Genomic DNA, 57,671 nt, shown 5'->3' on the forward strand with positions numbered 1-57,671 from the left:
GGTTGTCTCTGCTGATTGCATCGTCATCATGCAGGCCGCCAATACGGGTTTGACCGAAGGGTCGACACCTAAAGGCCACTATGACCGCGACGTTGTGATCATTTCGACGCTGCGCCTCGACAAATTGCATATTCTTCAAAATGGGCAACAGATCATCAGTCATCCGGGCGGGACCCTGTTCAATCTTGAGAAACAGCTCAAGCCTTATGGCCGGCAACCGCATTCCGTGATTGGGTCTTCCTGTATCGGTGCGTCGATTATCGGCGGTGTCTGTAACAATTCCGGCGGTGCTCTGGTCCGCCGTGGTCCGGTTTACACCGAACTGTCACTTTTCGCGCAGATCAGCGATACAGGGGAATTGCAGCTCGTCAATCACCTGGGCATCGATCTGGGGCGAACACCAGAGGAAATCCTTGGCCGCCTCGACGCGGGCGAGATTGACCCAGCTTGTGTGCACGCGGACGCCGGGCGTGCCTCCGACGAAAGTTATGGAAGCCGTGTCCGTGATGTGGATGCGGCAACACCGGCACGGTACAACGCCGACCCGTCAGGCCTCTACGAAGCGTCAGGTTCTGCGGGCAAAGTGGCGGTGTTCGCCGTACGTCTGGACACATTTCCCATCGAAACAGGCGAAAAGGTCTTTTACATCGGCACAAACGAGACTGCGGAACTCTCCGAGCTGAGACGCCGATTGCTGACCGAATTGCCAGAACTGCCTGTCAGTGGTGAGTATCTTCACCGGGAGTGCTTTGATGTCGCGCACCGCTACGGCAAAGATACGGTGTTGATGATCCACTGGCTTGGAACCGACAGGTTGCCTTTCTTCTTCGCTCTCAAGGGGGCAATGGATGCCCGGTTGAACAAGTTTCCCTTTTTGCCAAAAAACCTGACAGACAGAATGATGCAGCTGTTTTCACGCCTGGCGCCGGAAGCATTGCCCAAAAGAATGCTGCAGTACCGTGATCGGTTTGAACACCATCTGATCCTGAAAGTGTCAGGTGAAACCGCGGCTCTGACTGAAGCAATTCTAAATGAGACCGTCGGCTTGCATGGCTGGTTCCTGTGCGACGGCAAGGAGGCCGGCAAGGCGATGTTGCACCGGTTCGCGGCAGCAGGTGCAGCCGTTCGCTACGGTGCGGTGCATCCGAAAGACTGCGAAGACATTCTGGCGCTTGATATTGCCCTTCGGCGGAATGATCCGGACTGGTACGAGACCTTGCCTGCGGAGATTGAGGACCAATTGGAAGCCAAACTCTACTACGGCCACTTCCTCTGTCATGTTCTTCATCAGGACTATGTGGTCAAAAAGGGGTGCGACCCATCTGCGTTGAAGAAACGCATGCTTGAACTTCTCGACAAACGTGGTGCGGAGTATCCGGCCGAGCACAATGTCGGCCATCTGTACGAAGCCAAGCCTGCTTTGGCCTCGCACTATCAGACACTTGATCCGACAAACAGTTTCAATCCCGGGATCGGGAAAACGTCTCGTGAAAAGCACTATGGCTCCAGCGGATGTTCCTGCTGTGGAGCCGCTGCGGAATAGGTCATCACATAAAGAAGTGGAGGGTGGCTGCGGGCGAATTTCTTCTTAGAACGTCAGCATTGCCTCAAAAACCTTTCGATAGGTTGAGGTCGCCGCTTCTGCCTCCACTTGGCCCTGCCGATGGAGATTGCTGAGACCAGGTGCTGCGTTGATCTCGAGAACAACGGCAGCTTTATCACCGCTGTGTTCGTCCGGAACGATCAAATCGATGCCGGCATAGCGCAGGTGGAGAGCTTCTGCGGCCCGCAAGGCAGTTGAAACAAGTTCAGGTGTCAGGCTGTTGGTGATCAGATGTGCTGTCCCACCGGATGACAGATTGCAAACCGGCAGAAGGCTGGCAGTTTGCCCTATTTCCGGAACCGTATCCAATGTCAAACCTTGCTGTGCCAATTCGACCGGGATGCGCGGGTCGGACTTGTCGAGCTTCGTTTGATCGTTGATCAGGTCCGCCACGCTCCTGCTGCCGTCTCCGGTCACGGCCGGTTTGAAACGCTCAAACGCAAGCAGGATCTCGCCGTCAAGAACAAGAACCCGCAAGTCTGTTCCCGGCACAGCTTCTTGCACGAGCAAAGCCGGGTGCCGTGTCGAGAGTTCTTGAAGGGCGGTCAACAGTTCACCGCTCGTAGCTGCCTTTACAACGTCGCGGCCTTCCTGACCCTCGTTCGGTTTAACGAACACCGGATAGCCGGTCGCGTCTGCGAACCGATGGACATCCACTGACAACTCAGCGCCAGCGCCAAAACTTTCGGCGGGAACAAAGAGACTTGCCGGGGTGGCCAGTCCCGCCCGCTCCAAGAATCGGCAGGCATAGGCCTTGTCTTTTGCAATTTCGGCTGCGCCATAACTGTTAATGTCGAAGCGGCAACCTTTGAAAAAGCGTTTTTCTCCCGAGGGCCCTTCGATCAATCCTGCATGTCCATAAGGATCACCGGCTGTCAGTCGCAGTCCTTTTTCAGCGCAATAGGTTTCAAGTAACTGAAAGACGATTGCCTGATCTGAGGAGCCGGCGGATTTTGCCAATTTTTCGTCCAAGGCATCTTCCGCCGTTGCGGTCAGTTTTTGTTCTGACGGGCGTTGGCCAGATAGTCGATCTTGAAGAGGTCAGGGTTAGTCGGTCCGTTGGAAACAACATTATAGACCGCGACAGACGTGTCGTAGCCCTGCTGGTCGGTGACCGTCCACTGCTTCAGCGCAAAGTCCTCCGCGTCGAAAATCAGCGTCAATGTGCCGGAGTTGAACTTGGTCTTGTCGAAGATTGTTACGGTGACGAGGTCTTCTTCCACCAAAACATTGGTAACATTTGTGTCCCGTTGCAGGTCGATGCTGTCTGACAAGAGGAACCGTAGTGGGGTCTGGCCAAGTGGCCAGATGTCCTGGGTGTTCAGTTTGCGGTCACGAACAGAGACCGATTTGCCGTCTGCAACGATGTCCAGAACGGACGGCTTGTTGTAGTAAAACCGTACCTTGCCGGGTCGCGCCATATAGAACTTGCCGTCGGACTGGCTGCCATCGGGACCGAACTGGATAAAGTCTCCATGCATCGTCTTCACGGCATTGAAGTAGGTGTTCAGTTCCTCAAGGGTTGTCTTTTCTTTCTCGCTCAAGGCTTGAGCGGGCAAAAGGGCCGTCACCGTGAGAGCGCCTGCCAGGGCCACGCGGACCAGTGGTTTGACAAAGCGATGGGCGAAACGGTTCAGCATGGTTTTCAATCCTAATCGTTTGTGCCGTGACACTCGGACCAGTAGCTAGGGTCAGTGTGTGGCAAAGCTTTGGCGTTTGGCAATCAAAACTCGTCTTCCACGCCGTTTTGTACCAGAATTTCGCGTTTTCCGGCATGATTGGCCGCGCTAATCACGCCTTCTTGTTCCATGCGTTCAATCAAAGATGCCGCCCGATTGTAACCGATTGAAAGACGTCTCTGGACATAGGACGTTGAGGCTTTCTTATCCCGCAGCACAATGGCAACAGCCTTGTCATAGAGCTCGTTGCCTTCGCCGCCGCCTGCAAGGCCGCCGCCACCATCATAAGAACCGTCGCTCGCATCTTCCTCTTCGGTAACAGCCTCCAGGTATTGTGGCGTGCCCTGAACTTTCAGATGTTTCACAATATCTTCAACTTCACCATCGGAAACAAACGGGCCATGGACACGCTGAATGCGGCCGCCGCCAGCCATGAACAGCATATCGCCCATGCCAAGCAGCTGTTCTGCACCCATTTCACCCAGGATCGTACGGCTGTCGATCTTGGATGTTACCTGGAAGGAAATCCGGGTCGGGAAGTTGGCCTTGATCGTCCCGGTAATGACGTCGACAGACGGTCGCTGAGTCGCCATGATCAGATGGATTCCGGCGGCGCGGGCCATCTGGGCAAGGCGTTGGATCGCGCCTTCGATATCTTTGCCCGCGACCATCATGAGGTCGGCCATCTCGTCTACGACGACGACGATATAAGGCATGGCCTCAAGCGGAAGTTCCTCTTCCTCGTAGATCGGCTGCCCGGTTTCACGGTCAAAACCGGTTTGAACCGTTCGCGTGAAGCTTTCGCCCTTTTCCAGTGCCTGCTTGATGCGGGTATTATAGCCGTCGATGTTCCGGACGCCCATCTTGGACATCTTCTTGTAGCGGTCCTCCATTTCCCGGACGGTCCACTTCAGAGCAACAACGGCTTTGTTCGGATCGGTGACAACCGGCGTCAACAAATGCGGGATGCCGTCATAGATGGACAGCTCCAGCATCTTTGGATCGATCATGATCATTTTGCACTGGTCCGGCGTCAGCCGGTAGAGCAGCGACAGGATCATTGTGTTGATGGAGACCGACTTTCCGGAGCCCGTCGTACCGGCCACAAGCAAGTGCGGCATGCGCGCCAGATCGGCCACAACACTTTCACCGTTGATTGTCTTGCCGAGCGCCAATGCAAGTTTCGACTTGGACTTTTCGAAGTCCTGCGCGGCCAGAAGTTCGCGCAGATAAACGGTTTCACGCCGCGCGTTCGGAAGCTCGATACCGATCGCGTTCTTGCCGGGAATGACGGCTACACGCGCCGAGATCGCGCTCATGGAGCGAGCGATGTCATCGGCAAGACCAATCACGCGGGACGATTTGATGCCAGGCGCCGGTTCCAGCTCATACAATGTGACGACCGGACCGGGGCGAACCTCGATGATTTCGCCACGAACACCGAAGTCTTCCAGGACACCTTCAAGGATACGCGCATTTTGTTCCAAAGCATCGGCCGAAAGTCCCGGCACTTTGCCGGCGACTTTGGGTTCTTCAAGCAGGCGCAACGGCGGCAGCTCGTACTCCTCCGGTGCCCCAAGGAAGGACGGCTGTGCTTCATCAATCGCACGCTTGCTCTGTTTCGGACGTGGCGCGGCCGGAATGACCCGTCCCGCCTGAGCTGCTGCTTGCGCATGCTGACCCGATTGCTGCGAGGGGGCCGGTGGCTGTTCCGGCGCAGCGATGCCAACAGGAACAGCAGGGCGCCCGGTAACGGGTCCCTTGTCGATCAGGAGATCGTCAGGCGCAAAACTCTCACCCTCGTCTTCGAAGGGCGGTTCCTGATAAGCGTCGTCATGGTCGAAATCGTCGCCGCCACGACCGCGGTCGTAAAATTCATCGAGACCGTCGTCATCCTGTGGCATCAAACGGCCCCTGAGGGCGCGTTTGAAGACACTCAGACGGCCACCCCGATGGTCTTCTTCCGGCCCATAATCGATGTCGTCCTCGTCTTCATCCCAGTCCTCGTCATCCGGCTCAGGCCGTGATCGTTTGAGGCCTGTCAGGCGGCGAAGATGCGCACCTGCCGACATGCGCCAATGTTCCATTTGCCCGACAAAGGCTGTTGCCATCATACCAAGGCGGGATTCACTTTCATCATCATCGAGGCCCAGCTCGTCTTCAATAGCGCGGCCGTGACCGGACGGAGCTGCTGTCGGCTCGACGCGTTCCTTTGGCTGACCTATGGAACCGAGCCACCCGGCAGCGGCAAGCAGGAACAATATGGCCGGAACGCCAAGGCCAAGGCCGCCGACAATAGTGGCCGCGCCGCTGGTCATGTTCCCGGTGATCAGGGCCGGAAAGTTATGGACGGTGTCGCCAAGGAACCCGCCCAGCCCAGTGGGGAGCGGCCAGCTTTCAGGCACCGGAAGTGCCGCTAGAGCGCCTGCGGCAAGGCCAGAACCAATGAACCAGTACAAGAGCCGCCTTCTGCCGATGCCGAGCGTGTGACCTGTCATTAAGCGCCAGCCCCACAGGACGAGCGGAACCAGGAAAACGGCCGTTGCCAGGCCGATGGTCTGCATCAGGATGTCGGAGATGACGGCGCCCGGTGCACCGAGGGCATTGCGTACGGGACCTTCGGTTGCGTGGTTCAGGCTTGGATCGGCAACCGACCAGGTTGCAAGGCTCGCCGCCAGCATGGCTGCGAGTGCAATGATGCCAAGGCCAGACGCGCCCACGAGATTGCGCCGAAGGAAGCGCTTGAGCGGACTTTCCGTATCCAGCAGGTCTGCCGCTGTCCGGCGGCCGTTTCCGCGAACTGCACCGGCCCGTCTCATGACTTGTCTCCCAACCAGTTTGCAAATCGTTCAAGGGCGATTTCGGTCTGTTCCAGCGATGCTGTCAGTCCAACCCGAATGTAGTGGCGTCCCGGGTTGCTGCCGTCGGATTGATCGGAGGCGAGATAGCTGCCGGGCACGACTTTCACACCGATATCGGTCCACAAGGATCGGGTGACAGCGACACCATCTCCCCACCTAGACACGTCAAGCCACAAGAAGAACCCGGCTTCCGGCGTAACCTTTCCAAGGATTGGGCCAAGGTGGCGCTCAGCGGCCTTGAATTTTTCGTTGTAGAGCCGACGGTTCTCAACGACATGCGCCTCGTCCTGATAGGCTCTGACAGCCACTGCTTGCGCAGGCAGAGGTACCTGAGGGGCGGCGAGGCCCCGAAATCTCGACCATTTTTCCAGAAAAACGGGATCACCAGCGGCAAAGCCGCAGCGCAGCCCTGCCAAATTAGAGCGCTTGGACAGGGAATTCAGCACAATGATATTGGCAAAATCGGTGCCCATGGCCTTGGCGGCTTCCAGAATACCTGGGGGTGGTGTCTCCCGATATATTTCCGAATAGCACTCATCCGCGAAGATGTAGAACCGGTGCTTGCGCGCCATCCCGATCAACCGCTGCCAATAGGCAATGTCAGCGACAAAGCCTTCCGGATTGGTCGGCGAGGCAACATAAAAAGCGACGGTTCTGTCGAGCAACTCCGTGTTCAGGCTGTCGAGATCAGGCAGAAAGTTGTTGCCGGGAACTGCGTCAAGCAAAATGGCTTCCCCGTCGGCAACATGGGCAGCTGCAGCATAAGTCTGGTAAAACGGGTTGGGCAGAATAACGGCGGGATGGTCGAGACCCTTGTCCAACTGATCTCGCGCCGCGATTGCGCCAAATGACAGGCCTTCGCGCGAACCGTTCAGCGGCAAGACACCGTGCTCTGCGTCAACCATGCCACCAAGCGAATAGCGCTTGTCGAGCCAGGCGGTGATGGCCTGACGGAATTCAGGCGATCCCTTGATCGGCGGATATCTTCGAAAACCGGCGAGATTCTTGGACAAGACTTCGCCGGTGAAATCCGGAATTGCATGTTGTGGCTCACCAATGGTCATGATGATTGGGTCAAGACCAGGTGACTCGCCTTCCAGCAGTTCTGCAAGGCGTTGAAACGGATTGGAGCTCGGCAGGCATGCTCCGCGCTGATAGGCATTTGGGCTGGCAGTCATCAAGGATCCGCAGTCGTTACGCATAACTTTGAGATGACCCTATCGCCCACATGGTAAAGCTCTTATTAACCAAGCAGGCAGTCTTATGATTTTCAGCCATGAATTGAGCCGACATGACCGCTTTTTTTCGTTGTTCCTATTGAGAGGGCTTGCGGGTGGTCTGACTTGTTTCACTGGCCGGGCTGGCGGACAAGAATTGCTTGTTTAATGGCAAAGGTTTTGCTCTGATCTGGCCAGAAAATAATTGAGCCCGGGGAGCCTTTTTCGTGACTGAACAGCCTAAGACCGTCGTTTGTTTCGGAGATTCGCTCACATGGGGATTCAATCCGGCCGACAAGTCCCGTTTCGGGCACGACATCCGCTGGACGCGTTTGCTGCAAAAAGAGCTGGGTCACCGATATTACGTGGTTGAAGAAGGGATAAATGGCCGCACGACCGTGTTCGAAGACCCTGTGCGCGGTGACAAGAACGGGCTGGCGCATCTGGACGGCGTTCGCAAAACCCACATGCCCATCGACATCATGACCATCATGCTGGGGACGAACGATCTGCAGGACCGTTTCTGCATGAGCGCGGATGCAATTGGACGTGCCATGGGCAGGATCCTCTTCGCCGCGACCCGTGCGACGGATGATGTCGAGGGTCGAGCTCCGAAAGTGCTGTTGATGGCACCACCGCCACTGGGTGACTTCACTGGAAAGGAATTTGCCGGCATCTATTCAAATGCCCACGGCGGAGAGCAATCGAAACTGATCGCAGGCGTTTACCGACAAATCGCAGAGGAATATGGCGTTGGGTTTTTTGATACGTCCAGCGTGATTTCCGTGAGCGACATTGATGCCGTTCACTTTGAGGCTGCTCCGCAGGCGAGCCTGGCAAAAGCGATTGCTGCTGAAGTGCGCGCTCTCGACGCAGCCTGACTTACTCACCCAGTTTTTCGAGCGCCTTGCGAATACGAACCCTGACCGATCCGGCAGTTTCAATGTCGCGGGCAGCCGTCAAGATATTACGGACCTGGCTGGTCAATTCAGGATATGCAAGTGCCAGAACGGCAAGGTCATAGTAGGCCCATGCCCGTACAAACTTGTTGTCGCTGCGCGTTCCGCTTTTAACAAATCTTTCGAGTTCTTTCTGGGGCACCAGCGCCAACTGGAGCCTCTCGAAATACTGAAGAATATGCAGCTTCGCTTCCCAATGTGTGATTGTGGAGAGCGCGCCGAGATGTTGTCGTGTGAGGTCTTCAGGAAGCGGCGCACCTTTCAGATCAAAGTGGTGCTTGAGAAGCCAGGTGGCACCGCGCTGGCAGTCCTCGATCTCGCACAGTCCGATCAGAGCCTGGAGAAAAACCGGATTGGACCGTTCCCCTTCGAAAAGGTCCTCCAGCTCGCCGGTGTTTTTGCCGTCCCACGCCGAAAGTATGGTGCGAAGTGTTTCTGACATGGGAGCAATCAGAAGTCGACCGTCAGGCCTTTGATCTCCCAATCGTCATAGCGTGTCGGCTCCAATCCTCCGCGGCCGTTCACCTCTTCCGGCATCGCTTCTTGCCTGTCATCGATCTTCTTGCGTCGTGCTTCCGCTTCCATCAGGGCGCGCTGGGCAGCAGGCGGCAGATCCTCAAATCTCTTTCTCGGGACAGCCTCGATTTCCGTCTTCAAGGAAGGTGCGTCGGCTTGCGAATAGGCAGCGGTCGCTGTGTCCGGTTTGTCCGTCATGGTTCCTGTTCATCCGGATTACGCTTTTGTCATGTGTTTATAGGGCAATCTTGCCAAAAATGGCAGCAGTTCCCATCTTGAAAAAGAAACTGATGCGCGAAAGCACGGTGACGGGCCAGGATCGAACCGAACAAGGAAATGGAAACAGGCGGCGATGAATTACATTCGCACAGCAATGCTTTTGGCGGCGATGACCGCCTTGTTCATGGGTATCGGTTTCATGATCGGCGGCCAGGCAGGCATGATCATTGCCCTGGCTATTGCTGCTGCCATGAACCTTTTCAGCTATTGGAATGCCGACAAGATGGTCTTGCGCATGCATCATGCGCGAGAGGTCGATGAGCGTTCAGCACCCGATTTTTATCGAATGGTACAGCGTTTGGCGCAGAATGCGGATCTGCCAATGCCGAAGGTCTATATCATCGACAACCCACAGCCGAACGCATTCGCCACCGGCCGAAACCCCCAAAATGCTGCCGTTGCCGCAACCACTGGACTTTTGAATATGCTGACGCCAGAGGAAGTTGCTGGCGTCATGGCACATGAACTGGCCCATGTGAAAAACCACGACACCCTGATCATGACGATCACCGCGACCATCGCCGGCGCCATTTCCATGCTGGCAAATTTTGCTTTCTTTTTTGGCGGCAACAGGAATAATCCACTTGGCATTGTCGGCATGTTGCTGATGATGATTGTTGCTCCCATGGCCGCAATGGTCGTGCAGATGGCGATTTCGCGGACGCGTGAATATGCAGCTGACCGAATGGGCGCAGAAATCTGCGGCGAACCTATGTGGTTGGCATCTGCACTTGGCAAGATAGCAGGCGGTGTGAAACGGATTCACAATCCCGATGCGGAAGCAAATCCGGCGACGGCGCACATGTTTATAATGAACCCGTTGTCCGGCGAGCGAATGGATAATTTGTTTTCCACGCACCCGAACACCGAGAACCGGATCAACGAATTGCGTAAAATTGCCGATGGTGGGCTTGGAACCGGCGGCCGGATGTCGTTTGGCCGTAGCGCGGCTCCGCAATCCGGTCCCTGGTCCGGATCTGGACGATCCGAACCGGCAGGTTCTCCACACAGGCCAAAAGGCCCTTGGGGCTGAGCACAGCGTGAACTCTTAAAAACTTCTTTGCCAACTGCCCTCAGCGCCGTAAACTTGCGATATCGCGCCGCAGCCGGAGCCCCCGCCTGCGGCGCTTGGTTTTCCTGAACATGGTAAGATGACTTGACGAGACAGCCGAACAACAATCGTAAACCTGCTGCCAGTGATGGAAGCCAGACAGCGGACAAGCCGGGCTTTGCTGCGCGCAAGGTCGCCGCTGATATTCTGGGCAACGTGGTTCACAAGAAACGCCCACTGGATGGAGAGCTGGACACGCAGTCAGGCCATTCCGGTTTTCGTGCGCTTGCCGGCAACGACAGGTCCCTGGTGCGTGCCATCGTCGGAGCGAGCCTGAGACACAGGGGCGAGATCGTCGAAATTCTGACCAGGCTGCTGGACCGGGATATTCCTGAAAAAACAGGCCGGGTTCTCGACATCCTTCATGTTGCCATCGCCCAGATGCTTTTCCTTGATGTGCCGGACAGGGCCGCAGTTTCGTTGGCGGTCGACCATGCGGGCCTGGATCGCCGGGCTCGGCCCTACAAAGGGCTGGTGAACGGTGTCTTGCGCCGCCTTGGGCGTGAACGCGCCGATGTCACAGACGAACTTGACGCCGAACGTCTCAACACTCCGGATTGGCTTTGGACCACTTGGCAGGAGGCCTATGGTGAAGACCTGGCGCGCAAGATATCCAGTGCACATCAAAGGGAAGCTGGGCTGGATCTGTCCGTCAAGGGTGACTCAGCCGAATGGGTGCAGCGCCTGGAGGGGGTTCCTGTCGGTGCAGGCAGCGTGCGTCTTGTCAAGAAAGGTGCCGTTGAGGCCCTGGAAGGGTTCGGCGACGGTGCGTGGTGGGTTCAAGATGTCGCCGCCGCACTTCCAGTGCGGCTGCTTGGGGATGTTGCTGGCTTGAATGTTGCTGATCTGTGTGCGGCACCTGGGGGCAAGACAGCGCAGCTTGCAGCTGCGGGAGCCAATGTCACGGCAATCGATATCTCCAAAAGCCGGCTCAAGAGGCTCTCGGAAAATATGCAGAGGTTGGGATTGTCGGTCTCAACCGTTGCCTCGGACCTTCGACGTTATGAACCGTCTGAGCCATTCGACGCTGTCTTGCTCGACGCGCCTTGCAGCGCAACCGGCACCATCAGGCGGCATCCGGATGTTCCCTGGATCAAGAAGCCTTATGACATTGAAAAGTTATCGGAAATTCAAGCCGAGCTGTTGGATCGAGTGGTCGACTGGGTCAAACCTGGTGGGCTGATTGTCTATTGCACCTGTTCCCTTGAACCAGCAGAAGGGGAAGCACAGGTAAGCGCGTTCCTTGCGCGGCAAGCCGGGAAAATTGAGGTTGTCGAAATTGACGCCGTTGAAATCGGTGGACTTACCAAATGCGTCACCGCTGAGGGCTATTTGCGTTGCCTGCCGTGTTACGAGGCTGGTGAAACACCGGAAACATTGGGAATGGATGGATTTTTCGGTGCCAGATTCAGACGGTCTTAACGTGGCATAAACTGTTCACTTGCAATGATTCCCTAAATGAAATGCTAACCTTAACGATCCGTTTCTTCAGTTTGTGATCGGAGAGTATCATCGTCGCGCGTGAACCATCGGTGTTGGAGATGGTTTGGTGAATATCGCAAGCCTCAATGAAAGAAGCCGGATCTGGCGTCTTGTGGCCCTGCATGTTTGGCAACGCTCCCTGAAATGGATGCATGGCGGACCGCTGTTTCGCATGCAGCCGTTTTCGTCTGTGCCTGCGCGGCTTCTAATTGCGCCCCAGGATTTGCGGACCGCTGACGCGACCAATGCGACCGATATCTACGGCGGACGGTTTCTTTTCTCCGGGCACCTGGTGGAAACTCAGGGCAAATCACCTTTCGAACTGAAAGCCGTGCATGAAGATTGGCAGCGTGAACTGCACAGCTTCGGCTGGTTAAGGGATCTGCGGGCCGCCGACAGTCAGATTGCCCGGCAAAATGCACGCGCCCTGGTCGAGGATTGGATCAAATACAGCGGACGCTGGCATGAGATCGGCTGGGAGGCACGGGTTGTGACTCGCCGTATTCTGTCATGGCTCGCGCATTCACCCTTCATCCTGCAGGATGGTGACCACGATTTCTATCGCAGTTTCGTCAAGTCGCTTGCACGTCAGGTTCGATTTCTCCGCCAGACCATCAATGAGACCGATGATGGCGTTGAACGGCTTCATGCGGCGCTGGCCATTGCATCGGCCTGCATCTCCATGGCCGGGCAAGGACGCTTCGCCCGTCAGAGTATCCGCCGCCTGGAGCATGAGCTGAACAGGCAGATACTGCCTGACGGCGGTCACATATCGCGCAATCCAAGGGCCTTGATCGATATTCTCGCCGACCTTCTCCCTGTTCGGCAGGCTTTTGTCGCTCAAGGGTTGGAGATGCCTCCGGCCATGCTGCAATCGGTTGACCGGATGATGCCCCTGTTGCGTTTCTTCCGCCACGGTGATGGCGCGTTGGCGCATTTCAATGGCATGGGATCAACTCCGGGCGATCTGGTGGCAACAATCCTGGCTTATGACGATGCGCGTGGAGCGCCACCAGTCAACGCTCCTCATTCGGGATATCAAAGGCTCAGTGGCGGTTCATCGGTCGTACTTCTGGATACCGGTCCGGCACCGGCCTTGAGCGTTTCTGGCGACGCCCACGCGGGTTGTCTTTCGCTTGAGTTTTCTTCTGCGACCAACCGCATCGTCGTCAATTGCGGCGTCTCACCGAAATCCAATCCCCTATGGCGCAAGGTGAGCCGCTCGACCGCAGCCCACTCCACTGCAACGATCGAGGATACGTCCTCCAGCCGCTTCCTGTCCGAAAAGCCCTTCGGCCATCTGCTTGGCGCCCCGATCCTTTCAGGCCCGGTGAATGTTCCCGTAGAGCGGGAGGACGACAGGGCCGGCAGCCGGATTTCCGCATCCCATGACGGATACGCTGCCGAATTCCGGGTTCTGCACAAACGCGATGTCAGTCTTTCTGCGGATGGCACGGTGCTGGACGGGTTGGACACGTTCTCGGCAATCGGCAATGTCGACCCGGAACACGCGTTTGCCATCCGGTTTCACCTTCACCCATCGTTGCGTACATCGCTCATCAGGGGAGGGTCGGCCGCCCTGCTTGTGTGCCGGGACGGTGAAGCTTGGGAATTCGAGGCTCCGGGCAGTGAAATCGTCCTGGAAGAGAGCATTTATCTGTCGGATGTCTATGGTCATCGAAAGAATGAGCAGATTGTTGTCGCGGGTGCGCTGTTGGCACCGCCTTCCGTCGGGTGGCAATTCCGAAAGACGGCCACTGCCAAGCTGAGCCGCAGAGGCACCAGCGATTTCGATGAGGTCGGTGAACTTCCACTGGAAGAATAGGCACATTAGCCAAGCAAGCAGCTTTCGATTTGACCGAAGACGTGATAGGGCGACGGCAACTTTCCCAGACTGTCCCAATCGCGAGGCATATTCATGGCCATTGTGTCCAAAGCCGTTCCCGTTCCTGAACTGGTTTCCGTTAAGCGCGCCCTCCTTTCCGTCTTCGACAAGTCAGGCCTTGTCGATTTCGCAAAGGCGTTGGCAGAGCGCGGAGTCGAACTGGTTTCCACAGGCGGGTCCTACAAGGCGTTGAAAGACGCAGGTCTGGATGTGCTGGACATATCTGAGGTGACCGGTTTTCCGGAAATCATGGATGGCCGGGTCAAGACACTTCATCCGATGGTTCATGGCGGCCTGCTTGCCATCCGCGATGACAATGACCACAAATTGGCCATGGGTGAGCACGGCATCACCGGGATTGATCTGTTCTGCGGTAATCTCTATCCGTTTGAAGATGTCGTAGCCTCGGGTGCCGACTATGCAACCGGTATTGAAAACATAGATATCGGTGGTCCGGCAATGACCCGTGCGGCCGCCAAGAACCATGCCTATGTCACGGTTGTGACCGATCCGGCCGATTATGAAACAGTTATTAGCGAACTGGACACGAATGGCGGTCAGTCGCCGCTAAGTTTGCGCAAAAAACTGGCCCTCAAGGCATTTGCCCGCACGGCTGCATACGATGCTGCGGTTTCCAACTGGATGGCTGATCAGCTGGAAGAAGCAACACCGGCACACCGGGCAGTTGGCGGCTCGCTTGCCGAGGTCATGAGGTATGGCGAGAACCCGCATCAGACGGCGGGGTTCTACAAGACCGGAGAAAAACGTCCGGGCGTTGCGACCGCGCGGCAACTTCAGGGCAAGACACTTTCCTACAACAATATCAACGATACCGATGCGGCCTTCGAATTGGTCAGTGAGTTTGATCCGGCGCGCACAAGCGCTGTTGCAATCATCAAACATGCCAATCCGTGCGGTGTTGCAGAGGGTGCAGACCTTAAGGAGGCCTATGAAAAGGCTCTTCGCTGCGATCCTGTCTCTGCCTTTGGCGGCATTGTCGCATTGAACAAGGTTCTTGATGCCGCCGCGGCGAAAGAAATTGTCAAAATCTTCACCGAAGTCATTATCGCTCCGGATGCCGACGACGCTGCGCGTGAGATCATATCGGCCAAAAAGAACCTGCGTCTCCTGACAACGGGCGGTCTTGCGGATGCGCGTGCCGAAGGTCTCTACGTCAAGTCGGTCGCAGGCGGTCTGCTGGTGCAATCCCGTGACAATGGTGTGGTCGATGATCTCGATCTGAAAGTCGTCACCAAACGCGCTCCGAGCGATCAGGAACTGGCAGATCTGAAATTCGCATTCAGAGTCGCGAAGCATGTCAAATCCAACGCGATCGTATACGCCAGGGATGGCGCAACTGTCGGTGTCGGTGCCGGTCAGATGAGCCGGGTGGATTCGGCGCGGATCGCAGCGCGAAAGGCGCTTGATGCGACCGAAGCTGCCGGGCTCTCCGAACCGCTCACCAATGGTTGCGTTGTCGCGTCCGATGCATTTTTCCCGTTTGCCGATGGACTGCTGTCCGCGGCAGAAGCCGGAGCCACCGCGGTTATCCAGCCGGGAGGATCCATGCGCGATGACGATGTCATTGCAGCGGCGGATGCAGCCGGGCTCGCCATGGTGATGACTGGCATGCGACATTTTCGACACTAATACTGTGCTACGCAGTCTAACTAAATAAAAATCCTGTAAAAATTGACAAAAGGTCTTCTGATTTACTTCAGTCTCTGAAGACCTTGTTAACTCTCGGATTGTAACTTCGTGATCATCCCGGCAGACCTTATCTGCCGCCTTTCGATTCGCGGAGAATATTGGTGTTTAAGAAAGCGAAGGTCACCACGAAGCTCATCGGTGCCAGCGCTGTGGCCATGACGGTCGCCCTGGCTATCGGTATCACAGCAATCGGTTGGCAAGCCTCAAATGTGACCGGCAAGCTGGCTCGGACAGAAGCCGAAACGGTCGCACGTGAGCAGGCAGAGTTTGTTCAACGTGGCCTTGAGAAGGGGCTGAAATCTGCGCAAGCCCTGGCCAGTGCCCTTGGTGGTTTGAAGAACGCCGGCGCTGTCGACCGTGAAGCCTGGAATTCGGTGGTCGAAAATCTTGCCTTCACCAACAAGGATCTTTCCGGCGCCTGGGGTGTGGTCACAGGAGACCAGCTCGACGGAAAAGACGCTGAATTCAAAGGCAACGAAAAATGGGCTGCCGGTGGTGAATGGCAGCCGTATTTCTTCCGCAAGGCAGATGGCACGCTCGCCTATCGTCCGATTGAGGAAATTGATGTTGGTGACACAAGCGATCCCGCCGAACTCTGGTTCAATGGTGCCTATGTCTCCGGTAAGGACTACGTGACCGAGCCTTACAGCTGGGAAGCAGACGGCAAGACGGTCACCGGCGTTTCGTTCAGCATACCGATATTCAACGAAAACAAAGTGATCGGTGTTGCCGGAGGCGACATCCTGCTGACACCGCTGTCTGACGTACTTGCTCAGCAGAAACCGCTTGGTTCGGGGTCGGTTCACCTTCTCTCGCAAAATGGTGTCTGGATCGCGCATCCTGATCCTGCTGTGCTCGGCAAGAACTGGTCAGAGGGCCGCTCGGATACCGATCTGGCGCACCAGGACCAGTTGCTCGCAGCCGTTGAGAGCGGTAACCGGTTCGACTATCAGGGATACTCCAATTCCCTTGGCGCGGATGTTCATCGCATCGTGGTGCCTGTTCCGATCGGAGAAACCGGTTCGAAACTTGCCGTTGTCGTGAGTGTCCCGCTTGAGACACTGAATGCGGCTTCGACGCAAATTCTGACTATGATTTTGGCCGTCGGAGCCGTCCTGCTTCTGGTCGTTGCGCTATCCATTTATCTGGTCGGCAACGCAATTGTGCGCCGTCCGCTGGAACAGTCCGTGCGCAGCATTCAGGCTCTGATCGACCGTCGATACGACGAGCCGATCCACGGTACTGAGCGCAGCGACGAAATCGGTGAAATCAGCAAGGCCCTGGAAGTTTTCCGTGAAAAAGCCCAGCAAGCCGAAGCCTTGACGGCGGAACAGGAAGAAGCACAACGTCAACAGTTGGCGCGTGCCGAACGGATCAGCGATCTGTCCCAGAATTTTGACCGTCAAATCTCCGAGTTGACCGAAACAGTGATGAGCCAGGTGCAGGATCTGAATTCTGCCTCCGTCACTCTGACGGCCGGTGCGGACGATACCAGCGAAAAGAGTACCACCGTGGCAGCGGCCTCAGAGGAGGCATCGTCCAACGTGGAAACCGTTGCCTCGGCAGCAGAAGAGCTGTTGGCCTCAGTCGGCGAAATCACCCGACAAATGGGACAATCGACTGAGATTGCTTCACATGCTGTTGAGCAGGCGCAGGTGACCAACGCGAAGATCGAAGGACTTGCCCAGGCGGCCAACCGTATCAGCGAAGTGGTCAAGCTGATCACCGACATCGCAGAACAGACCAATCTTCTCGCGCTTAACGCAACAATCGAGGCTGCGCGGGCGGGAGAAGCGGGCAAAGGTTTTGCGGTTGTGGCGGCAGAGGTCAAGGAACTGGCCAATCAGACAGCCAAGGCAACGGAAGAAATCTCGCTACAGATCCAGTCTGTGCAAACAGAGACGGCTGGTTCGGTTGAAGCCATCAAGGGGATCTCGGAAACCATAGAGAAGATAAACGAGATTTCTTCAAGTATTGAATCCTCCGTTGAGCAACAGGGCCTTGCGACCAACGAGATCGCCCGCAACATTCAGGAAGCCTCCAATGGCACTCAGGAAGTTGCACAGAACATCGTCAAGGTCGCCGCGTCCGCCGACGATACCGGCAATGCGGCGCGGCAGGTTTCAGCTTCTGCAGACGTCCTGCAGAAGGAGGCCGATCGTCTGAAACAGGAAGTCGTGGGTTTCCTGGAAAATGTCCGCCAGGTTGGCTAGGGCAAGTTCAATACAGCAACAAAGAAAAACGCGCCGGAGATCATCCGGCGCGTTTTTCTTTGACCATTGTCAGCAGAACCAGACCCACAAAAAAGAACACGAGAATAACTGACATTCCGGTGGCCTGGTTGGCGGTGATCGCGGTCACGATGCCGACGGCAAGAGGTGCGAGAAAGCTTGTGACCTTGCCGGACAATGCCAGAAGCCCGAAGTACTGCGTCATGTGTTCATGCGGCGCCAACCGGATCAAAAGGCTGCGGCAGGATGCCTGAAGCGGACCGGAAACGGCACCGATGATAGCGCCCAGCACAATGAAGACCTGTTCGGGCAGGGAAGCGAACAGTGCGCCTTCCGGTGCAGGCTCTGACTTGATCACGAAAAAGACAGTGGTCTTGTCGACAGAGATCATCCCAAGACCGCAGATCATCAAGACGATCAGGCAAAACAAAATGACAAGTTTGGCCCCGAAGCGATCATCCATAGGACCGCCAAGCAGGAGCCCCAGCGTGCCCGTGATTGTCAGAATAATCCCAAAGGTCCCGATTTCAATCGATCCCCAGCCGAGCTGCCCCGCTGAATAAATGCCGCCGAAGGCAAACAAGGCGACCAGCCCGTCCTTGAAAATCATGTTGGAGAGCAAGAACAGAAAGATATTTCTGTTGGCACGGGCTTGAGCGAGACTTTCGCCAAGATCCGATAGACCCTTGCGGACCGCGACACCGATTTTTGCCCGTTTCGGCGCATCTGGAACGAACAGAAACATCGGTATCGCAAAGACGATGAACCAGACAACCGAGAACGGACCGACGGCACGGTCCCCTTCTCGCGTGGCCGCATCAAGACCGAAAACCGGTTCGAACCCCAAGAGGGTCCGGCCGGTTTCCGGGCTCGCTGCAAAAAACCGAGTGCGATGACCAGCGTTACCAAACCGCTGACATACCCCATTGCCCAGCCGAAACTCGACAGTCGCCCGATTTTGGCAGCCGGGACCAGCGAAGGCATCATGGCGTTGTTGAATACGGTTGCTACCTCAATTGAAAGCGTGCCGATGGCAAAGGCGACCAAGGCGATCGTAATGCTGTGGGCACCGCCCGGAGCGGCATACCAAAGCGCCGAGCAGCAGATCAGGAAAGGAATGGAGAACAATAAGATCCAGCGTTTTCTCCGGCCTGTTGCATCCGCAATTGACCCAAGCACTGGCGCTGAAAGGGCAATACCAAGACCGGCAGCGGCTGTTGCATAGCCCCATAGCGCCTGCCCCTCTGCAGGTGTGGAGGCGAGAGAGGCGGCAAAATAAGGAGCAAAGACGAAGGTCGTGACCAGTGTAAAAAATGGTTGGGCGGCCCAGTCAAAAAGCGCCCAGGACAGGACGGCGCGCCGATCGGTTTTCAGGGTGCCGGTGTCAGCAGCTGTTGTCATCAGAGCATCCTGTGCCGGTACGAAGAAGGCCGGCAGCAGTCCTGCCGGCCCAAGTTCCATTTCAGTCCTAGCATGCTTTCCAGGTCACGCCGTGCCGCAAATCTCTGCAAGCAGGCTTGCGGCTACCGAGAATTTGGAGACACTGAGCGCACCGTCCAGAATTTCGGTCACGGACCTTTGTGTGCGCGCGACTTCGGCAGTGTGAGCTTCCAGCCAGCCGTCAAATCCGCCAGATCTGACAGCCTGGATCGCGAGCGCGCGATGCGCGCCGAAGAGCGTTGCCCTGGCCCGGTCGAGAGCAAGCCCGTCATAGTAGTCGCGCACATCAAGTTCGTCGGTTCGTTCGTGCATGGCACCAATCCGGAAGTGATGTGCAACCTGGAAATAGGCGGTTGCCGCGGTTTCGAGATCAGCGCCGGTTTCCTCCGAAACGATGACGATGTCGGGGATTGCTTGCTCGGCGATCAACCAGGCTATGCGTTTTGCAAGCTCTTCCGGTACGCCCCGACTGATGTAGTCAGCTGTGCGCTGGTTCAAAATTGCACCCGGCTCTTCTGGCAGCAGGCTCTCGAGGCGACCGCGAAGGGCGGAGATGCCTGTCCGGAAACGCTTCACAACTGCGGACAACCCTTTGTCAAAGGCAACGTTCCGCTTGAACCAGACCACCCGTTCCAACAGCAGGGACTGCACTTCGGAATAAAGCTCAAGCTGCAAATCGCCGTCGATCTTGGTGTCGAGAACATCGATTTCGGTATTGAGGTCGGTCAGGTCGTAGCTGTTGCGGACTGCAACGAAGGCTTGAGCGATTTCCGTTGCAGTCGCGCCGGTCTGGTCGCGCAGGCGGGTGATAAAGGTCGCCCCGCCACGATTGATCATCGAGTTCGCCAGCATGGTTGCGATAATCTCGCGGCGCAGACGGTGTCCGTTGATCTCGTCTTTGTAGGTCTCCGCCATCTGGTCCGGGAAATAACGGAAAAGCTCGCGGGCAAGATAGGAATCGTCGGGAACCGTGCTTTCCAGCAGCGCGTCGTAAAGCGTGAGCTTGGCATAGGCCAGGAGCACACCTAGCTCGGCACGTGTCAGCAGCTGACCCGCCTTGCGCATTTCATCGAGCGTGGCCTCATCAGGCAATTGCTCGACAACCCGGTCCAGAAGATCGGCCTGTTCAAGCTGGCGCATCATGCGGACCTGGAAACCGAAATCTTCCATGCCGCGGAGATGGGTCATGGAGATCGCGAGGGTTTGCAGATAGTTGTTCCGCAAGACCAGATCCGCGACTTCATCGGTCATCTCGGCCAGGAGTTCATTGCGCTGTTCGATGTTCAACTTGCCGGCTTTCACGGCGGCACCGAACGCAATCTTGATATTGACCTCCATATCGGAGGAGTTCACACCGGCGGAATTGTCGATGGCGTCGGAATTACAGCGTCCGCCCTTCTTGTTGAATTCGATGCGAGCCAGTTGGGTCAGTCCAAGGTTCGCGCCTTCTCCGATCACCTTGGTGCGAAGTTCCGGTGCTGTGATGCGGATCGGATCATTCGCACGGTCGCCGGCATCGGCATCGGTCTCCGTTGTGGCGCGAATATAGGTGCCGATCCCGCCGAACCAGAGCAGGTCGACTTCCATTTTCAGGATGGCCATCATGACTTCCTGCGGCGTTGCGCTGGCAACCTGAAGGTCAAGAAGCTTCTGAATTTCCGGTGACAGAGGTATGGATTTCAGCTGACGCGAGAAGATCCCGCCGCCTTTGGATATCAGGTCCTGATTGTAGTCCTTCCAGGAGGAGCGGCCCATGTCGAACAAACGCTTGCGTTCGTCCCAGGTCTTGGCCGGGTCCGGATCGGGATCAATGAAAATATCCCTGTGATCGAATGCGGCCACAAGTTTGGTTGCCTTTGACAGCAGCATTCCGTTGCCGAAGACGTCGCCCGACATGTCTCCCACGCCTGCAGCTGTAAAGGGCTCGTTCTGAATGTCCCTGTTCATTTCCCGGAAGTGCCGTTTGACAGCCTCCCAGGCACCGCGGGCAGTAATGCCCATTTTCTTGTGGTCATATCCGGCAGAACCACCGGATGCGAAGGCATCGCCAAGCCAGAAATTCCGTCCTTCGGAAATGCCGTTGGCCGTATCGGAAAATGTCGCCGTGCCCTTGTCGGCGGCAACGACGAGATAAGGGTCGTCACCATCGAAGCGCTGAACACGTTCCGGCGGCAGAATGCTGTCTTCTCCCAGGTTGTCGGTGACGTCCAGAAGCGCATTGATGAAGATCTTGTAGCTCTCGGTGCCTTCAGTGAACCATGCTTCACGGTCGCTCATAGGAGGCAGTCTCTTGGGCAGGAAGCCACCCTTTGCACCGACCGGAACGATCACCGCGTTTTTCACCTGCTGTGCCTTGACGAGGCCGAGCACCTCGGTGCGGAAATCCTGAGGTCTGTCGGACCAGCGCAGACCACCGCGCGCGACCATGCCGAAACGCAGATGAACCCCTTCGACCCTCGGGCTGTAAACGAAGATTTCACGGTAGGGGCGCGGCTTCGGCAGATCGTCGATCGACCGGCTGTCGACCTTGAACGCGAAAGTGGATTTCGGCAGACCGGCCTCATCCAGCTGATAGAAATTGGTTCGCAGGATCGATTCAATCGCGTTCTGGAAACGGCGCAAGATACGATCGTCATCGAGGCTGGAAACGTCTTCCAGGCTGCTTGTCAGCTCGTCCTCGAGGCGTTTGGTGCCGTTGGTGCGATCCTTTTCAGTGACATCGGGATTGAACCGCAAGTGAAACAGCTCGACCAGCTTGCCGGCAATGGCCGGATACCGGTTCAAAGTGCCCCACATATAGTCTTCGGAGAAACGAACTCCTGCCTGCCTGAGATATTTGGACAGGGCGCGAATGACCGCGATGTCACGCCAGGCCAGATCCGCCGTCAGGACCAATCGGTTGTAGCCGTCGTTTTCGGCCCGGTCGGACCAGACTGCCATGAACATGCTTTCGAGGCGCGACTGGAGTTCGTCGCCGACTTCAAAGGACTCCCCTGCCTGTGCCTCCAGGGTCATCTCATGCAGATATGACATGCCAAGGTCGGCGGGCGTGACGCGGTAGGTTCGCTCGTTGATGACACGGAACCCCATGTTTTCCAGAAGCGGCACGCGGGCAGACAAGGGGATCGGAGAACCGCTGTGATAAACCTTCAGCGACAACCTGTTGTCCTTGGATCCCTTCAATCTGTGAAAGGTGATGGTCGTGTTGTGCTCATCCGTCAGTGTTTCCAGCTTGACGATGTCGAGCAGCGCGGACTGCGCGTTGTAAACTTCCTTGTAGCCGCCGTGGAACGACAATGCGTAGCGGTCCGCCAGCGAACGTGCCTTTGCGGGCGCGAACTCCTGCTTGAGCGCGTCACGGACACTGTCGGACCATGTCCGGATCATGTCGGCGACTGCAGTTTCCAGTTCTTCCTGAGGTGGTTCCGGTGTCTCGCCCTTGTCCCGGCCGACAATGTAATGAACGCGCGCGAGCGGTCCTTCAGGATAAGTGACGTACCAGGCGGACACACGGCCTTCATAGACAGTGGCCAGATAGGTGCCGACATTCAGGCGCACTTCGGTCGTGTAGCGATCACGCGGGACAAAAACCAGGATCGAGACATAGCGATCGAATTTGTCCGGTCGTGACAGGACGCGGATGCGCGGGCGCTCGTCCAGCTGGAGGATCGAAATGGCAAAACTGAACAGCAGGTCGCGATCGATCTGGAAGAGCTCGTCGCGCGGATAAGCTTCCAGAACGTTGCGCAGCGCGCGTCCTGAATGGCTTTCCGAGCCGTATCCGGCGCGGGCGAGAACGCTGGCGACCTTGCGGCGCAGGAAGGGAATTGTGTTGGTGGGCTCGGTATAGGCGGTTGACGCGAAGAGGCCGACAATCCGCAACTCACCGATCATATTGCCGTCGTCGTCATAGAGTTTGGCGCCGACATAATCCATGTGAACGCGCCGGTGAACGTTGCTCTTCACATTGGCCTTGGCAATGATGAGCGGCTCCGGTTTGTTCAAGAACTCTCGAATCTCCGGAGTTATCTGCACAAATTCAGAGCCGCGCCGCAGAACCCGCACATCCGGGTCGGTCAACAATCCAAGGCCGGTTCCTTCATGGGGCGAAAGCTCGCCTTCCTCGACGCCACCCTCGAACGTATATTCGCGCATCCCGAGGAAAATGAAATTGTCATTCTCCATCCATTCAAGGAAATGGATGGCTTCCCAGAGTTCGTCGCTGCTTCCGGGGATCTGCGTGGTTTTGTATGTGTCGATTGCTTCGGCAAGACGCTCCTGCATCGGCTTGAAGTCGGTAACGACCGAACGAACGGAATTCAGAACCGCATCAAGTCTGTCCTTCAGGGCCTGACGCGCCTTGTCGGAATCGATACGGGTAACATGAATATGGATCAGGCTTTCCTGGCGGTCCTTGCGCTTTGCCGGCTTTTTGCGGGCAACCGCGGAAAGAAGTTTTCCATCATCGTCGCGTTCAACGATGAAGATCGGGTGGAGAACAAGGTGAACCTCGAGCTTGCTTTCCTGCAGCTCATCCATGACCGAATCGACCAGAAACGGCATGTTGTCATTGACGATTTCGATGACGGTGAGTTCGCTGGCCTTGTTGCCGGCCGCCTTGAAGGCGGGATCTGAAAGTTTGACCCGGTGCGTGCCGAGTTCATGGGTCTGGAAGTCCTGCCAGGCATCCTTGACGAAGGCAGTGAGTTCTTCACTGGAGTAGGCAACCACATCCTCCGCCGCGGCGCGGTCGTAAAACGCGTTGGAAAATTCCGCGAGGTCAGGGTCCTCTTTGTTCAAGGTGGTGTGGACAGCGTCGATGAGTTTCAGTTTCTCGACGTCGTGTTTGTCCGGCATTTTCCATCCCCTTAGGCGATCTTTTGGTTTGGCTCTGTCGCGCGCTGCTTCTAAGACTTAAGTTCATATTCAGGCGACCTGAAAGTTTTCATGACGGGAGGGGTAAATTGTCAAGTAAAGTCACGGCCTTGCGAGATCGATTCAATTGAAACATTAAGTGAAAAAACGCAGGCATATTTCGAATTATGCGAGGAGAAGCTGGGTCTGGTGCCCAATGTTCTCAAAGCTTATGCATTTGACGAAACCAAACTGCGCGCCTTCACGGACATGTATAACGACCTCATGCTCAGCGAGAGCGGTCTCTCCAAGCTTGATAGAGAGATGATTGCCGTTGCGGTATCGTCCGTCAATCACTGTTTTTATTGCCTGACCGCCCATGGCTGTGCTGTGCGCGAATTGTCGGGAGATCCGGAACTCGGCGAATTGATGGTGATGAATTACCGTGTTGCCGATCTATCGGAGAAACAGAGGGCAATGCTCGATTTTGCGGTCAAACTGACGGAGCGGCCTGCGGAGATCCTGGAGAGGGACCGGCAGGGGTTGCGGGATGCCGGCTATTCGGATCGGGATATCTGGGACATCGCTTCGGTTACGGCCTTCTTCAACATGACCAACCGCGTCGCGGCGGCAACCGACATGCGGCCAAATGATGAGTATCACTCAAGGGCTCGTTGAGCTCTTCTAGTGCGCCGGAACGGTGACAAGCCGCGCGATTGGGTGTATGACGCAGGGCGATTTTCGGGAAACCGCTAGTTAAGGAGAGGATCGGGCGATGGTTGCGCGCGTATTCATAGATGGTGAAGTCGGTACAACGGGTCTGCAAATCCGTGAGCGCCTAGCCATGCGCGGTGACCTGGAACTGCTCTCCATTCCGGAAGAAAACCGGAAGGATCCTGCGGCGCGCGCTGATTTCCTCAACAAAGCCGATGTCGCGATCCTTTGCCTGCCGGATGCGGCGGCAAAGGAAAGCGTGACGCTGATTGAAAACGACACCACGCGTGTGATCGATGCCTCGAGCGCTCATCGGGTCGCCGAAGGCTGGGCATATGGTTTTGCGGAAATGGACCGGGCACAAGGCGACGCCATCGCCGCTTCCATGCGTGTTGCCAATCCCGGATGCTGGCCTCAAGGTCTGATCGCATCCATACGGCCCTTGGTCGCAGCGGATCTGCTTCCGTCCGACTTTGCGGTCAATTTCCATGGAATTTCCGGGTATTCGGGCGGCGGCAAAGGCATGATCGCCGAATATGACAGCCTGGGTGTCAGTGCCAATGTGCTTGCGCCCTATGGGCTTGGCTTCAATCACAAGCATCTTCCGGAAATGACTGAATATGCGCTGATCGACAGAGCGCCCCTGTTCACGCCAACGGTCGGAAACTATTACACAGGTATGCTGACGGTCGTGCCGCTAAACCTGGCAGCACTCGACAAGGTGCCGACTGGTGCGGAAATCCACGCCGCTTTGAGCGACCATTATGCCAGTGCTTCCGGTGGCTTCGTCGATGTTGCGCCTCTGGACGCGCTGGAGCGCTCAGACGAGCTCAATCCGCAAGCGCTCAACGACACCAACCGGTTACGCCTTCACGTTTTTGCCAATGATGCGCGCGCGCAAGCTGCGATCATTGCCGTTTACGACAACTTGGGCAAAGGCGCATCAGGCGCCGCCGTCCAGAACCTCAATCTGATGCTCGGAGTTGATCAGACCACAAGCCTTGCGGCTTGAGGTGATGCTTCCGGCCAGACCCTTCAGGAGACAAAGATGGAAAAATTCGAAACCCTGACCGGTGTTGCGGCACCGATGCCAATCATCAACATCGACACGGACATGATCATTCCGAAGCAATTTCTGAAGACGATCAAGCGCACCGGCCTTGGAACCGCATTGTTCCATGAAATGCGTACCAATGATGATGGTTCTGAGAACGTTGATTTCATCCTGAACAAGGCCGCTTATCGCGACGCCAAGATCTTGATCGCAGGTGATAATTTCGGTTGCGGGTCGTCCCGTGAGCACGCTCCCTGGGCTCTTCTCGACTTCGGCATCCGCTGCGTGATTTCAACGTCGTTCGCCGACATCTTCTACAACAACTGCTTCAAGAACGGCATTCTGCCGATCGAAGTCTCCGAAGACGAGTTGGAAACCCTGCTGCACGCATCTGAGCGCGGGTCCAACTTCACTTTGACCATCGATCTGGAAAAGCAGGAAATTCAGGGTCTCGAGAGCGGTGACATTGCCTTCAAGATCGATCAGTTCCGCAAGCACTGCCTGATCAACGGCCTGGATGACATTGGTCTGACCATGGCCAAGTCAGAGCAGATCGACAGCTTTGAAGGATCGATGGTCGAAAGCCGCCCTTGGGTTTGATAACAACGCGACCTATAAGGTCTTGCTGGTACACTAACACCACGGCTTCTTTGAAGCCGTGGAGCGTTTCGGCATTGGCCAGGAAATAAAACAGGTGCGGGTGACAATCCGTCCAGGTCGAATAGGCGATCAGCCGACCATTGCCAAAATCGCTAGATCAGTTTGCAGTGCTCTTGAAAGTCATTGCACTGATCCCGTGGCGTTTTCAAGTTGGGTTGGTAACCTATCAAGCTATCAATTTCTGCATGAAGCTTATGTTGCTGAAACAGAAATTGGCCCGGTTGCAGTAGTACACTTCATACCTTCTTGGAACGATAAACCGGACTGCTTTGATCTGTCAGTGCCGCTCATTCGGTACTTGTTTGTGCCTCCGGGCCTAGACACGCATGAATTCACAAGAAGGTTGCTCGAAGTTTGCATTTGGCGGGCACGCCGGGATGGAAATTCCTCCGTGGCCATTCACGCAACACCAATCATGAGTGCAGAGCTAGAGCTGATAACAAAAATGGGGTTCGAGTTCGTCCGTGCTGCTCCGGCAATTCACGGCATTCCCTTCAACATCTATTCCAAAAAGCTCTCGTACTAAATCACGAGTTCTTTTCGTCATTCCGCACACGTCGTTCCGCGTTGAGCTGTTCCAGCTCAGCCATCTTGTCGCCGAGTGGGCGGAGGACAGAAACCGTGTGGCGGAATTGATTGACGCGCTGGCTGAAGAGACGTTGGGCGAGTTCCGGGTATTCCTGGATCATACGTTTGAAAAGCGCTCGGCGGATGCGGATGATGCGGACGCCTTCAACCGCCTCGGCCCGGCATGGACGCTTGTTTTCCGCCAGCAACGCGGTTTCGCCCAACAGCGTTCCTTCTCCGACACGGTCGACTTCGTCGAAGCCATCCTCGCCCCGAATTTGCAGACTTACCGTGCCGCTTGTGATCACGAGCCCGCCATCGGCGCGCTCGTCCTGATCGAACAAGCGCTGGCCGCTGCCATACTCCATGCTTTCGGCGCTGAAGGCGAGCAGACGCAACTGGTCCTCAGCGAAGTCCGACAGCATCGGGATTTGTTTGAGAATCGCTATATCTTGGGCAAGGCTCATGCCCAAGATTTACGCCGAATAGCTCTCAGGGCACAAGCTTATATCCACCGGCTTCTGTCACGAGAAGCTCGGCATTGGACGGATCGCGCTCGATTTTCTGCCTCAGCCGGTAAATATGGGTCTCAAGCGTGTGTGTGGTGACACCGGAATTGTAACCCCATACTTCATGCAATAGCACGTCTCTGGTCACCGGCTTTTCACCTGCGCGATAGAGAAACTTGAGGATGGAGGTTTCTTTCTCGGTCAGCCGAACTTTACCGCCGGCATCATCCTGCATGACTTTTGCAGCTGGGCGGAACGAGTAGCGGCCAATAGCGAACGTGGCATCTTCGCTCTGCTCGTGCTGGCGCAGATGAGCGCGGACACGGGCCAGAAGCACCGCGAATTTGAATGGCTTGGTAACATAGTCATTTGCGCCGGCTTCCAGCCCAAGGATCGTGTCGCTGTCCCCGTCATGGCCCGTAAGCATGATGATTGGCGCCTTGAAGCCGTTTTTGCGCAATAGCTTAACAGCTTCACGGCCATCAATATCCGGGAGCCCGACGTCCATCAGAAGCAGATCAACATGCTCATCCTTGGCAAGGCCGATACCGGACGTGGCTGAATCCGCCTGGATGGTCTCGAACTCATCATAAAGGGAAAGCTGTTCCACCAGCGCTTCGCGGAGTTCGTTATCGTCGTCGACTATCAAAATCGTGCGGGCGGTCATTGTCGAGGTCCTCGCCAAAAATCTTCAAAACTGATCACGCTGATTTGTGCAAACTACACATGCGTGTTGCTGCCTCTATGTGCGTGGGAAATTCTCGCCATACAAGCCATGCGTCGTCAATTCTTCTTCACGCGGGGTTTAAGGCTGGTTTATCAAGTTCTTCTGTCCTGCAGCCTAAACGGAACGGAAATCAAATGACAGCCCACCGGAAAATGGCAGATACGCTCGAAGTTCGAGCGTGCCCGCGTGATCGAACCAAGGGCATTTTGCGTGTTGGGCAGATCACGGTTCCGTGTGCGCTTGGCCGATCGGGCATTGTGACACGGAAAAAAGAGGGTGATGGCGCGACGCCGGCGGGACGGTACGAACTGCTCCATGTCTACTATCGTCCCGACAGGGGTTTACCTCCACCGACAGAGTTGCCGTGCTATTCCTTGTCGCCATCCTCCGGCTGGTGCGATGACCCGGCGCATAGACGCTACAACAGGCCCGTTGACCTGCCGTTTGACGCCGGCCATGAAAAAATGTGGCGCGAGGACCGGCTTTACAATGTCGTCGTTGTCCTGGACTGCAACATGTCTCCCGCCGTAAAGGGGCGCGGCAGTGCCATCTTTTTCCATATTGCGCGCGAGGACTATAGCCCTACGGAAGGCTGTGTCGCTGTTGCGCCCGCACATATGCGATTGCTGCTATCTCTTGTTGGTGTGGGGACGAACATGCTGATCGTCCCTTGAAAGGCCACGGACGTCAGGGCGTGGCGGCGACTTGCGGACGATAAATGATGAAACTTCCGCTGACAGTGACAGAGGTTCTGACACCATTGTCGTCGGTAGAGGAGTAAGTCCGGGTGCCAAAGTTGTTGCGAACAACGACCTGATCTTCGGTCACGTTGCTTTCCAGGAAGGAGGCCAGTCCATTGGCATCAATGCTCTCCAGGATGGCGGTGTGTCTCGGAGCACCCCGGCTCATGACAGTTTCAGACCAGCTGCCGTCCGAGTTCGTGACCCTTGTCGTGACTTCAAATCGGGTAAACTGGAAGACATCTCCAGGCTGAGCCTGGCTTAGCTGTTGAACGACACGTCCCCAGACATAAGTGCCTGAGGGCTTGATAAAGCCCACGCTTTGGTAACCGTTGTTGACGAGTGTCCAGCATTCACCATTGCCTTCCACCCGGCCAAGGCGCTGGGTTGCGAAGGAGATAAGTTGCTGGGCCTGTTGAGCGGTAACGTCGGGCATTTTCAATAATCCTTAAGCTCGCACCCCTGATGATCTCACGTTACGGCAAGTGCGAACCGATTGCTGTGCCCTGAGTCACAAATTTGTGAATGTCGATCGTCGCGGATTGTAAGTCACCAAACCGGATTTGGTTGCTTCAATTAGCCTCGGACTGCGCTTTTCCATTCACCGGCGTAGTCAGACAAACGGCTATCGGATGTTTCTTCCTTGTGTGAACGCTCCGACTTGGAAGCCTGTGCGGTGGCCTTTTTGTCCAGAAGAAGTGCAGCGCCGATGCTTGTTCCCGTAGAGGAGCCTGATGAAGTCTCCACTAAACGCCCCGTCGCTGCCGCCAGCATGTCCAGATAGAGCGAATTGCGCGCAAACGGGCCTTCGACCAGGCTGGGACCGCGGGCTCCTGTCATTTTCAGGCATTCCGCCGTCATCAAAGCGAGGTAAAAAGACAGTGCGGCATAGCGCTCTCCGTCAGAGAGTTTTGTTTCCTCGGTGTTCCAACAATGTGTTTTCCCCTGAAAGGGACCTGAGCGCGGGTCTACGGCAGGAAAGAGCATGATTGGCCGAGCGAGGACATGCTCAACGTCCTGGGCTGTACACAATGCTTTGCGTTTGCCCATAACGAGATCGAATTCTCTCCCTCCCATGAACCGCGCCGAAGGGACCGGGTCACCATGTGCATTCACGTTAATCAAGGTGTCTCGATTTGGATCGAGTGTGACGCCAACACCGCCGATGGCGAGCGTGATGACCCAGGTGCCGGTGGAAATGACTGAAAATGGAGGGTGCCGCTCCAGTAGATATGGGTAAAGTGAGGCGTTGGAATCGTGAATACCGCAGGCAACTTCCAAATCGGCAGGCATTCCGATTTTTCGTGCAACCTCCGGCAAGAGTGGCCCCATGAGATCCGCAGCCCTTTTGACCGGAGCCATCCGTGCGCTTAAGCCCAGTTTGGTGACGAGGCTTGAAAATCCTGCCACCTGCGGACACCAGAGGTCGGTATGACAGCCAAGAGACGTTACCTCATTGGCTAGTTTTCCCGTCAATCGGTAGGTCCAGTACTGAGGATAGGTCAGCACTGTGGCAATGCGGTCGTGCAGTGTCGGGTCGTTGCTCAGTTGCCAATGAATCTGGGCGCCGACATTCAGGCCCATGCGCAAACGTGGCGATCCGGTTTCGGTAAATGCAGGCCGGATGGCGTCATATTCGCTCGCAAGCTCGCCCGGTCCGGCAAACTCGTAGTCAATCACTGGAGCTGCCAGCTGACCATTTTTGTCGAGTAGGACCGCACTTGCACCATGCGCTGTGACCGAAAGGGCATCAATGCCGTGGGCGAGGTTGAGTTTCTTGAGTGCATTGCAGATAAAATCCCAATGCCCATCGATGTCATAATGGGGATAAGGCGGCCCCGGGAGAACCTTGTTGGGCCGCGTCAAAACGCCGATTTCCGCGCGATTTTCGAGATCGACAACTGCAACTTTTGCATTGGTCTTGCCGATATCGATGACGCCGACATGGTGGATGGTGGCCATTTGCCGTCATTCCATGTGAAAGACGGGCGTGAGGTCTGTCACGACAGGTTTGTTGTCGGGTTCGCTGGCCATGATGTCAGCCATATGCGCCCACCATTTCCGCATCACCGGGTGGTCGGGCAGGGCGTCCATAGTGTGATTGTCTTCGCGCCACAAAACCCCGAAGAGGATGTTGGTGTCCGGGTCCAGATGAATGGAATAGTCCCGGATACCGGCATCTTTCAACAGAGTGATCAACTCCGGCCAGATCTCGTCATGCCGCTTTTTGTATTCGTCTTCCATACCGGGATTGAGCAACATCTTGAAAGCGACTTTTTCCATGTGATCAGGCTTTCCGTCTGGCGAGAATCTGGCGAACTATTCTTGGCAACGCGATGACCGCAATCAGCAGAAGGCCGATGAAAATCGACATCACGATGCCCGGAACGTTCAAGAGACCAAAGCCGAAGGTCACCATTCCCATCACGAAGGCAGCGATTACGACACCGGGAATGGATCCTGAACCGCCCAAGATGCTGACACCGCCAAGAACGACCATGGTGACCACTTCAAGTTCCCAGCCGAATGCGATCGAGGGCCGGGTCGCACCCAGGCGCGATGTCAGGCAAATGGCTGCGACGCCCGACATGAGGCCGGTGAGCAAAAACAGCGCAAACTTTACGCGGGTTACGCGAATACCGGAAAAGAGCGCACCAACCGGATTGTTGCCGATCGCGAAAACCGCCCGTCCGAAATTGGTCCTGTGAAGGAGTATGGCAAAAATGACAGCTGTAACTGCAAACAAGACGAGCTCGAAGGTAATGACCCACCAGACATAACCCTGACCAAAAAAGCCGAATTCAGAAGGATAGCCGGTGTAGGCCTTGTCTCCCAGGACGATATAGGAAATGCCTCGAAAGAGGCTCATCGTGCCGATTGTGACCACTATGGATGGCAAACCCAGGCCCGTGACGAGAAAGCCATTGAAAGCCCCGCACAGGAGACCGACACCAAGCCCTGTTAGGATCAGAAGCGGGGTTTCCGCACCGAGTTGTAGAGCGAACCCCATCGCCGTTGACGCTAGCGCGATGATCGAGGCGACCGAGAGGTCGATCTCTCCTGAGATGATCAGCAACGCCATGGCGAAGGCGATCATCGCCTTTTCAGTGAAATTGTAGGTCGCGTCGGAAAGGTTCCACGGATCCAGGAAATAAGGAGAGGCGAAGCTGTTCAGGATGAAAACAGCCACGGCAACGCAAAGCAGCAGCAGCTCCCAGCTTGCCAGAAACCTGTGCAACGGGGTCTTCAATCGATCCGGGATCTGCCGTCCGGTCGAGGCCTGGTGTGTCGCAAGGCTCATGTTGCATGTTCCGCTTTTTCAGGATCACCCGGCCTTTGGTCCGGTTGGACGTTGCGTTGAAGGCAACGGCGATGATGATGGCGCTGCCCGAAATGGCGAGTTGCCAAAACGGTGAGATATTGACGACTGGTAGGGCGTTCTTGACGATGCCGAGAAAAAGTGCCCCCAGGAGCGCGCCGCCAACCGACCCTATACCGCCCGCAATCGAAATCCCGCCGATGACGCAGGCGGCCACGACTTCAAGTTCGAATCCGCCCGCAATGTCGACATAGGCAACCGCGTACCGGGCTACCCAAAGGTAGCCGGTGAGACCGGCCAGAGCACCGGATATGATGTAGGCTGCGCATTGGGTCAGCCCCACATTGATGCCGGTATAAACAGCAGCGTGCGGATTGCCGCCCACAGCGAAGAAGGCCCGCCCGAGCGCTGTGCGCCCGATCAGGACAATGAAGCCGATCAACACCAGGATTGCGATCCAGGAGAGCACGGGCAAGCCGAAGACGACATCCCGCGGAAAAGCCTTGAAGGCGTCGCTCATTTCATGCGCGTTGATCCACTCGCCACCGGAGATGACAAAAATGATGCCGCGATAGATGGTCATTGTACCGAGCGTGACAACGATCGGCGGTATGTCGAGTTTCCACACAAGGAGGCCATTGAAGAGACCCATGACGGACCCCAGTCCGATGGCAATCACCATGATCAAAGGGACGGGGAGATCTGGCAGAAGGGTGTTGAGCATCGCGACCACCATCCCGGTGAGGGCCAGATTGGCAGCAACCGACAGGTCGATACACCGGGTGAGGATCACAACCATCTGACCGAGCGCGAGAATGATCAGCGGAGCCGTGTCGTTGAAAACATTGACAAGATTTGCGGGAGCGACAAAAGCCGGGAAACGCGAGGCGATGGCGCCGACAAGGACAAGGATGGCCATCGCCAAAACCGTCTCGCGGGACTTGATCAGAGAGTGGATCATGGGCGCGCCTCCACAATGCCGGCAGCTGCACGCACGAGATGTTCCGGGGTCAGGTCTGGACCTTCAAACTCTGCTGCGATTCGGCCCTCCCTCATGACGATCACGCGATCGGACATCCCTAGGATTTCGGGAATCTCTGATGACACCATGATCACCGCAAGGCCTTCTGCCGCCAGTTCTGCCATGAACTCGTGAACGGCAGCCTTGGAGCCGATGTCGATGCCCTTTGTTGGTTCGTCCAGGATGATGACCCGTGGTTTCGTTGCCAGCCACTTGGCGATGACAACTTTCTGCTGATTGCCGCCTGACAATTCTCCAATGTCCTGGTCGAGTGCTGCGGCACGCAAGTCCAGGCGCTTGGTGTAATCGTGTGCGAGCCTGAATTCCTCCACCAGCCTCAGAAAACCGTTTCTGGAAGTCTCCTTGAGAGACGGCAGGGAAATGTTCTGGAAAATGGGCAACCCCTTGACCGCACCCTGCTTGCCCCGATCTTCCGGGACATAGACGATGCCATGACCGATGGCTTCATTTGGATCTCGAATGACAGCGACTTGATCGTCGATGCGAATGGCACCCTTCGAGGGCCGGGTCACACCGAAAAGGGCCTGCATGAACTCACTGCGGCCTGCGCCGACAAGGCCATAGAATCCGAGAATTTCACCGGATCGCAGGGCAAAGCCAATATCCTCAAATTCGGTCGGATGCGAATATCCGACCACCTTGAGCACTTCCTTGCCGAGTTCTGGTGCGCGTTTCGGGAACACCTGATCGACCGACCGTCCGACCATGAGTTTGACCAGTTCGCGCTCGGATACATCCTTGATGCGCCCGGCACCGACCATCTGTCCGTCCCTGAAGACTGTGTAACGATCTGCGATCCGAAAGATTTCATCGAACTTGTGACTGATGAAGAGAATGGCTTTTCCTTCAGCTTTCAGCCGTTCAACGAGCTCGTAAGTCTCTTCGATTTCCTTGTGCGAGAGAGATGCCGTGGGCTCGTCCATGATTACGATACTGGCGTCTATCGAGAGTGCGCGGGCGATTGCCACCAGATGCTTGTTGGCGATGCCGAGTTCCCGCAATGTGACATGCGGATCGATCGACGCGCCAATTCTGTTCAGAAGGTTTTGTGCCTGGTTGAGCATTTCGCCGCGGTTGATCAAGCCGAGGCGGGTCTTTGGAGCGTGCCCTATGAAGATATTCTCCGCGACCGACAGGTCGTCAAACAAAACCGTTTCCTGATGAATTGCGGTCACTCCGGCTTTTCCGGCATCTTGAGCAGTCGGAAAAGTGACCCGGTTTTCGTCAATGACGATTTCACCCTCATCGGGTTGATAGATGCCGGTCAAAATCTTGACGATGGTGGATTTGCCGGCCCCGTTTTCGCCGACAAGTGCTGTGACTTCGCCAGGATAAAGCTCCAGGGCAACCTCAGACAGTGCCTTGACCCCGGGAAAGGACTTTGAGATGCCCGTCAGAGACAAAGCCGGTTTGGATCCCTTGGCGGACTGAGGATGTGCGTCTTCAATGCCCTGCGTGTTCGCAAGCATAATCATATCCCGGAGCCAGTTGTTCTTGTTGGTTCAGGAGACCCGGTGCAAGGCACCGGGCCTGAGACATCCTAAGATGGATCTAAGCAGCGGGCTTAGAAAATATCTTTGAAGTCGTTGATGTTGGAGCTGTCGTAAACGAACGGGTCGGCCATTGCGCCTTCGTTGTTGTCGTTCAGCTCAAGTTTGCCCATGCGGCCCATTTCAATTTCAGCGCCGGGTGCAGCTTCAGCCTTGCCGGTAGCGAGGTTGTAGGCCAGCATAGTTGCTGAATAGCCGAGATCGATCGGGTTCCAGATGGCGAATGACTTGGATGCGCCTGACTCGATATGCCCGGCCATCTCAGAGGGCAACCCGAGACCGGTGACGTTGATCTGTCCGGCTTTTTCAGCGTCCGATACGGCCTGGGCGGCGGCGACGATGCCGACAGAGGTCGGTGCGATGATCGCCTTGAGGTCGGGATAAGTCTGCATAAGGCCCTGGGCTTCGCGGTAAGACTTGTCGGCCAGATCGTCACCATAAACCGTCGCGACCACATTGATGCCGGGGTAGTTGCCCTTGACCTTGTTCATCTCCTCGATCCAGATGTTCTGGTTCGTCGCGGTGGCAGATGCGGAAAGGACCGCGACATCGCCGCCGTCAGGCAGATGATCAGCTGCCAGCTTGATGATCATGTTACCGATCAGTGGATTTGACGACGGATTGAGATGCAACTGACGGCCTTCGGGAGCAACGCCTGAATCCCAGGAAATCACCGTAATGCCGCGGTCCATTGCCTTTTTGAGCGCTGGAACCAGAGCATCCTGGTCGTTTGCGGAAATCGCGATGGCATCAACCTTCTGCGCGATCAAGGCATTGATCACTTCGATCTGACCTTCCGCCGTCGTGTCTGTCGGGCCGGTATAGATGATTTCCACATCGCCCAGTTCCTTGGCGGCTTCTTCCGCGCCTTTTGCGGCGGCTTCAAAGAAGCCGATCCCGAGTGCCTTGACAACCAGCGCAATACGCTTGTCTTCGGCTTGCGCTGGAGCGGCGATGCAAACGGCAGCAACCGCTGTTGCAGCCAGTAGTGACTTGAAGAGTTTCATTGCTTCCTCCCTATATGAACTGCCGGGCCGTTGAGCGTTCCGGCAGAATGCCGGCTACCCGCTTGAGGTCGCCTTGCTCTGTGTGGCGTTTACCGATGCCACGATCAGATTGATGTCGGCCTGTTCCAGCATTTTGGCCGCGTTGTCCGGAATGCCGTCGTCCGTGATCACGGTTGAGATCCTTTCCAGGGCACACAGGATCAGGCTGGACCGCGCGCTGAATTTCGACGAATCCACAAGCACGACCAACTCGTCCGCCTGGCCGATCAGTTTCTGTTCTGCCTGGATAAGAAGCGGATCGGCTTCCATCAGACCGAGAGGGCCGAGGCCCTGCGCGCCCATGAACATCCGCTTTGCATAGAAATTCCGCGTCACGTCATTGTCGAAGGGGCTCAAGATGATGTTTTGCTCCCGGTAGATCACTCCTCCGGACAGCATGATCGTGTTCTTGGAGTTCTTGAGTAGATGTTCGGCGATCGGGAAGGAGTTGGTGAACACCTGCATCCGCTTTGTCGCCAGAGGATGGACCATCTGGAACGTTGTGGTGCCGCCATTGATGATGATCGCGTCGCCGTCTTCGCAGAGTTCAACCGCTTTTTGAGCGATTGCGCGTTTTTGCGCGATATTGATCGTTTCATTGACGCTGAAGGGCCGTCCCGCCAAGCCGACAAACTGTGGTGGGTGGATGGATTCCGCACCGCCACGCACACGGCGCAGTTTCTTTTGCACATGCAGCTGAGCAATGTCGCGGCGAATGGTTGCTTCAGAGGAATCCGTCAACGCCACCAATTCCTGGACCGTGACGACAGGCCGATCCTGGACAGCGGACAAGATGATCCTGTGGCGTTCTTTCTCGTGCATGTAGTCCTCCCGTTAATCAAACGTTTTCATCATTATCAGTCACTGTCAATCAAAAAAGATCAATAATGATCATTTTGCAGCGCAATATGATTGAAGATGATTGTTTTTGATTGACATTCAATTCTGATCAAGCGAGTGTCTAGCCAAACAAACGACCGCTGTCAGGCGCATTCTGGGAGGACACCATGTTGAATTCGGCCGCCGGGTCCCGGCTGGAAAACCTGTGGGACGATCAAAAGGCGTCGGGCATGAGTGGGCCTGAACTTCTTCTTTACCGTTCCAATCTTCTTGGATCAGACAAGCGCATTACCAACTATGGTGGCGGCAACACCTCCGCGAAAGTTCTTCAAAAGGATCCACTTGCAGGCGATGAGGTTGAGGTCCTCTGGGTGAAAGGCTCGGGAGGTGACGTCGGCACCATCAAGATGGACGGTTTTGCGACGCTTTACATGGAAAAGCTGCGCGCATTGAAGAGCCTCTATCGCGGAGTTGAGTTTGAAGATGAGATGGTCGGCTACTTGCCGCACTGCACATTCAACCTCAACCCGCGTGCGGCATCTATCGACACGCCCCTTCATGCCTATGTTCCAAAACCGCACGTTGATCACATGCACCCGGATGCGGTCATCGCAATCGCAGCGGCGGCTGACAGCAAGCAAATTACGCGGGACATTTTTGGAGACGATATCGGTTGGCTGCCCTGGAAACGACCTGGATACGAGTTGGGACTGTGGCTCGAAAAATATTGCGAGGCGAACCCGCAGGCGCGGGGCGTTGTGCTTGAAAGCCATGGATTGTTTACCTGGGCGGACACCGCCAAGGAGTGCTACGAAACAACGTTGGAAATCATTAACAAGGCCATAGGCTGGTTCGAGGATAAAACTGCGGGCAAGGATGCCTTCGGGGGTGTCAGGTGCACTGCTCTGTCACCGGTCGAGAGGCGGAGTATTGCCGCCCGGCTCATGCCGGCAATTCGGGGCATGGTCTCCGGCAAGCAGCATATGGTCGGACATTTCGATGACAGCGATGCAGTCCTGGAATTCGTCAACTCCAATGACATGGAAGCCCTGGCAGCGCTGGGGACCAGTTGCCCGGACCATTTCCTGCGCACGAAAATCAGGCCGCTCGTTGTCGATTTCGATCCAACCGATCCAGACATTCAGGCAACACTCTCCGGTCTGGGTCAGGCGGTGGAAACCTATCGTGACGAATACGCTGCCTATTATGCGCGTTGTAAACATGACAACAGTCCGGCGCTTCGGGATCCGAACGCCGTCGTTTATCTGGTGCCGGGTGTCGGAATGATCACCTTTGCCAAGGACAAGGCAACCGCTCGAATTTCAGGTGAATTCTACACCAATGCCATAAACGTCATGCGAGGTGCTTCCAGCGTTTCGACCTATTGCGGGCTGCCGGAGCAGGAAGCCTTCGACATTGAGTACTGGTTGCTCGAAGAGGCGAAGCTGCAACGTATGCCAAAGCCGAAAAGCCTGGCGGGACGGATCGCGCTGGTGACCGGCGGAGCTGGCGGTATCGGGTCGGCAACCGCAGAGCGGTTTTTGCGCGAAGGCGCCTGTGTCGTCCTTGCCGATATCGACGCGGACGCCCTTGCGGCAGCTGCGTCAAATCTGAGCGGGCGCTACTCAAAGGATGTCGTCCGGGCTGTCGCGATGGACGTCACGAGTGAAGACGCGGTTGCGGAAAGTTTCTCGCGTGCCGCGATGGAATTCGGCGGCGTCGACATCCTTGTGTCGAACGCTGGCATTGCCTCTTCCGCACCGATAGAGGAAACGACACTGGAACTCTGGAACCGGAACCATTCCATCCTGTCGACCGGCTATTTCCTTGTGTCGCGCGGGGCATTCCAGGTGCTCAAGACACAAGGGCTTGGCGGTTCCATCGTTTTCATCGGATCGAAAAACGGACTGGCGGCTTCACCGGGCGCCAGCGCCTATTGTACGGCGAAGGCGTCAGAGCTGCATCTTGCCAGGTGTTTGGCACTTGAAGGAGCGCCTGAAGGTATCCGCGTCAATGTGGTCAACCCGGATGCAGTGCTTCGCGGGTCCAAGATCTGGTCCGGAAACTGGCTGAAGGAACGGGCGGAAGCCTATGGCAAAGACACTTCCGAGCTGGAAGAACACTATCGTCAGCGGTCCCTGCTGAAGCGATCCGTTCTGCCGGAAGATATCGCTGAAGCGAGCTATTTCTTTGCTTCCGACGTTTCGTCAAAATCGACCGGCAACATCATCAATGTCGATGCCGGGAATGTGCAGGCATTTACGCGCTAGCATCTAACCCGGATGTCGCTCTGCTCACGGTTTCGAGCTGGGCGAAGTCCTCAAGGTTGAACCCACGTTCAGACAGTGTTTCACCCCTTTCGAGCACGCCGGACCGCTTGGTCACGAATTGGCGAGATGGGTCAGGAAAGGATCTTCAAGATGATGATCGACAAATCAGTGATCGTGCAGGAAAACGAAGCGGGTTTGACCGCCTTGAAACGCGACTATGAAACTCTGGGTGAACAGCTGGACCGTCGCGGCATTGCGATTGACAGTATCAAAGCCAGGGTTTCCGATTACGGTGTCGCCATCCCTTCCTGGGGGTTGGCACTGGCGGTACACGATTTGCGCGTTTCCCCGGCAAAGGTGAGCCCCGGCACATATTCGACAAGCTTGAGGATTGCGCGGTTATCCAGCAGCTGACCCGCGCGACGCCCTCGGTTTCTCTTCACATTCCCTGGGACAAGGCGGATCCGGCAGATCTGAAGGCGAAGGCGGCATCGCTCGGTCTTGGGTTCGATGCGATGAATTCCAACACCTTTCAGGACCAGCCGGGGCAAACGCATTCCTATAAATACGGGTCTCTGACGCATACCGACGCCGCGACGCGGCAGCAGGCGATTGATCATAATCTGGAGTGCATCGAGATCGGCACAGCCATAGGCTCAGCGGCGCTGACGATCTGGGTTGGAGACGGGTCCAATTTCCCGGGACAGACCCACTTTGTCCGGCAGTTCGAGAGATATCTGGACTCAGCGAAAGCAATTTACGCGGAGTTGCCCGAAAACTGGCGACTTTTCACGGAGCACAAGATTTTCGAACCTGCTTTCTATTCGACTGTCGTGCAGGACTGGGGCACCAATTACCTCATTGCAAAGGAGCTTGGAGACAAGGCCTTTTGCCTCGTTGATCTCGGACATCATGCGCCGAACGTCAACATCGAGATGATCGTCGCGCGTCTTGTACAATTCGGTAAACTGGGCGGGTTCCACTTCAACGACAGCAAATATGGTGATGACGATCTGGATACCGGTTCGATCGATCCTTATCGGTTGTTTCTGGTCTTCAACGAGCTGGTCGATGCGGAGACGCACAGTGTCGAAGGTTTCGATCCTGCGCATATGCTTGACCAGTCGCACAACGTGACCGACCCGATCGAAAGTCTCATGGTGAGCGCGATGGAAGTTCAACGTGCCTATGCACAGGCACTGCTCGTCGACAGATCGGCGCTGCGTGATTATCAGCAGGACAACGATGCCCTGATGGCCTCAGCGACGCTGAAGTGGGCCTTCCAAACTGATGTTGAACCCATTCTTGCCATGGCCCGGTTTGAAAATGGGGGTGTTATCGATCCGGTTTCGGCCTACCGCGCCTCCGGGTACCGGAACAAGGTCGCTGAGATACGGCCGGAAGCGACCGGTGCAGGTGGTGGAATTGTCTGAAGCCGTCAGTCAGTTGCCGATTGGCTTGCGACGCTGAGCGGCAAGTTCGCGGGTATAGGCAGACAAAGATTCGAGCTGAGCCGACGCCACGTCACTGTCGCCGGCTTTCAGTGCGGCGAGCATCGCTTCATGAATTTCGGCGATGCGCTGGCGGTCGCGCAGTCGATAGACCAGCATGTTCATAAGCGGCTGCATGGCTTCAAAAGCCGAAGATAGTTGAAACGCGAGCAATGGGCTGTCAGTGGCATCGGCGACAACTGAATGAAAGCTGACATCAGAAGCGCAGAAGTCTTCGTCGCTTGTCTCTGGATTCCGTTGGCGGGCAATCTCTGTTTCGAGCGCTTCAAGCTGTTCTTCGGTTCGATTTAGGGCCGCCATCGGCAGCGCCGCCATTTCCAGCGCGAACCGGGATTCAATCGCATCTTCAAACGGAATGTCGTTCATGCCGATCAGCAGGCGCGTGGTCGTCACGAGATTGGCCTTGGCTTCGTCCCAGGTCATGCGGTTGACGAATGCACCGCCGGAAGAACCGCGTTCACTGCGGATCAGGTTTTGGGCGGCCAGCCTTTTCAGCGCTTCGCGAACTGTCGAGCGTGAGACGCCGAAGCGCTCCGACAATTCAGCTTCGCTGGGGAGGCGTTCCTCTCCGGCGAGGCGTCCTTCGAGAATAGCATTTCGGATGGCGTTGGCGATCTGGACCGAGAGTCCTTCCTTCTGAATTGTATTAAATTCAATCGCCAAGGAGCCCTCCCGCCATGCAGTTCAATTTCATCGCGATCAACCTAATGGCCTCTGACTCGAGGGTCAAACGGAAAAAACAAATGTCAGACAATTAAAAGTTTGACTTTTCAATTCACGAGGAGCAGCGTAAGCGCAATCAAGTCTGGGAGGACAGGGTGAAGGCTATCGACCGACTTTTGCCCGGCCACAAGGCAATGTGGCTTACGTTTTTTGCGAGCATTCTGCTGGCCTGGAGTGTTCTGTTCGCCATGCAGGCTGCCGTTGATCCGGCTTTGAATTGGCAAGGCTCGGCTGCGGAATTATTGCTGTCGCTTTGTTCGCAATCTGCAGCTGACGCCGGACTCGGCTCGGCCGTGGTGATGTGGTCGTTGATGGCACTTGCGATGATGGCGCCGACAGCTTTCCCGGCCCTTCGTACCTATTCCGATCTGACCCATACTGATGCTGCCGGCACATGGTCTTTTGCAGCTCTAGCTGGCGGTTATCTAACAGTCTGGCTGGGATTTTCAGTTTTGGCGGCCCTGGTACAAGTGCGGCTGGCAAGTGCTGGTCTTCTCAATCCCTTTGGCCAGGTGACTTCGGTTCTTTTCAATGGTGGCCTCTTGATCCTGGCGGGCGTTTATCAGTTCAGCCCGCTCAAGGAGGCGTGCCTTAAAGCCTGCCAAAGTCCGCTGACGTTTTTCATGGGCCATTGGAGACCAGGCGTATCAGGAGCTCTTTGGCTTGGCCTGAGGCTGGGGGCTGTCTGCCTTGGATGTTGCTGGGCCTTGATGCTGCTGGCGTTTGTCGCTGGCACGATGAACCTTGCCTTCATGGGTCTTGCGATGGTGCTGATGACGCTGGAGAAACTGCCGCAGATCGGTTCCAGGGTCAGCGTGCCGCTTGGTGTTTTTCTAATTCTGGCGGGACTGACTGTGGTCCTCCTGCCCCTCGTAACAACCCAATCAGTCTAGGGAGAAACTGATGTCCGGATGGGCCATTCGCGGTGAATTGATCTTGAACTGCAACTGCACGGTTTTCTGTCCGTGCGTGGTGTCGCTCGGAAAGCATCCGCCGACCGAGGGGTACTGTCAGACCTGGGGTGGTATTCGCATCGACGAAGGGCACTATCAAGGTGAAGATCTGTCCGGTCTGAACATCGGGCTGCTGATTGAAATTCCCGGACTGATGGCGCGTGGTAACTGGAAGGCCGCGGTTTTCATTGATGAACGCGCGAGTGATACGGCGTTTGAAGGTCTTGTAAAGATTTTCTCCGGCCAGGCCCGGGGGACGACCGGATTGTTCAAGGTGCTCGTGAGTGAGTTTCTCGGAGCAGAGCGCGCGCCGGTGTCTTACACAAATGAAGGCAAGACGCGCCGTTTGGTCGTGGGCAAGGCCATCAAAGGTGAAGTCGTGCCGGTGCCGGGTGCAAATCCTGATGAAGACATCGTTATTTCCAACACGGAATACTGGATGGGCCGGGATATCACTGTTGCCACGGCAACGCAGGGCCGCGTGCGGGCCTATGGCCGGGTTTGGGATTTCGACGGCCGCAGCGCTGAGATTTGCCAGATCGACTGGTCGGGTCCGGCTGCCGAACAGGCTGCATAAAGGAGATCGAAATGCAGGTCCCCGCGCTTTCAGTTTCCCGCCGTACCCGAAAGACGCCGTTTTCACGGCGCGTTCAGGCCGCCGGTGTCAAGGGATACACGGTCTATAACCATATGCTCTTGCCGACGGTGTTTGAGAGTGTGGAAGCGGACTATCGTCACCTGAAATCCAAAGTTCAGCTTTGGGATGTTTCATGCGAGCGGCAGGTGGAACTTTGGGGGCCTGACGCAGCACGTTTGGCTCAGATGCTGACGCCGCGCGATCTGTCCGGCATGACTGAAGAGCGGTGCTACTACACGCCGATGGTCGATGAAACCGGTGGCATGCTGAATGACCCGGTGACGACGAAACTTGCCGAAGACAAGTTTTGGGTGTCAGTAGCGGATAGCGATCTTCTGTTCTGGATAAAGGGCCTCGCTCATGCTTTCCGGCTGGAGGTCGATGTTGATGAACCGGATGTCGCTCCGCTTGCGATCCAGGGGCCGAAAGCCGAAGACCTGGTGGCGCGTGTCTTTGGAGAGCGGATCCGCTCCATTCGTTTCTTTCACTATGACTATGTCGAGTTTGAGGGCCAGAGGCTGGTTCTGGCCCGGTCAGGCTACTCAAAACAGGGGGGCTTTGAACTATATGTTGAAGGGTTCGATCTCGGCGAACCTGTCTGGGATGCCTTGATGGAGGCCGGTGAAGACATGGATGTCCGTGCTGGTTGCCCGAACCTGATTGAGCGGATCGAAGGCCAGTTGCTGTCCTATGGCAATGACATGACCAGAAACAACACGCCCCATGAATGCGGGTTGGGGCGGTTCTGCCAGACAAAGGACGCAATTGGCTGCATCGGCAGGGATGCGCTGCTGCGGGTTGCCGTGGAAGGGCCCGTCCGGCAAATCCGCAGCGTAGCCATTGACGGTGATCCAGTGCCGCCGTGCGATGAACTCTGGCCGATAATTGCAGGCGGCCGCCAGGTCGGCACGGTGAGCTCGGCAGCCTATTCCCCGGATTACCGGACCAATGTCGCGCTCGGCATGGTGCGCATGACGCATTGGGATGATGGAACCAAGGTACAGGTCGACACCCCGCACGGTATGAGAGCCGCCACAGTCTGGGAAAAGCCGTTTATTCACCAGGAGCCCTGAGATGAAGGAGCACTACAACGCCTTCTCCAGGCAAGCAGCCAACTACGTGCCCTTGTCACCGCTTTCCTTTCTCGAAAGGACAGCGGCGATCTTCCCTGAGCGAACCGCCATCATTTACAACGAGCGCCGATACTCATGGTCCGAAGTCAAGGACCGTGTCTGCAGGGTCGCGGCCCAACTGGTTGCGTTGGGAATCAGGCCGGGAGACACGGTTTCCGTCATGGCAGCGAACACCCCGGAAATGTTCGAACTGCACTATGCCGTGCCTTTGACAGGTGCGGTGCTGAACACGATCAATACGAGGCTTGAACCTGAAACGGTCGCTTACATCCTGGATCACAGCGACGCGAAGCTGGTCTTTGTCGATACGGCCTTTTCTGATGTCGTCAAAAAAGCATTCGAACTCAACGAAGCTATCGTTCCGGCCGTCAATATCGTTGACGCATACGGCCCCGGCGGGGCTTGCATCGGGTCGTTGACCTATGACCAGCTGGTGCGGGAAGGTGATCCGAATTTTCCGTGGCAAGGGCCCAACGACGAATGGGACGCACTTGCCCTCAATTATACGTCGGGAACCTCAGGGCGACCCAAAGGTGTTGTCTATCATCATCGCGGCGCATACCTCATGTGCATGGGCACGCCCCAGGCGTGGGAGTTACCGCGCCATCCTGTCTATCTTTATTCTGTGCCGATGTTTCACTGCAACGGCTGGTGTCACGCCTGGACCATGACACTGATGGCGGGGACGATTGTCTGTATCCGCCAGATAACCGGCGAGGCGGTTTTCAGGCTGATTGCCGAACACCGGATCACGCATCTCGGCGGAGCGCCGATTGTGCTCTCCATGCTTTTAAACACGCCAGAGGGTCAACGAAGGGCCATCAGCCACAAGGTCAAGGTCATGACCGCGGGTGCACCGCCTCCAGCATCTGTTCTTGCCGGCGTGAGGCAGTTGGGCCTGGAAGTGATGCAAGTCTATGGCCTGACAGAGACCTATGGACATGTTGCTCAATGTTTGTGGCGCGAGGAATGGGACGAATTGTCCGCGGACGTGCAGGCCGAGCGGCAATCGTGGCAGGGTGTCGGTTTTCCGATGACGGAAGAGATTGACGTGATCAGCCGCGACACCGGAGCGCCTGTTCCCTGGGATGGGGAAACGCAGGGCGAGATTGTCATCAGAAGCAACACGGTAATGAAAGGCTACTACAAGAACCCGGAGGCAACAGCCGATGGGTTTTCCGGTGGCCGGTTCAACTCCGGCGATGCTGCCATTCGCCACCAAAACGGCTATATCCAGATCCGGGACAGGTTGAAGGATGTGATAATCTCAGGCGGAGAGAATATTTCCTCCGTCGAGGTCGAGGGCGCTTTGCACCGGCACCCGGACGTGGTGCTGGCCGCCGTCGTTGCCTTGCCCGATGAAACCTGGGGCGAAGTTCCTTGCGCCTTTGTCGAGCTGAGGGATGGCAGCGCGGAAACGGAGGAAAGCCTGATTGCCTTTTGCCGTGAGAACATGGCCGGCTTCAAGCGACCCAAGAAGATTGTCTTCACCGAGCTGCCCAAGACCGCGACCGGTAAGATCCAGAAATTTGTCCTGCGCAAGCAGGCCAGGTTAATTGCCGAAACAACAGTTTAACAGGACCAGATGAAATGACGTTCAAAGCCCTAATTGTCGACAAGGATGAAGACGGCAAGACCAATGCCTCCGTACAGGAAATTGATCTGACACAATTGCCTGCTGGCGATGTGACCGTTGCGGTGGACTATTCGACCCTGAACTACAAGGACGGTTTGTGCGTGGGGCCTGGCGGCGGACTGGTCAGAAACTACCCGCATGTTCCGGGCATTGATTTCGCAGGCACGGTCGAGGAGTCCAACGACGATTGGTACAAGCCGGGCGACAAGGTTGTGCTGACCGGCTGGCGCGTTGGTGAAGCCTGGTGGGGCGGTTATGCGCAAAAGGCCTGCGTGAAAGGCGAGTGGCTGGTTCCGTTGCCGGAAGGTTTGAGCACCCGGAATGCCATGGCAATCGGAACAGCCGGTTTCACCGCCATGCTGGCGGTGATGGCATTGGAAGAGCATGGCCTGAAGCCTGAAAACGGTCCTGTTCTGGTGACAGGAGCTGCAGGTGGTGTTGGATCCGTCGCGACGGCCATTTTGGCCAATCTCGGCTACGAAGTCGCCGCTGTAACAGGGCGCGAAAGCACCTGGGACTATCTGAAATCGCTCGGTGCCAGCCGCATTGTGCCGCGAGACGATGTCGCTGAGACCGTCAAACGTCCTCTGGAATCGGAAACTTGGGCCGGCTGCATCGACGCGGTTGGCGGATCGATGCTTGCAAGGGTTTTGGGTCAGATGAAATACGGCGCGTCCGTTGCTGCGGTTGGTCTGGCCGGTGGTGCTGCATTGCCGGCAACCGTCGTTCCCTTCCTGCTCCGCGGTGTCAATCTTCTAGGCATCGACAGCGTGATGAAGCCCTATGACGCACGTCTGAAGGCCTGGGAGAGGCTGGCCAAGGACCTGCCCATGGATAAGCTCGAGGCAATGATCCAGCCCGCGACACTGGAGGATTTGCCCAAATTGGGAGCCGATATTCTCAAGGGGCAGGTGAAGGGCCGTGTTGTGGTCGATGTGAACGCCTGACACGGTATCAGGGTGGTCAGACTGCTGGCCGCCCGTAATGCTCTTTCAGAAAATCGATCATCACCCTGACCTTCTGTGGCAGATAAGACCTGCTCGGGTAGACAAGCCAGGCGGCTGTTTCAAAAGATGCCGCTGCGCAGGCGTAATCCGGAAAAGGTCAACCAGCGTTCCTCTGCGCAAATCCCGCTCCACCAACATGATCGGCATGAGTGCGATGCCCATGCCGAGACGAGCCGCCGACCGGATCGACAAGGCGTTCGATATGACGGTCGCGCCACCGATCGGGACGGCGAAGGCCTCCACACCGTCTTGCTCCCGAAATTGCCAATAGGTTCGAAAGCCCGGAATGGCGAACCGGATACACTCCCGCTCCGACAGGTCGTTCGGGTGATGGACTGGGCCCGTTCTTTCGATGTACTCCGGCGAAGCAACTGCCCGGTAACGCGTTGTCATCAGTTTGCTGACAATCCAGTCTCCTTTCGGCATGGAACCGAACCGGACGGCAAGGTCAATTCCGTCTGCCCTTAAATCGAGGTTTGAGTCAGACGCCAGAAGCTCAACGTCAATTTCCGGATATCTTTCCTTGAATTCGGGCAGTACCGGGAGCAAGCATTCCTGAGCGAATGAAATGCTGACCGTCATGCGCAAGGTTCCTCTCGGAGAAATTGCTGTCGTTCGGGCTTCGTCTCCGGCTGCATCAAGCTCTTCCAACAGCGGAGCAATGCGGTTCAGATAGAGTTCCCCTTCGCTTGTTGGCGCAAGACTGCGGGTGCTTCGCTGGAACATCCGAAATCCGACATCCTGCTCCAGCTGCGCGATGACGCGCGACACGCTTGAAGCGTCGAGATCCAGAAGTCTGGCAACGGCAGCAAAGCTGCCAAGGTCGCGCACGAGGAGTGCTGTCTTGAGTGTTGAAAGCTCCATTCGTGCAGTTTACGCACGACTTCGATGCGTTTCGACGTATTTTTTGAACTGGCGCATGAAATTAAATCCGACTTGCCATTCACCAAGGAGGTCAGTTCATGACACAGTTGCTTCGCATCAATTCTAGTTCCCGCCGGGAAGGGTCGCATTCTGCAGCCGTGGGAGATGCCTTTGAAGCTGAATTCAGAGCGCAGCATCCGGGATGCAGCGTCATTACCCGAAATGTTTCTGACGGTTCTATCCCGTTCATCGCCCAGAAAACCATTGAAGGGTTCTATGCCCCACAGGATGGTCTTCCTCTTGAACTGCAAGCTGCAACGGCCTTGTCGGACAGTCTGATCGCAGAAATTCAGGCATCAGATACGCTTTTGCTTGCGGTCCCGATCTACAATTTCTCAATTCCAGCCGCTCTCAAGGCCTGGGTCGATCAGATTTCGCGCATCGGTCATACATTTTCCATGGGAGAAGGCGGTTTCAAGGGGTTGGTCAAAACGCGTCGCGCGGTTGTTGTCTGTACCTATGGCGCTGAAGGATACTTGGCGGGCGAGCCCTTTTCCGCGGCAAACTTCGTACAGCCATATTTGGAGTTCCTGTTGAACTTCCTTGGCATAGAAAATGTTGAATTCGTTCATGTGCAGGGTACAGCAATTGCGGCAGCCGACGCATTTGCCGATAGGCTGGAAGCGGCAAAGGTCGAAGCGAAACGGGCTGTCTAGGTCTTGAAAAGAGACTTCGAACCGGGACTTAGATTATCCAGCTTTTGAAGATCAGAACGCTTGATGCCCGTTGCGCCAGGCTGGTGCGACGGGTGCGGGCTTTTTAGGGTGTCGGGAAACGCCCGTTTCCGGTTGCATTTCCGCGGATCCTCCCATATAAGCGCCCGGTCCAGAGTCGTCCGGCTCGTCGTGGACTGGTTTTCTGCATTCTCTTGCAGGCCTCCATCGACAACCAAGGGCATGCCGTGTCGGCTCTGAATGCACCAAGAAAGAAGCGCCCGTTTGAGCGGACGCACCAAGGAAAGGATGCAAAATGCCCAAGCTGAAGACGAAGTCAGGCGCCAAAAAGCGCTTTAAAGTGACTGCGACCGGCAAGGTGAAAACCGCGCAGGCCGGCAAGCGCCATGGCATGATCAAGCGCACGAACAAGTTCATCCGTAACGCCCGTGGCACCACCACGTTGAGCGATCAGGATGCACGGATCGTGAAGCAGTTCCTGCCCTACGCATAACGCCAGCCCCGAAGGAGATCACCTAAATGTCACGCGTCAAACGGGGCGTAACCGCCCACGCTCGTCATAAAAAAGTTCTGAAGGCCGCCAAAGGTTATTACGGCCGTCGCAAGAGCACCATCCGTGTTGCCAAGCAGGCTGTCGAGAAGGCTGGCCAGTACGCTTATCGCGACCGCAAGGCCAAAAAGCGGAATTTCCGTTCGCTCTGGATCCAGCGCATCAATGCGGCAACCCGTCAGCACGGCCTGACCTATGGCCGGTTTATCGACGGTCTGAACAAGGCTGGTGTTGAAGTTGACCGCAAGATTCTGTCCGATCTCGCGATCAATCAGCCCGATGCCTTCAAGGTTCTGGTTGACAGGGCGCAGGGCGCTCTGACTGCTTAATCCAGGCAGTCACGAACAAGATTTCTTTAAAGCGCGGCCTTATCGGGCCGCGCTTTTTATTTAGTTTGCGTGACCACGCTGTTCCGGCCCAGTTAGGCCAGACACTCTCCGGAAAAGAAGCGATGAAGGCCGGATGTCGCATACAATTGTCTTTGACAGCGAGTTCCTGACAGCCCCCGGCGCAAAGGGCCGCATGTGGTGTGGGCCTTTGGACCCCGATCCCTGTGTCGCGCAAATTGGTGCCGTGAAACTGTCTCTTGAGCCGGGCTTCCGTGTGCTTGAGACAGAGCGAGTATTTATCAAAACCGCGGACCGGTATGGAAAGCCGACTGTTGCCGATCCGTTCTTCACAGAATTGACGGGTATCACCCAGGCTCAGATCGATGCCGAAGGAGTAAGACCTGAAGATGCGCATCTGAGCCTGGCCCGAATTGCGGGCGATGCAACGCTGTGGTCCTGGGGCAAGGACGAAATGTTTCTGATGGCGGTTAGCTGCTACGTCGCCGGCGTAGCACCGCCAATTCCGGCCCACCGGTTTGGGAACGCGGCAAGTCTTTTAAACAAGGCGGGTATGCCCTTGGATGATATCGGCAGGACGACGAGCGGAGAACTTGCACAGTACTTCGGTTTGCCAACCCCGCCTGGACGTCATCATGATGCGCTCGATGACGCAATGTCGATCACGGTCTGCCTACAGCATCTTCTAAGAACGGGACGCCTGGACGCTTCCGACTTTGAGTTGCCGAGTCCCAAAGCCGGGGTCATGGCTCACGCCTGATCAAATCAGGACAGATTCAGAAAACGGGACGGGATTTGCCGGTTTTGCAAAGGCAAGTTCTATTTCTTGTTGCGCGCAATATCCCCGTTTTCCCCGCGCAATCTCCAGTCGCGCACACTTTCGTTAACTTTTGTGACCCTGTTTTGGCGGTTTTCCGCGGACAAAAGGTTAACGCCTTCCTATATTGGCATGGTGATTGCGAGGTTTCAGACAGGAAGGCGCTGGCTGTGCCAATTTGAAACAAAGAGGCGTTGATACGTGCGAGTGAACCCAGTTACATCGGCAGGACGTGCCAATGTGAGGCGCAAACGTCCCTCAATGGGAGAGACGGAAAGCGAGCGCCAGGGCAAGAGCTTTGCCTCATATCTGCCGGAGCCGCCCAAGCCGGACCTTGAGCGTGATCATGACGCTTTCACTGGACGCTATTACCCGAATTCAGTCTTTCTGGCCCATCTGATCGCAACACGCGATTACGACATCCAGACCCGTCAGGCCCGCCCTGCTGAAACTCTGTCAGGAGCGAACAGCTATCGCGCTATGGCAGCATTGCCACGTCAGCGTGGGGCTGGACACCTGCTCAAAACAGAGCGCTGATCTTTTCGAAATTTTGAATTCCAGAAGTACCACTGGATAGCCTCGGCCCGGAGCTTCGCTCCGGGCTCTTTTTGGTTCTCCGGTTCTCGCCCAAGAACCGGACGAGTTTCGGGTCCGTTACCCAGGCTGACCGCTTCTGTTGTTGCCGCAGCACTGCCAACCGATTTGTGACGCGCGTCACATTTTTCTGTTGCAAGCTACGCTAGGCTTAAAAACAGATCCGGAATCCCCGGACCTCCGAAAGACTGGCCACGGACTGGCCCACCGCGGAGCACAAGATGCAAGTAAGACCCGTTTCAGCTATTCACGCCTTGCGAATTCGCCAAAAACCCTCCGCAGAATTCGTGCCCAATTCAGACCTGTTTGCAGTGTCTGAAGGAACGTTCTCCGATATTGATCTGATGCCGGCTCACCTGGCCGCAGAAGAGTTGCAGCGTGACCTTCACGCTGGGTCGCATGCAGAATATGCAACCCAGCTTCTGGCGGGTCGTGACATGTCCGTTGAGAGCGAAATGGAGCGTCAGCTGCATTTGGCGCAATACGCAACGGCTACTGAAGACAGCGAATCCCACTCTTTCACGATCTCATTGTCAGCCTGAATGAGTTCTGGCGACTGTTGATCAGGCCTCGATCCTCAGAAAGCCGGCCAGCCCGGTTTTCTGGTGCTCGATGACGTGACAATGGAACGCCCAGTCACCGGGATTATCTGCCACAAGAGCCACTTCCATCGTTTCATCCTTCAAAAGCAAAGCCGTATCAGTCACGAGTGGCGGAAGGTTGCGTTTGTTTGAACGCAGCAGTTTAAAGGACACTCCGTGGAGGTGGATCGGATGAGCGTTCGGAGATCTGTTTCTGAGGCGCATCACATAGGACCTGCCCAACTTCATCGTCGCCAAGGGATCGAACGGTCCAGGTGTGTCTCCTGGCCAGGCCATCCGGTTGATTGACCAGAATGTATAGCCAAGTGAGCCACAGATGCTGGCTTGCGGGGCATCTCCCTCCGGCGACCAGCCAAAGACGAAATCGATCACTTCAGCATTGGCGAGATCCGGCTCGGGCACCGGATTGAGCGGAAGCGGCTTCAATTCCTTCAGATCACGCCGGACGCTTTGACCGCTTGCTCTGAATGTTGCCAGAAGACGGTCGCCGCTGGCTCGGCGCAGAAAGAGTTTTACCGTTTCCTCTTCCCGGTCCGGCAGCCTCAAAGCAATATCCGCGCGTTGACCTGGCGACAGAACCAGGTCTTTCGCCGGCATGGCTTTGGGCAAGGGATGAGAATCGAGCGCGATGACCCTGGCTTGACCGCCTTCAAGCTCGTAGGTGCCGACGCGGGTCAGGTCCGTGATGGCCAGTCTCAGGCGGACAAGGCTTCCTGCCTGAAGTTCGTATACCGGTTCCTTTTGCCAATTGACGGTCGACACCGTTCCGAGCGTGCCGCCGCGCGCAGCATTACGGGGTTTTGTGAAGGCTATGAACTGACCGTCACCGCCGAGGCGAAAATCCCGGATGTTCAACGGCAGGTCTTGGTCGAAGCCAATTTCTTCCGGTTCTTCGACCACCATGATTCCGGTCAGGCCACGTGCAATCTGTTCAAGCGTGTTGCAATGCGGGTGATACCAGAAGGTCCCTGCATCCGGTGGTGTGAACTCGTACCGGAAGGACTGACCTGTTTCGATCGGATACTGGGTCAGATAAGGCACGCCGTCCATCCGATTGGGAATTCTTAGTCCGTGCCAATGAACGACGGTCGGCTCATCCAGGGCGTTGATGACATTGATTGCCACCTTTTGCCCCTGCCTCACGCGCAGCACCGGCGGCGGCGCATCAGGAAGGAAGCTCATCATGTCGCGCGTTAGCGTCCCGGGCAAAATGGAATGATCGCGATTGGACAGTTTCAGAAAATGCTCTGCGGGTTCCGTAGCCGCAAAGCCTTTAGCCGCAAGGCCTCCTGCGGCAAAAGCTGAAATTGCGCCCGCGCTGCCCAGCAGCAATTCTCGCCTCGATACTGAAGGCATGCCAGTCCTCTTGATTTGAAGGCGCGTCCGGACGCAATCAACACGCAGGCGTACTCTATCGCAAGGACAAAGTGAGGGTGCCCGGAAGCGCCGGGCAATTCGTCAATAGCCTGCCGCGTGACCGTCTTTGCGTGGGTCAGATCCGGCCGTCAACAGCCCTCGCGCCTTGTCGATCATGATGGCCTGACTGCCGCCAATGGCTCCCTTTGCCGGCACCACCTGATGACCTAGAGCTCTGAGACCATCCAGTGTTGATGGCGGGATCAGCTTCTCTGCCTGAAGTTCGTGCGTATCCAGATCCATGAACATGCGTGGGAAATCGATCGCAGCCTGTACGTCCATTCCATAGTCGATGATGTTGGTCAAAAGGTGGGCATGTCCGCAGGCCTGGTACTGACCACCCATCACACCGAAGGACAGCCATGGATTGCCGTCTTTGAGCACCATTGCCGGAATGATCGTGTGGAGCGGCCGCTTGCCGCCGTCGATGGAATTTGCGTGACCTGCCTGCGCCTTGAACGCACGGCCACGGCAATGCAGAAGCACGCCGCTGTCCTGTGCAACGATCCCCGAGCCGAAATCCGAAAACAGGGAGTTGATAAAGGAAACAGCCAGTCCATCCTTGTCGACAACGGACAGATAAACCGTATCGGTCTGCGGGTTCAGTGACGATTGGGGCACAGACGCCATGCGTTTGCTCACTGACACTTCGCTGGCAAGCCGGTCGAGATAATCCGATGCAATCAATCCGGAATGGCAAACGTCCATATAGCCGGGATCAGTGACAAACCTGTCGCGGACTGCATAGGCAAGCCGTGTTGCTTCCATTTGCAGGTGGAACCTTTCCGGCCCCATCGGATCCAGGTTTTCTAAGTCGAATTTTTCCAAGATCCCAAGCATCACCAGGGCAATAATGCCTTGGCCGTTGGGTGGCAGTTCCGCAACTGTATGCCCCTTATAGTCTCTCAGAACGGGAGAGACTGCTGTCGTATGACAAGCAGCAAGGTCGTCCTCCGTCATCAAGCCGCCACGGCTTTGCATGGCGTCGACGATATCGCTCGCGATTGGGCCGGAATAAAACGCATCTGCGCCACCTTCGGCGATGGCTTCCAGTGTTGCAGCAAGATGCGGGTATTTGAGGATCGTCCCAATGGCAGGAGCGTTGCCGTCAATGAGGTACCGCGCTGCCGACACCGGATCCGAGGCCAACTTATCAACGTTGTTGGCCCAGTCGTTGGCGACACGTGGCGCAATGGGAAATCCGTCGCGTGCATACTGAATGGCGCGCTTGAACAGCTTGCCAAATTCGGTGGAACCGTGTGCCTTGTGCAACGTTTCCCAGGCGCGAACGGCACCTGGAACCGTGACCGCGTGGGCCGAGGTGTCCGTGATGTCTTCAACACCCAGTTCGGCCAGTTTTTCAGGTGTTGCCGCGCGCGGTGCCGCGCCCGAGCCATTGAAGCCGGTGAGCCGTCCATCGGGTTCGGTAACGATTGCGAAGCAGTCTCCGCCAATACCCGTCATATGCGGTTCGACGACGCACTGCACGGCCACAGCAGCGATAGCTGCATCCACCGCGTTGCCCCCATCCTGCAGGATTTCAAGCGCAGCGCTTGTTGCCAGAGGATGCGATGTTGCCGCAGCTGCTTCGCGCGCAAAAACCGGTGACCGGCCCGGCGCCTGAAAATCACGCTTCACTGAAAATCTCCTGCCCGAAACGTCTATTTATTCCGAATTGCCGCAACTGTTTCCCGACTTTCCCACCTATTCGGCACCGGTTCGATTTGCTAGCAAATCCAAATCGCGGGCTGCACCTTAAGGAGAAGCGGTTGATTGCGCAAACCCACAGCAGCGGGTTTCGTCAATGCAGTGGCGCAAGCAAGGTAAGGTGCCAACCGGCCAACAGACCAGACAGGCGGTAAACAATGACTCTTGGAATGACACTTTCAACGGCAGAGGCAATCACTTCCGCCGCATTGGAAAAAGCAGTTGAGCTCAATCTCAAGCCCCTTACCGTCGCGGTCCTGGACGCTGGCGGTCATGCGGTTCTGGTGAAACGCCAGGACGGCTCATCCATCATGCGCCCCCAGATCGCAACCGGAAAAGCCATTGGAGCATTGGCTGTCGGGACCGGTACACGTTGGTTAAACGCAAACGCGGAGTCGCGGCCCCATTTCGTCAATGCGTTGAACGGCGTTTCCGGCGGGGCGATTGTGCCTGTTCCCGGTGGTGTTCTGATCAAAGGCGATGATGGAGAGACCCTTGGCGCGGTCGGGATCACCGGCGACACGTCTGACAATGACGAAGCTTGCGCGGTTGCCGGTATTGCTGCTGCCGGTCTTGTTGCGGACTGCGGCTGACCCGGTTCAACGGGCTGGGACGTCTTTTCGGAATATGGCCAGTTTTCCGCTGGCCGTTTCCACCTGATCAACTTGCTCCCAGCGCCTGTTCTTTAGAATGGTCATTGCCGATCCCGTCGTTGCATGGATCCGATCAAATCCAAGTTGCGCCGCCTCGTTTTCGGCAGCTGCAACCAGTGCGGTCCCGATGCCATTTCGGCGCAGATCTTCGGGCACAAGCAATGCCGTCAGCCAGGCGCCGGGGTAGAGGTTGGATCCAGGAGAGGTCGATCTGAGCGATGCCGTTCCAACAGGTGTCGAGGCTCGGTCCACCGCCACCAGGCATTGCGGCAAGGTGTCTGGTGCTTCTAGGCAGGCCTTCAGGTCGTGTCTCGCGTCGCCCGTGCCGCCTGGTCCATACCAGTGCGGCCAACCAGCTTGATACCAGTCGGAAATCTGATCAAGCGGTTGCGGAAGGTCAGACAGATGCAGAATTCCGGCGAGCGCGGGTGCCGTCAAAGATCAGGGCTTGTCGGAAAGCTTGTTGATCTTTTTCTGCATTTCCTCAAGCTGACGCTTCATATCATCGAGATCCGCCGTTTCTGCTTTCTCGGTTTTGGTAGCACCGGCAGCTGCCTGGGCTTCCGGTGAGGCTCCAGCCTCGCCCGTCGGGAACGGCATGAACATTTTCATCGCCCGTTCGAACATTTCCGTGTTGCGTTTGACCTGGTCCTCGATCGCGTCGAAGGCTGTGGCTCCAAAAGCATCGCTCATCTGAGACCGCAGTTTTTCCTGTTCCTTGGTCAAGGATGTCATCGAATATTCAAGAAAACTCGGCACGAGACCTTGCATGCTGTCGCCGTAAAAGCGGATCAGCTGTCTGAGGAACGTCACGGGAAGCAGGTTCTGGCCCTTGCCTTCCTGTTCGAAGATAATCTGGGTCAGTACAGACCGCGTGATATCTTCACCGCTCTTTGCGTCATAGACGACAAAGTCCTCTTCCCCCTTCACCATCACCGCCAGATCCTCAAGGGTGACATAGGTGCTGGTGCCCGTGTTGTAGAGCCGCCGGTTGGCGTATTTCTTGATGATTGTTGGCTCGCTGGTTTTGGCCATCCGTCACTTCCGCCTATCTGCCTTACGGCTGGAACGGGATTTACTCCCGCCTCGTTTCGCATTTGATGGCGCCGTCTTCGCAGACGCGTCATCTCCTCCAACTAAGAGACTAAGCCAATCGTAGCGGATCGTGCCACTCTTTTTATGTGCGCCGACGAAAGGATAATGCCGCAAATGCGAAATCAGGCCGCGCATACGGAGAGTCACGGTTGACACGCATGCCGGTGCAGTTTCTAGTCGCCTGATCGATAAGGAACAAAGGTGCCCTAACGGTACCAGCATTCTATGGCCGTCCGGCCTCAAGTCCTGGAGAGTATGATGAGCGCTTCCACCGATGTTGTCATTGTTAGCGCGACCCGCACCCCTGTCGGGTCGTTCAACGGTGCTTTTGCCAATGTGCCGGCACATGATCTTGGTACCATTGTTATGAAAGCAGCGATGGAACAGGCCGGCGTCGACGGCGCTGACATCGACGAGGTGGTTTTCGGTCAGGTGTTGACAGCGGCTCAAGGCCAGAACCCTGCGCGTCAGGCAGCGATCAACGCAGGTATCGCCGACAGTTCGACCGCCTGGACCCTCAATCAAGTTTGCGGTTCCGGCCTGCGGACGGTCGCCATTGCGGCACAGCAGATCCAGACAGGCGACGCATCCATCATGATGGCAGGTGGTCAGGAAAACATGTCCTTGTCTCCGCATGCGGCACATATGCGCAACGGTTACAAGATGGGCGACTACAAGATGATCGATACAATGATCAAGGACGGCTTGTGGGACGCTTTCAATGGTTACCACATGGGTCAAACCGCCGAGAACGTTGCCGAGAAGTGGCAGATCAACCGCGAACAGCAGGATGAATTTGCGGTCGCTTCCCAGAACAAGGCGGAAGCAGCTCAAAAGGCCGGAAAATTCAAGGACGAGATCACACCGGTCACCGTTAAGGAGCGCAGGTCAGAGCGTGTCGTTGAGGATGACGAATATATCCGGCATGGAGCGACCCTTGAAAGCGTTGCAAAGCTTCGTCCGGCCTTTAACAAGGAAGGGTCTGTGACAGCCGCCAATGCCTCCGGAATTAATGATGGTGCGGCCGCACTTCTGGTGATGAGTGCAGCAGAAGCCGAAAAGCGTGGCCTGACACCTTTGGTGCGGATTGCGTCCTGGGCAACAGCAGGCGTTGATCCGGCGATCATGGGATCCGGTCCGATCCCCTCGTCGCGCAAGGCTCTGGAAAAGGCAGGCTGGAGTGCAGCTGATCTCGATCTGGTCGAGGCCAACGAAGCCTTCGCAGCTCAGGCATGTGCCGTCAACAAGGACATGGGCTGGAACCCGGACATCGTCAATGTCAACGGTGGCGCAATTGCGATCGGTCACCCGATTGGCGCATCCGGCGCTCGCATCCTGTGTACGTTGATCCACGAAATGAACCGTCGCGACGCCAAAAAGGGCCTTGCAACGCTGTGTATCGGCGGCGGAATGGGCGTTGCCATGTGTCTGGAGCGCTAAGCGCTCAAATGATTTGGATCATGGCCGGCTCCGTCCGGCCATGGCTTAAAAACTGAGACTTCAAAAACCTCGAGGCCCTAAGGGTCCGAAACCGGAATTCAGGAGGAAGGGGAATGAGCAAGGTCGCATTGGTCACTGGTGGAACGCGTGGCATCGGCGAATCCATTTCGCGCGGTCTTAAGGACGCAGGCTATACGGTGGCGGCCACTTATGCCGGCAATACCGAAAAGGCCGAAGCCTTCAAGGCAGAAACCGGTATTCACGTCTTCAAATGGGACGTCTCCGATCCTGACGCCTGCGCTGCGGGCATTGCAAAGGTTGAAGAGGAGCTGGGACCGGTCGAGGTTTTGGTCAACAATGCGGGCATCACCCGCGACGGCATGTTCC

At 56.3% G+C, this 57,671-nt stretch carries 49 protein-coding genes and 3 pseudogenes (2 of these 52 running past the window's edge); 28 read left to right on the forward strand and 24 right to left on the reverse strand.

The window, feature by feature from the left end; genetic code table 11:
* A protein-coding gene (dld, locus tag ACZ1HV_RS16705) for a D-lactate dehydrogenase (protein WP_472715774.1) crosses the window boundary here: on the forward strand, window positions 1-1,543 show its 3' portion. Its footprint begins 173 nt before the window's first position; the window shows 1,543 of its 1,716 coding nt (coding positions 174-1,716); the start codon falls outside the window, past its left edge; its stop codon occupies window positions 1,541-1,543.
* 45 nt (window positions 1,544-1,588) lie between these two features.
* Here the strand turns inward: dld and ACZ1HV_RS16710 are convergent, their stop codons facing one another.
* The 4 genes from ACZ1HV_RS16710 to ACZ1HV_RS16725 form a co-directional block, all read right to left on the reverse strand.
* Window positions 1,589-2,575 carry an ATP-grasp domain-containing protein gene (locus tag ACZ1HV_RS16710; RefSeq protein WP_472715775.1) on the reverse strand — a complete coding sequence of 329 codons (987 nt, stop codon included), beginning with the start codon at window positions 2,573-2,575 and terminating at the stop codon, window positions 1,589-1,591.
* A 20-nt stretch (window positions 2,576-2,595) separates the two neighbouring features.
* Window positions 2,596-3,243, reverse strand: coding sequence for an outer-membrane lipoprotein carrier protein LolA (locus tag ACZ1HV_RS16715; RefSeq protein ID WP_472715776.1), 648 nt, complete (start codon window positions 3,241-3,243; stop codon window positions 2,596-2,598).
* Between the two features lie 83 nt (window positions 3,244-3,326).
* Window positions 3,327-6,101 carry an FtsK/SpoIIIE family DNA translocase gene (locus ACZ1HV_RS16720; protein ID WP_298963953.1) on the reverse strand — a complete coding sequence of 925 codons (2,775 nt, stop codon included), beginning with the start codon at window positions 6,099-6,101 and terminating at the stop codon, window positions 3,327-3,329.
* A complete protein-coding gene (locus ACZ1HV_RS16725) occupies window positions 6,098-7,321 on the reverse strand; it encodes an aminotransferase class I/II-fold pyridoxal phosphate-dependent enzyme (RefSeq protein ID WP_472715777.1) in 1,224 nt (407 codons plus the stop codon). Before ACZ1HV_RS16725 ends, ACZ1HV_RS16720 begins: the two co-directional genes overlap by 4 nt.
* Window positions 7,322-7,587: 266 nt before the next feature.
* Here ACZ1HV_RS16725 and ACZ1HV_RS16730 point away from each other — a divergent pair, with 266 nt between their 5' ends.
* Window positions 7,588-8,241, forward strand: coding sequence for an SGNH/GDSL hydrolase family protein (locus tag ACZ1HV_RS16730; RefSeq protein ID WP_472715778.1), 654 nt, complete (start codon window positions 7,588-7,590; stop codon window positions 8,239-8,241).
* Between the two features lies 1 nt (window position 8,242).
* On the opposite strand, the gene ACZ1HV_RS16735 is transcribed toward ACZ1HV_RS16730, so the two are convergent.
* A complete protein-coding gene (locus ACZ1HV_RS16735) occupies window positions 8,243-8,761 on the reverse strand; it encodes a hypothetical protein (protein WP_472715779.1) in 519 nt (172 codons plus the stop codon).
* Between the two features lie 8 nt (window positions 8,762-8,769).
* Window positions 8,770-9,033, reverse strand: a complete 264-nt coding sequence (locus tag ACZ1HV_RS16740) for a DUF1674 domain-containing protein (RefSeq protein WP_298963949.1) — start codon at window positions 9,031-9,033, stop codon at window positions 8,770-8,772.
* A gap of 154 nt (window positions 9,034-9,187) precedes the next feature.
* Here ACZ1HV_RS16740 and htpX point away from each other — a divergent pair, with 154 nt between their 5' ends.
* From htpX to ACZ1HV_RS16765, 5 genes are all read left to right on the forward strand, one after another.
* Window positions 9,188-10,147 (forward strand): zinc metalloprotease HtpX, encoded by a 960-nt coding sequence (gene htpX, locus ACZ1HV_RS16745; RefSeq protein ID WP_472715780.1) that lies wholly within the window; start codon window positions 9,188-9,190, stop codon window positions 10,145-10,147.
* Window positions 10,148-10,270: 123 nt separating this feature from the next.
* Window positions 10,271-11,647: an RsmB/NOP family class I SAM-dependent RNA methyltransferase gene (locus ACZ1HV_RS16750; RefSeq protein WP_472715781.1), complete on the forward strand. Its 1,377-nt coding sequence runs from the start codon at window positions 10,271-10,273 to the stop codon at window positions 11,645-11,647.
* A 127-nt stretch (window positions 11,648-11,774) separates the two neighbouring features.
* Entirely contained in the window at window positions 11,775-13,532 is a 1,758-nt protein-coding gene (locus tag ACZ1HV_RS16755) for a heparinase II/III family protein (RefSeq protein ID WP_363324490.1), read from the forward strand.
* Between the two features lie 93 nt (window positions 13,533-13,625).
* A complete protein-coding gene (purH, locus tag ACZ1HV_RS16760) occupies window positions 13,626-15,242 on the forward strand; it encodes a bifunctional phosphoribosylaminoimidazolecarboxamide formyltransferase/IMP cyclohydrolase (protein WP_472715782.1) in 1,617 nt (538 codons plus the stop codon).
* A 161-nt stretch (window positions 15,243-15,403) separates the two neighbouring features.
* Window positions 15,404-17,515: a methyl-accepting chemotaxis protein gene (locus tag ACZ1HV_RS16765; RefSeq protein WP_472715783.1), complete on the forward strand. Its 2,112-nt coding sequence runs from the start codon at window positions 15,404-15,406 to the stop codon at window positions 17,513-17,515.
* Between the two features lie 40 nt (window positions 17,516-17,555).
* On the opposite strand, the pseudogene ACZ1HV_RS16770 reads toward ACZ1HV_RS16765, so the two are convergent.
* Together ACZ1HV_RS16770 and ACZ1HV_RS16775 are read right to left on the reverse strand one after the other, a co-directional pair.
* A pseudogene (locus ACZ1HV_RS16770) lies at window positions 17,556-18,934 on the reverse strand (MFS transporter).
* 84 nt (window positions 18,935-19,018) lie between these two features.
* A complete protein-coding gene (locus tag ACZ1HV_RS16775) occupies window positions 19,019-23,830 on the reverse strand; it encodes an NAD-glutamate dehydrogenase (protein WP_472715784.1) in 4,812 nt (1,603 codons plus the stop codon).
* A 90-nt stretch (window positions 23,831-23,920) separates the two neighbouring features.
* On the opposite strand from ACZ1HV_RS16775, the gene ACZ1HV_RS16780 reads away from it, so the two are divergent.
* The 4 genes from ACZ1HV_RS16780 (at window position 23,921) to ACZ1HV_RS16795 (ending at window position 26,781) form a co-directional block, all read left to right on the forward strand.
* Window positions 23,921-24,505, forward strand: coding sequence for a peroxidase-related enzyme (locus ACZ1HV_RS16780; RefSeq protein WP_472715785.1), 585 nt, complete (start codon window positions 23,921-23,923; stop codon window positions 24,503-24,505).
* Window positions 24,506-24,602: 97 nt separating this feature from the next.
* A complete protein-coding gene (gene argC / locus ACZ1HV_RS16785) occupies window positions 24,603-25,553 on the forward strand; it encodes an N-acetyl-gamma-glutamyl-phosphate reductase (RefSeq protein ID WP_472715786.1) in 951 nt (316 codons plus the stop codon).
* A 36-nt stretch (window positions 25,554-25,589) separates the two neighbouring features.
* On the forward strand, window positions 25,590-26,195 hold the full coding sequence (gene leuD, locus ACZ1HV_RS16790; protein WP_472715787.1) for a 3-isopropylmalate dehydratase small subunit: 606 nt from the start codon (window positions 25,590-25,592) through the stop codon (window positions 26,193-26,195).
* A gap of 58 nt (window positions 26,196-26,253) precedes the next feature.
* On the forward strand, window positions 26,254-26,781 hold the full coding sequence (locus ACZ1HV_RS16795; RefSeq protein WP_472715788.1) for a hypothetical protein: 528 nt from the start codon (window positions 26,254-26,256) through the stop codon (window positions 26,779-26,781).
* A gap of 1 nt (window position 26,782) precedes the next feature.
* On the opposite strand, the gene ACZ1HV_RS16800 is transcribed toward ACZ1HV_RS16795, so the two are convergent.
* Both ACZ1HV_RS16800 and ACZ1HV_RS16805 read right to left on the reverse strand, forming a co-directional pair.
* Window positions 26,783-27,289 carry a cyclic nucleotide-binding domain-containing protein gene (locus ACZ1HV_RS16800; RefSeq protein ID WP_298817075.1) on the reverse strand — a complete coding sequence of 169 codons (507 nt, stop codon included), beginning with the start codon at window positions 27,287-27,289 and terminating at the stop codon, window positions 26,783-26,785.
* Window positions 27,290-27,314: 25 nt separating this feature from the next.
* The gene (locus tag ACZ1HV_RS16805) at window positions 27,315-27,998 is read right to left on the reverse strand and encodes a response regulator transcription factor (RefSeq protein WP_152499314.1); all 684 of its coding nucleotides are present in this window, start codon (window positions 27,996-27,998) and stop codon (window positions 27,315-27,317) included.
* Between the two features lie 194 nt (window positions 27,999-28,192).
* On the opposite strand from ACZ1HV_RS16805, the gene ACZ1HV_RS16810 reads away from it, so the two are divergent.
* A complete protein-coding gene (locus tag ACZ1HV_RS16810) occupies window positions 28,193-28,732 on the forward strand; it encodes a L,D-transpeptidase family protein (protein ID WP_472715789.1) in 540 nt (179 codons plus the stop codon).
* A gap of 13 nt (window positions 28,733-28,745) precedes the next feature.
* Here ACZ1HV_RS16810 and ACZ1HV_RS16815 read toward each other — a convergent pair whose 3' ends face one another.
* The 8 genes and pseudogenes from ACZ1HV_RS16815 to ACZ1HV_RS16850 all read right to left on the reverse strand — a co-directional run bounded on the left by ACZ1HV_RS16815 (window position 28,746) and on the right by ACZ1HV_RS16850 (window position 36,577).
* Window positions 28,746-29,234, reverse strand: a complete 489-nt coding sequence (locus ACZ1HV_RS16815; protein WP_298816958.1) for a hypothetical protein — start codon at window positions 29,232-29,234, stop codon at window positions 28,746-28,748.
* A 140-nt stretch (window positions 29,235-29,374) separates the two neighbouring features.
* A complete protein-coding gene (locus ACZ1HV_RS16820) occupies window positions 29,375-30,760 on the reverse strand; it encodes an FGGY-family carbohydrate kinase (RefSeq protein WP_472715790.1) in 1,386 nt (461 codons plus the stop codon).
* A 6-nt stretch (window positions 30,761-30,766) separates the two neighbouring features.
* Window positions 30,767-31,081: an L-rhamnose mutarotase gene (rhaM, locus tag ACZ1HV_RS16825; RefSeq protein ID WP_472715791.1), complete on the reverse strand. Its 315-nt coding sequence runs from the start codon at window positions 31,079-31,081 to the stop codon at window positions 30,767-30,769.
* Window positions 31,082-31,085: 4 nt separating this feature from the next.
* Window positions 31,086-32,099 carry an ABC transporter permease gene (locus ACZ1HV_RS16830; protein ID WP_298816964.1) on the reverse strand — a complete coding sequence of 338 codons (1,014 nt, stop codon included), beginning with the start codon at window positions 32,097-32,099 and terminating at the stop codon, window positions 31,086-31,088.
* A gap of 13 nt (window positions 32,100-32,112) precedes the next feature.
* Window positions 32,113-33,078 (reverse strand): annotated as a pseudogene (locus tag ACZ1HV_RS16835) (ABC transporter permease); the annotation flags it as partial.
* A complete protein-coding gene (locus tag ACZ1HV_RS16840) occupies window positions 33,075-34,628 on the reverse strand; it encodes a sugar ABC transporter ATP-binding protein (protein ID WP_472715792.1) in 1,554 nt (517 codons plus the stop codon). The pseudogene ACZ1HV_RS16835 and the gene ACZ1HV_RS16840, both read right to left, overlap by 4 nt.
* 95 nt (window positions 34,629-34,723) lie before the next feature.
* Entirely contained in the window at window positions 34,724-35,716 is a 993-nt protein-coding gene (rhaS, locus tag ACZ1HV_RS16845) for a rhamnose ABC transporter substrate-binding protein (protein ID WP_298816971.1), read from the reverse strand.
* Between the two features lie 54 nt (window positions 35,717-35,770).
* Complete coding sequence (locus tag ACZ1HV_RS16850; RefSeq protein WP_298816973.1) at window positions 35,771-36,577, reverse strand: DeoR/GlpR family DNA-binding transcription regulator; 807 nt, start codon at window positions 36,575-36,577, stop codon at window positions 35,771-35,773.
* A 185-nt stretch (window positions 36,578-36,762) separates the two neighbouring features.
* Here ACZ1HV_RS16850 and ACZ1HV_RS16855 point away from each other — a divergent pair, with 185 nt between their 5' ends.
* Window positions 36,763-38,865, forward strand: coding sequence for a bifunctional rhamnulose-1-phosphate aldolase/short-chain dehydrogenase (locus tag ACZ1HV_RS16855; protein ID WP_472715793.1), 2,103 nt, complete (start codon window positions 36,763-36,765; stop codon window positions 38,863-38,865).
* Between the two features lie 150 nt (window positions 38,866-39,015).
* Window positions 39,016-40,298 (forward strand): annotated as a pseudogene (gene rhaI / locus ACZ1HV_RS16860) (L-rhamnose catabolism isomerase).
* A 9-nt stretch (window positions 40,299-40,307) separates the two neighbouring features.
* On the opposite strand, the gene ACZ1HV_RS16865 reads toward rhaI, so the two are convergent.
* Window positions 40,308-41,039, reverse strand: a complete 732-nt coding sequence (locus ACZ1HV_RS16865) for a FadR/GntR family transcriptional regulator (protein WP_298984363.1) — start codon at window positions 41,037-41,039, stop codon at window positions 40,308-40,310.
* Window positions 41,040-41,194: 155 nt separating this feature from the next.
* Between ACZ1HV_RS16865 and ACZ1HV_RS16870 the strand changes: the two genes are divergently transcribed.
* The 5 genes from ACZ1HV_RS16870 to acuI are packed head-to-tail and all read left to right on the forward strand — an operon-like array spanning window position 41,195 to window position 46,405.
* Window positions 41,195-41,992, forward strand: a complete 798-nt coding sequence (locus tag ACZ1HV_RS16870) for a DUF2182 domain-containing protein (protein ID WP_472715794.1) — start codon at window positions 41,195-41,197, stop codon at window positions 41,990-41,992.
* A gap of 10 nt (window positions 41,993-42,002) precedes the next feature.
* Window positions 42,003-42,629, forward strand: coding sequence for a DUF1326 domain-containing protein (locus tag ACZ1HV_RS16875; protein WP_298963930.1), 627 nt, complete (start codon window positions 42,003-42,005; stop codon window positions 42,627-42,629).
* An 11-nt stretch (window positions 42,630-42,640) separates the two neighbouring features.
* Entirely contained in the window at window positions 42,641-43,762 is a 1,122-nt protein-coding gene (locus ACZ1HV_RS16880) for a dimethylsulfoniopropionate demethylase (RefSeq protein ID WP_298984366.1), read from the forward strand.
* 1 nt (window position 43,763) lies between these two features.
* Entirely contained in the window at window positions 43,764-45,398 is a 1,635-nt protein-coding gene (locus tag ACZ1HV_RS16885; protein WP_472715795.1) for an acyl-CoA synthetase, read from the forward strand.
* A gap of 14 nt (window positions 45,399-45,412) precedes the next feature.
* Window positions 45,413-46,405, forward strand: coding sequence for an acryloyl-CoA reductase (gene acuI / locus ACZ1HV_RS16890; RefSeq protein WP_472715796.1), 993 nt, complete (start codon window positions 45,413-45,415; stop codon window positions 46,403-46,405).
* A gap of 60 nt (window positions 46,406-46,465) precedes the next feature.
* On the opposite strand, the gene ACZ1HV_RS16895 is transcribed toward acuI, so the two are convergent.
* Complete coding sequence (locus ACZ1HV_RS16895; protein WP_472715797.1) at window positions 46,466-47,329, reverse strand: LysR family transcriptional regulator; 864 nt, start codon at window positions 47,327-47,329, stop codon at window positions 46,466-46,468.
* 98 nt (window positions 47,330-47,427) lie between these two features.
* Between ACZ1HV_RS16895 and ACZ1HV_RS16900 the strand changes: the two genes are divergently transcribed.
* The 6 genes from ACZ1HV_RS16900 to ACZ1HV_RS16925 all read left to right on the forward strand — a co-directional run bounded on the left by ACZ1HV_RS16900 (window position 47,428) and on the right by ACZ1HV_RS16925 (window position 50,913).
* Window positions 47,428-48,045: an FMN-dependent NADH-azoreductase gene (locus tag ACZ1HV_RS16900; RefSeq protein WP_472715798.1), complete on the forward strand. Its 618-nt coding sequence runs from the start codon at window positions 47,428-47,430 to the stop codon at window positions 48,043-48,045.
* A gap of 313 nt (window positions 48,046-48,358) precedes the next feature.
* Window positions 48,359-48,556, forward strand: a complete 198-nt coding sequence (gene rpmI, locus ACZ1HV_RS16905; protein WP_145345317.1) for a 50S ribosomal protein L35 — start codon at window positions 48,359-48,361, stop codon at window positions 48,554-48,556.
* 26 nt (window positions 48,557-48,582) lie between these two features.
* Window positions 48,583-48,942, forward strand: coding sequence for a 50S ribosomal protein L20 (gene rplT / locus ACZ1HV_RS16910; protein ID WP_298817005.1), 360 nt, complete (start codon window positions 48,583-48,585; stop codon window positions 48,940-48,942).
* 133 nt (window positions 48,943-49,075) lie between these two features.
* Complete coding sequence (locus tag ACZ1HV_RS16915; RefSeq protein WP_472715799.1) at window positions 49,076-49,720, forward strand: 3'-5' exonuclease family protein; 645 nt, start codon at window positions 49,076-49,078, stop codon at window positions 49,718-49,720.
* A gap of 264 nt (window positions 49,721-49,984) precedes the next feature.
* Window positions 49,985-50,314, forward strand: a complete 330-nt coding sequence (locus tag ACZ1HV_RS16920) for a hypothetical protein (RefSeq protein WP_472715800.1) — start codon at window positions 49,985-49,987, stop codon at window positions 50,312-50,314.
* A 278-nt stretch (window positions 50,315-50,592) separates the two neighbouring features.
* Window positions 50,593-50,913: a hypothetical protein gene (locus tag ACZ1HV_RS16925; protein ID WP_298817011.1), complete on the forward strand. Its 321-nt coding sequence runs from the start codon at window positions 50,593-50,595 to the stop codon at window positions 50,911-50,913.
* Window positions 50,914-50,934: 21 nt separating this feature from the next.
* Here ACZ1HV_RS16925 and ACZ1HV_RS16930 read toward each other — a convergent pair whose 3' ends face one another.
* Both ACZ1HV_RS16930 and ggt read right to left on the reverse strand, forming a co-directional pair.
* Window positions 50,935-52,329 (reverse strand): multicopper oxidase family protein, encoded by a 1,395-nt coding sequence (locus tag ACZ1HV_RS16930; protein WP_472715801.1) that lies wholly within the window; start codon window positions 52,327-52,329, stop codon window positions 50,935-50,937.
* Between the two features lie 102 nt (window positions 52,330-52,431).
* Complete coding sequence (gene ggt / locus ACZ1HV_RS16935; protein WP_472715802.1) at window positions 52,432-54,027, reverse strand: gamma-glutamyltransferase; 1,596 nt, start codon at window positions 54,025-54,027, stop codon at window positions 52,432-52,434.
* 227 nt (window positions 54,028-54,254) lie between these two features.
* Here ggt and ACZ1HV_RS16940 point away from each other — a divergent pair, with 227 nt between their 5' ends.
* Window positions 54,255-54,689 (forward strand): GlcG/HbpS family heme-binding protein, encoded by a 435-nt coding sequence (locus ACZ1HV_RS16940; RefSeq protein WP_298817017.1) that lies wholly within the window; start codon window positions 54,255-54,257, stop codon window positions 54,687-54,689.
* A gap of 6 nt (window positions 54,690-54,695) precedes the next feature.
* Here ACZ1HV_RS16940 and ACZ1HV_RS16945 read toward each other — a convergent pair whose 3' ends face one another.
* Window positions 54,696-55,187: a GNAT family N-acetyltransferase gene (locus ACZ1HV_RS16945; protein ID WP_472715803.1), complete on the reverse strand. Its 492-nt coding sequence runs from the start codon at window positions 55,185-55,187 to the stop codon at window positions 54,696-54,698.
* A 3-nt stretch (window positions 55,188-55,190) separates the two neighbouring features.
* Window positions 55,191-55,784 carry a polyhydroxyalkanoate synthesis repressor PhaR gene (gene phaR, locus ACZ1HV_RS16950; protein WP_298817021.1) on the reverse strand — a complete coding sequence of 198 codons (594 nt, stop codon included), beginning with the start codon at window positions 55,782-55,784 and terminating at the stop codon, window positions 55,191-55,193.
* A gap of 318 nt (window positions 55,785-56,102) precedes the next feature.
* Here phaR and ACZ1HV_RS16955 point away from each other — a divergent pair, with 318 nt between their 5' ends.
* Both ACZ1HV_RS16955 and phbB read left to right on the forward strand, forming a co-directional pair.
* A complete protein-coding gene (locus tag ACZ1HV_RS16955; RefSeq protein ID WP_298817024.1) occupies window positions 56,103-57,284 on the forward strand; it encodes an acetyl-CoA C-acetyltransferase in 1,182 nt (393 codons plus the stop codon).
* 113 nt (window positions 57,285-57,397) lie between these two features.
* Window positions 57,398-57,671: the start of an acetoacetyl-CoA reductase gene (phbB, locus tag ACZ1HV_RS16960; protein ID WP_298817026.1), read on the forward strand. 455 nt of this gene lie beyond the right edge of the window; the window shows 274 of its 729 coding nt (coding positions 1-274); the start codon lies at window positions 57,398-57,400; its stop codon lies beyond the right edge, outside the window.

This window comes from Roseibium sp. JB4-4, from assembly GCF_055693425.1.

Coding starts and splice junctions, on each gene's coding strand:
- ACZ1HV_RS16955 (WP_298817024.1), top strand. CDS start 56,103: ATGAGCGCTTCCACCGATGTTGTCATTGTTAGCGCGACCCGCACCCCT.
- rpmI (WP_145345317.1), top strand. CDS start 48,359: ATGCCCAAGCTGAAGACGAAGTCAGGCGCCAAAAAGCGCTTTAAAGTG.
- rhaS (WP_298816971.1), bottom strand. CDS start 35,716: ATGAAACTCTTCAAGTCACTACTGGCTGCAACAGCGGTTGCTGCCGTT.
- ACZ1HV_RS16830 (WP_298816964.1), bottom strand. CDS start 32,099: ATGAGCCTTGCGACACACCAGGCCTCGACCGGACGGCAGATCCCGGAT.
- ACZ1HV_RS16810 (WP_472715789.1), top strand. CDS start 28,193: ATGACAGCCCACCGGAAAATGGCAGATACGCTCGAAGTTCGAGCGTGC.
- ACZ1HV_RS16715 (WP_472715776.1), bottom strand. CDS start 3,243: ATGCTGAACCGTTTCGCCCATCGCTTTGTCAAACCACTGGTCCGCGTG.
- ACZ1HV_RS16800 (WP_298817075.1), bottom strand. CDS start 27,289: ATGAGCCTTGCCCAAGATATAGCGATTCTCAAACAAATCCCGATGCTG.
- ACZ1HV_RS16780 (WP_472715785.1), top strand. CDS start 23,921: ATGACGGGAGGGGTAAATTGTCAAGTAAAGTCACGGCCTTGCGAGATC.
- rhaM (WP_472715791.1), bottom strand. CDS start 31,081: ATGGAAAAAGTCGCTTTCAAGATGTTGCTCAATCCCGGTATGGAAGAC.
- ACZ1HV_RS16725 (WP_472715777.1), bottom strand. CDS start 7,321: ATGACTGCCAGCCCAAATGCCTATCAGCGCGGAGCATGCCTGCCGAGC.
- ACZ1HV_RS16775 (WP_472715784.1), bottom strand. CDS start 23,830: ATGCCGGACAAACACGACGTCGAGAAACTGAAACTCATCGACGCTGTC.
- ACZ1HV_RS16815 (WP_298816958.1), bottom strand. CDS start 29,234: ATGCCCGACGTTACCGCTCAACAGGCCCAGCAACTTATCTCCTTCGCA.
- htpX (WP_472715780.1), top strand. CDS start 9,188: ATGAATTACATTCGCACAGCAATGCTTTTGGCGGCGATGACCGCCTTG.
- ACZ1HV_RS16880 (WP_298984366.1), top strand. CDS start 42,641: ATGCAGGTCCCCGCGCTTTCAGTTTCCCGCCGTACCCGAAAGACGCCG.
- argC (WP_472715786.1), top strand. CDS start 24,603: ATGGTTGCGCGCGTATTCATAGATGGTGAAGTCGGTACAACGGGTCTG.
- ACZ1HV_RS16720 (WP_298963953.1), bottom strand. CDS start 6,101: ATGAGACGGGCCGGTGCAGTTCGCGGAAACGGCCGCCGGACAGCGGCA.
- ACZ1HV_RS16885 (WP_472715795.1), top strand. CDS start 43,764: ATGAAGGAGCACTACAACGCCTTCTCCAGGCAAGCAGCCAACTACGTG.
- ACZ1HV_RS16735 (WP_472715779.1), bottom strand. CDS start 8,761: ATGTCAGAAACACTTCGCACCATACTTTCGGCGTGGGACGGCAAAAAC.
- ACZ1HV_RS16820 (WP_472715790.1), bottom strand. CDS start 30,760: ATGGCCACCATCCACCATGTCGGCGTCATCGATATCGGCAAGACCAAT.
- acuI (WP_472715796.1), top strand. CDS start 45,413: ATGACGTTCAAAGCCCTAATTGTCGACAAGGATGAAGACGGCAAGACC.
- ACZ1HV_RS16805 (WP_152499314.1), bottom strand. CDS start 27,998: ATGACCGCCCGCACGATTTTGATAGTCGACGACGATAACGAACTCCGC.
- phaR (WP_298817021.1), bottom strand. CDS start 55,784: ATGGCCAAAACCAGCGAGCCAACAATCATCAAGAAATACGCCAACCGG.
- leuD (WP_472715787.1), top strand. CDS start 25,590: ATGGAAAAATTCGAAACCCTGACCGGTGTTGCGGCACCGATGCCAATC.
- ACZ1HV_RS16875 (WP_298963930.1), top strand. CDS start 42,003: ATGTCCGGATGGGCCATTCGCGGTGAATTGATCTTGAACTGCAACTGC.
- ACZ1HV_RS16930 (WP_472715801.1), bottom strand. CDS start 52,329: ATGCCTTCAGTATCGAGGCGAGAATTGCTGCTGGGCAGCGCGGGCGCA.
- ACZ1HV_RS16855 (WP_472715793.1), top strand. CDS start 36,763: ATGTTGAATTCGGCCGCCGGGTCCCGGCTGGAAAACCTGTGGGACGAT.
- ACZ1HV_RS16840 (WP_472715792.1), bottom strand. CDS start 34,628: ATGCTTGCGAACACGCAGGGCATTGAAGACGCACATCCTCAGTCCGCC.
- ACZ1HV_RS16900 (WP_472715798.1), top strand. CDS start 47,428: ATGACACAGTTGCTTCGCATCAATTCTAGTTCCCGCCGGGAAGGGTCG.
- ACZ1HV_RS16925 (WP_298817011.1), top strand. CDS start 50,593: ATGCAAGTAAGACCCGTTTCAGCTATTCACGCCTTGCGAATTCGCCAA.
- ACZ1HV_RS16895 (WP_472715797.1), bottom strand. CDS start 47,329: ATGGAGCTTTCAACACTCAAGACAGCACTCCTCGTGCGCGACCTTGGC.
- ACZ1HV_RS16915 (WP_472715799.1), top strand. CDS start 49,076: ATGTCGCATACAATTGTCTTTGACAGCGAGTTCCTGACAGCCCCCGGC.
- purH (WP_472715782.1), top strand. CDS start 13,626: ATGGCCATTGTGTCCAAAGCCGTTCCCGTTCCTGAACTGGTTTCCGTT.
- rplT (WP_298817005.1), top strand. CDS start 48,583: ATGTCACGCGTCAAACGGGGCGTAACCGCCCACGCTCGTCATAAAAAA.
- ACZ1HV_RS16940 (WP_298817017.1), top strand. CDS start 54,255: ATGACTCTTGGAATGACACTTTCAACGGCAGAGGCAATCACTTCCGCC.
- ACZ1HV_RS16740 (WP_298963949.1), bottom strand. CDS start 9,033: ATGACGGACAAACCGGACACAGCGACCGCTGCCTATTCGCAAGCCGAC.
- ACZ1HV_RS16850 (WP_298816973.1), bottom strand. CDS start 36,577: ATGCACGAGAAAGAACGCCACAGGATCATCTTGTCCGCTGTCCAGGAT.